The following is a 56,703-nucleotide window of genomic DNA, read 5'->3' on the forward strand; positions in this document are numbered from 1 at the left end:
CTGCCGGTCCTGGGCAATGGCCAGCACCGATTCCTGCGCCAGGCCCTGGTCGACGCTGAGCTGGTCGAAACGCAGGGTGGGCGCAGGCGCCGCCGCGGCCGGGCCGCCCAGCAGCAGAATTAACAGTAAGGCAACATCGTAAACACGTCGAAATACCAGCACAATCGTCCTGTCAAAAAAAACGCGAAAAACCCGCACGCCGCTCCAAGGGCCGTCTCAGGAACCAAAGAACGCCAGGACATCATCCTTGCGGGCTTGCGTATCGCGCTGTCCAAGACGGATCAGCTCGTTAGTATACGTCGATTCGAACAATAAATACGATGCCAGCGCCGCGCCGCGCGCTTCTGCCGCGCCGATGCCCGACAACATGGTGCGGATGGGACGAGGCAGACTGCCGATATGCCGGCTGGCGATGGCGTCGAGCCGTTCGGACGGCGCGATGACCAGCAATTCCACCGGCCGCAAGGCCGTCTTGCCCAGCAATTCGGGCGGCAGCATCGACAGGGTCAGGTTGATGCGGTTCAGGCGCTCGATGTCGACGGCCAGGCCATCGAGGAAGATCGACGACAGCGCATGGCCGGCGATCTGCGCCAGGCTCGGGTAGCGCGCCGCCTCGGACGCGGCGGGCGCCGGTTCCGTCATGCGCCCCGCGCCCACCACCAGCACCTTGTTCGCGCCCAGGTGGATCGCCGGCGAGATCGGCGCCAGTTGGCGCATGGAGCCATCGCCGCAGTACTCGCGCTGGCCGCCCACATACAGGGGCACGGCAGGAAAGATGAAGGGGATGGCGGCCGAGGCGAGCAAGTGCTCCACGCCGATCTGGTCCGGCAGGGCCAGGCGCTGCGTGCGCACCCACGGCGCGATATCCTCGGCCGTCTGGTAGAACGTCATGTGGCGGCTGCCCGAATACGACGACGCCGTCACGGCCAGCGCATGCAGCAAGCCGTCAGCCAGGGCCGCGTCCAGGCGCGGCAAGTCGAGCATGCGGTGCAGCAGGCTGACCAGCGGGGTATTGTCGAGCAGGGAACTGGGCGGCGACGCATGCCACTGGCGCAGCAGCCAGCCGAACGACAGCAGCGACAGCCAGCGCGCGCCCGAGCGGATCACGCCCAGTGAATCGGCCCGATACACTTGCTCGACTTCGATGTGCTGCCACACGTCGAGCAGCTTTTGCACGCCTTCGCCGAAGTTATCCGCGCGGCAGGCCAGCGCCGTGGCGTTGATGGCGCCGGCCGAGGTGCCGCAGATGATGTCGAACGGGTTGCGCGCCGGCGCCCAGCCCGCTTCCCACAGAATCGCTGAAATCGCCTGCAGCACGCCCACCTGGTAGGCGGCACGGGCGCCTCCTCCCGTCAGTATCAAGCCTGTTTTATTTTGCATTCCCATGCCGGCAGATTAGCAGGGTCTTGATACTTTGTGGAAATTTCAGTCGCCGCGGACCATGCCTTCCCTGCGTGGGTCCGCGCCGCCAAACCAGAAATCCTTGCCATGCGCATTCAGGCGCATGATGCCCTGCAAGCCGGAATTCTGTTCGATGACGCGCACTTCGTGGCCCATGGCTTGCAGCGCCTCGACTTGCGCGGCAGGCGCGCGGCCCTTTTCCAGTTCCGTCGGGCCGTTGCGGCTGCCAAAGTTCGGCAGGTTGATCGCCTGCTGCACGTTCATGCCCCAGTCCATGGTGCCGACCAGGACCTTGGCGACATAATTGATGATGGACGAGCCGCCGGGCGAACCCGTCGCCAGCACCAGCTTGTGCGTGCCCTTCTCGAACACGAGGGTGGGCGACATGGCGCTGCGCGGACGCTTGCCCGCCTCGACCCGGTTGGCAATCGGGCCGTCCGCATCGCGCGAATCGAACGAGAAATCCGTCAGCTGGTTATTCAGCAAAAAGCCGTCGACCATCTGGCGCGAGCCGAACGCGTCTTCCACGCTGGTGGTCATCGACAGGCCGCCCCCGAAGGCGTCCACGGCCACCAGGTGCGAAGTCGACGGGCGCTGCAAGGCGTTGTCCATGCCCCACGCCACCTGCATGCCGGGCGGCGTGCCGGGCATGGCCTTGCCCATGGATTTGTCGCCGATCAGCGAGGCGCGCTGCGCCAGATAGGTTTTATCGAGCATCGAGGCGATACCGTTGCCCGGCAGCGGCACGAAGTCCGTGTCGGCCACGTAGCGGTTGCGGTCCGCGTAGGCCAGGCGCCCCGCTTCCGAGAACAGGTGGATCGCTTGCGCATCGAGCACGCCGTCGACGGGCGCATACGGCCGGATATCCTTCACTTCCAGCATGCCCAGCATCTGCGCGATGGCGATGCCGCCCGACGATGGCGGCGGCATGCCGCACACGGTCCATGCCTTGTAGTCGCTGCAGACGGGTTCACGCACCTTGGCCCGGTAGCCGGCGATATCTTGCGCCGTCAGCTTGCCCGGATTGGTCGGATGCGCCGCCACCTTGGCGGCGATGTCGCGCGCGATGCGGCCCTGGTAAAAAGCGTCGGCGCCGCCACGGGCGATCTCGCGCAGGGTGCGGGCCAGTTGCGGGTTTTTCAGCACGTGGCCGACGGGCCAGGCCTTGCCCTCTTTGTCATAGAAATAGGCGGCGGCGACAGGGTCGCGCTTCAGGGCCTGGTCCCAATTCAACAGGCCGTTGAGGCGCTGGCTGACGGGAAAGCCGCCGTGCGCCAGCTTGATGGCGGGGCCGAACAGGGTCGCCCACGGCAGCTTGCCGTGCTCCTTGTGCGCCAGTTCCAGCATGCGCAGCACGCCCGGCGCGCCCACGGAACGCCCGCCCACCACGCCCGTGGCGCGCGAGACGGGGCTGCCGTCCGCATTCTGGAACAGGTGCTCATCGGCGCTAGCAGGCGCCGTTTCGCGTCCGTCGAACGCCTGCACGCCCTTGGCCGTGGAATACAGCAGGAAGGCGCCGCCGCCAATACCCGACGACTGCGGTTCGACCAGGGTCAGGACCAACTGCGTGGCGATGGCCGCGTCGATGGCGCTGCCGCCCTTTTTCAGCATCTGGTAGCCGGCATCGGCGGCCAGCGGATTGGCGGCGGCGACCATGAATTTCTGCGCTGCCCAACCCGATTTTTCCGCATACGCGGTAGCGATTTCCGGCGCCTTTTGCGGCACCTCGGCAAATACGGGACTGGCAGCCAGGGCTCCCAGCAAGGTCAGGCTCAGCGCCAGCGGCTTCAATGTGATCATGGATTCTCCGATAAAAAAAGGGCGCACAGCCAGGCAAGGCTGTACGCCCCATACGGGGGTATCCTACATCAAATCACGCCAGGCTTATTTCGGTTGCATGCGGATCGCGCCGTCCAAACGAATCGTCTCGCCATTGAGCATGACATTTTCCACGATGGCTTTCACCAGTTGCGCGTACTCGCCAGGCTTGCCCAGGCGCGAAGGGAACGGCACCATCTTGCCCAGCGCATCCTGCACTTCGGCCGGCATGCCGAGCAGCATCGGCGTTTCGAAAATGCCGGGCGCCACCGTCATCACGCGGATGCCGTTGCGCGACAGGTCGCGCGCCATCGGCAGGGTCAGTCCCACCACGGCCGCCTTCGACGACGCATACGCGGCCTGGCCGATCTGGCCATCGTAGGCTGCCACGGAAGCCGTGTTGATGATGACGCCGCGCTCGCCTTCAACGGTGGCATCCTGCTTGGCCATGGCGTCGGCCGCCAGGCGGCACATATTGAAGGTACCCACCAGGTTGATGTTGACAACCTTCTGGAACAGGGCCAGCGGATGCGGGCCATCCTTGCCCACGGTTTTCACGGCCGGCGCCACGCCGGCGCAGTTGACCAGGCCGCGCAAGGTACCCAGTTGGGTTGCGGCGGCCACCACGGCCAGGCCGTCTTCTTCCGACGTCACGTCGCACTGCACGAAGACGCCGTTCAACTCCGCGGCCAGCGCCTGGCCCGCCTCCGTCTGCACGTCGGCCAGCACGACCTTGCCGCCGGCTGCCGTCAGCATGCGCGCCGTGGCCGCGCCCAGGCCCGATGCGCCGCCCGTGATGATGAATACATTGTCCTGAATCTGCATGAAATCTCCTGAGTGATAAGGGCCGTGTTCCCGGCGCCTGATGGTGAATGCACGATGCCATCGTTACGCGCCATTACGCGCTATTACGTTTACGTAAACGTAATGTCGGCGACAATTGTAGCCATTTTTGCGGGCACCGAGCGAAAACTTGTAGCGCTGGCGTATGGAAGGGCTAAAAACACTGGATGAAAGCGCCGTTGCGGTGGCAGATGCGCCCGTTGGCATCGAGCGTGGCATTGCCCGCGCCGTTATAGCGCGCACCGGCAGAGTCGCGGCAACCGCCTGTATCGCATGCACCGATGGGCTGCGGCGCGCGCGGCATCGGTACGGCCGGGCTGGGCGGCAGGGGCGCCATGGGCACGACGGGTGGCGCAAGCTGCGCCGGCATGCGGCCGATCACCTGCGCCACGGAACGGCGCGGCTGCACGGGCGGCGCCGGGCGGCAAGGTTCCACCGCCAGCTTGCTGCTGTCGCGCGGGTCGAGCTGGCACACGGGCAAGGACTCGGGCGCCTGCTGCTGCGCCCAGGCATGGCCGCCAGCCGATACCGACATGCCGCAAGCCAGCGCCAATATGCTTTTTGTCATCCGCTTCATGCCCTCTCCCAACGCTTCCATCGCCCGGTTTTCATTATTGGCACAGGCCGCGCCAGATGCCAGCAAGGTAACAATTACTCACGTTTGCTGGTGCCGCACACCGCCGATGCGCGTCCGGTAACGGTGTTTTATTTCCTTTCAGTACTTTCTTTCTTGCCAGCATGGCATTACAATAAGAACGATTCTTATTCTCATTAGTGGAGTGAGAGCGCAATTTATTATCTTTTCACTCATTTATACCCGAGCCACCCGGAAGGCAGCCAGGAAATAACAATATCCGGAAAGTTCATCATGACCCAGCGTAGTTCCGTCTTCGTAGCCCCCGTCGCCACTCCCGCCCGCTCCATTCATTCCGCCGCCCTGCTCCTGCCCTGCCTGCTGTCGCTGGCCGTCAGCAATGCCTGGGCCGAAGGCAATGTGGCCGCCGATCCCACCATGAATACGGTGGTCGTCACCGCGTCGGGCACGGCCATCGATATCAAGGATGCGCCGGCCAGTATCAGCGTCATCACGCGCGAGGAAATCGAACGCCAGCCCGTGTATGACTTGAACACGCTGCTGCGCCGTATCCCCGGCGTGACGGGCGGCACCAGCCCTGAAGGCGAAGCGTCGAAGATCAAGCTGCGCGGCTTGCCCGATAAATACACGCTGATCCTGGTCGATGGCAAGCGCGTGGGCAGCTCGGCCGACACGGCTTACCGTCCCGACCTGGGCCGCCAGGACTTGAACTGGATCTCGCCCGACATGATCGAGCGTATCGAAGTGGTGCGTGGCCCCATGTCCTCGTTGTACGGATCGGACGCCATGGGCGGCGTGATCAATATCATCACGCGCAAGGTGCCGGGCAAATGGAACGGTTCGGCCACGGCCAACTACACGCAGCCGCAGGACAGCGACCGAGGCACGGCGCACCAGCTGGGCGTAAACCTGACCGGCCCCCTCTCGGACACGGTCGGCATGCGCCTGGGCGTGAGTCAGTCGCGCCAGAACGCCGATAAAAAATTCGACAAAGCGGGTGGCATGGGCGGCGAACGCAACCAGACTGTCTCGGGTCAGCTGAGCTGGGCGCTGGACAAGAAACAGAACCTGTCGCTGGACGCCAGCTATGGCAGGCAGGAAGCCAGCGATTCGAGCGCGCATGATGCGGATGGCGAGCCGCTGGTCTACAGCTGGGGCGCCAACAAACTGATACGCAAGAGCGTCAGCCTCGGCTACGAAGGCCGCTGGGACTTCGGCAAGGCGACGGTCAATTTGTACCACAACGATTTCGACAACGAAGTCGTCGGCACGGTGGCGAAATCCAAGGACAGCACCCTGGACGCCAGCCTGGAAAAACGGGTCGGCTGGGGCGGCATCGAGCAAATGCTGGTGATGGGCGGCCAGTGGAAGCACCAGGAGCTGACGAACACGGACACCATCGGCACCGTGCCCACCGATTACCTGGGCAATCCCGTAAGCGGCGCGACCCTGTCGGGCACCACCTCGGCCCTGTTTGCGGAAGACCAGCTGTTCCTGCGCGAAAACCTGACGGCCACAGCTGGCCTGCGCCTCGACCACCACAGCAAGTTCGGCAACCACTACAGCCCGCGCCTGTACCTGGTGTACCACCCTGCCCCGGCCTGGACCATCAAGGGCGGCATTTCGCAAGGCTTCCGCGCCCCGAGCCTGAAGGAAAACTCGCCGGCGGCAGCGACCAACTCGGGCGGACGCGGTTGCGGCAGCCTGAAACCGCTGGGCTACATCACCGGCTCCTGCTACATGGCTGGCAATGCGGACTTGAAACCGGAAACGAGCACGGCCGGCGAGATCGGCGTGGCGTGGGAACAGAATGGCTGGGATGTAGGCCTGACTTACTTCCACACGGATTTCAAGAACAAGATCGACTATGCGCCGCTGGGCTTTTACCAGAAACGCTGGTGGACCAAGATGACGAATATCCAGAAGGCGCGCACCAGCGGCCTGGAAGCGACGGCCACCATCCCGCTGACGAAAAACCTGAACTGGCGTAACAACGTCACCTACATGGCGGAAGCGAAGAACCTGACCACGGGCGCCAACCTGCTGTCCACGCCAAAACTGTCGTGGTACTCGGCGCTGGGCTGGCAAGTCAACGACCAGCTGTTCGGCGAAGTATCGGCCCAGTACACGGGCAAGGAACTCGATGCCGGCAAGCTGGCCGAAAAAGCCTACACCATTGTCGACACCGTCGTGTCGTACAAGGTCACGCCACAGTGGACCGTGCGTGGCGGCGTGCAGAACCTGTTCAAGAAGGGGCCGATGGCCGATGGACTGGTCGACTATTACGTGCCGGGACGCCGCATGTTCGTCGGCCTGACGTCGCGTTTTTAAGGCCTGGCTGTAAGACTTGATAGCGGCAGCGTGCCGGCGTTGGCCGGCACGCTGCCAGCATGGGCGCCGCCCTTCACCACACGTTCCTGTTCATGCAGGCCTCCCGCGTCTCAGCGTCCGCCCAAGGACGTCACTGCGCGCCATGGCGTCAGGCAATTTTTCACATACGGATAATAGCCCTGCGGCCGCGCGCAGTAATACCACCTCTGCGCCGTCGGTACGCCGCCCTGCTCGATATACACGGGCGGCAGCGGCACGATGAGCGTGCGGCCATACGGATAACGGTAGGGATAGCCATACCACGGGTCGCCATACCAGCCCGGCCCATAGCCCCACGACGATCCCATCCATACGCCCACCTGCGGGCGGCCGTGAAAGTGGCCGTGATGACCATGGTGGCCATGGGATTGGCCGTGCGCCATGTGCGCGCCATGCCCGCCCCGTCCACCGTGTCCGCCAGGCCCGGCCGCGGCGGCGCCGCTGAGCGCCAGTCCCACCACCAGCAGCACCAGCCCCACGCCACGTCTCTTGTACTTGCTGTCCATGACATCCTCCCGCCATGCACCATCAACGGTGACTATCACTCCATTATTGGTCGCTGCGGCCGGAAGTCAAAGGCAGGGTAACAAATGCTCACCGTTGATACGCGAGGGATACGGATGGCAGGAAAGTTTCGCGTGTGCACAGAAAAACAGCCCCGCTGGCTGCGGGGCTGTCGAGCGTGAGTGCGCTGCCTTACTGCGCCGGCAAGACCTGCGCCGGTGTCGCCGGCGCCAGGATGGGTGGCACGGGCGCATGGATGGGTGCCGGCGCCTTGACCGCCAGCCAGCCCGTGGCCGGCAGCAACGGCACCAGCAGCAGGGCCACGATATTGATGATCTTGATCAAGGGATTGACTGCCGGACCGGCCGTATCCTTGTACGGATCGCCCACCGTGTCGCCCGTGACGGCCGCCTTGTGCGCATCGGAACCCTTGCCGCCGAAATGGCCATCCTCGATGTATTTCTTCGCATTGTCCCAGGCGCCGCCGCCCGTCGTCATGGAAATGGCCACGAACAGCCCCGTGACGATCGTCCCCATCAGCAAGCCACCCAGCGCTGCTGGACCCAGCAGCATGCCCACCACGATGGGCACCACCACGGGCAGCAGCGAGGGCACGATCATTTCGCGGATGGCCGACGCCGTCAGCATGTCGACGGCCTTGTCGTATTCGGGCCGCGCCGTGCCTTCCATGATGCCCTTGATGTCGCGGAACTGGCGCCGCACTTCCACCACCACGGCGCCGGCCGCGCGGCCCACGGCTTCCATCGCCATGGCGCCGAACAGATACGGTATCAGGCCGCCGATGAAGAGGCCAACGATGACCATGGGGTTCGACAAATCAAAGGTGATGTGCTGGCCCACCGATTCGAGCGCATGCGTGTAGTCGGCAAACAGCACCAGCGCGGCCAGGCCGGCCGAGCCGATGGCATAGCCCTTGGTGACGGCCTTGGTGGTGTTGCCGACGGCGTCCAAAGGATCGGTGATGGCGCGCACGGAGTCGGGCAGCCCCGACATCTCGGCGATGCCGCCCGCGTTATCCGTGATGGGGCCATATGCGTCGAGCGCGACGATGATGCCCGCCATCGACAGCATGGCAGTAGCCGCAATGGCAATGCCGTACAGCCCGGCCAGCTGGTACGAAACGAGGATGGCGACGCAGACGGCCAGCACCGGATACGCAGTGGATTTCATCGACACGCCCAGGCCGGCGATGATATTCGTGCCGTGGCCCGTCGTCGACGCTTCGGCGATGTGGCGCACGGGCTTGAAGTCCGTGCCCGTGTAGTACTCGGTGATGTACACCATCAGGCCCGTGAGGACGATGCCGACGACGGTGGCGCCCAGCATCTTGTAGCGCATGGCGTCATCGGGCCACAGCAGCCACGTGACGACGGCAAAGCCGACCAGCGACAGGCCGGCGGCCCACCACAGGCCCGTGTACAGGGCCGACATGATTTTCGCACCCGGCTTGGTCTTCACCATCGAGCAGCCAACGATGGAGGCGAGGATGGAGACGGCGCCCAGCAGCAGCGGGTAGATTATGGCTGTGCCGCTGGCCTCGGCCATCAGCAGTGCGCCCAGCAGCATGGTGGCGATCAGGGTCACGACATAGGTTTCGAACAAGTCGGCCGCCATGCCGGCGCAGTCGCCCACGTTGTCGCCCACGTTGTCGGCGATGACGGCGGGGTTGCGCGGATCATCCTCGGGTATGCCCGCCTCCACCTTGCCCACCAGGTCAGCGCCCACGTCGGCGCCCTTGGTGAAGATGCCGCCGCCCAGACGCGCGAAGATGGAAATGAGCGAGGCGCCGAAGGCCAGGCCGATCAGGGGCTTGATCAGGTCATGCTGGGTCAGGCCGGGCGCGCCCGTCGTCACCAGCAGCCAGTAGAACAGGGTCACGCCCAGCAAGCCCAGTCCCACCACCAGCATGCCCGTGATCGCCCCGCCCTTGAAGGCCACGTTCAGCGCCTGGTTGATGCCCAGGGTGGCCGCCTGCGCCGTGCGCACATTGGCCCGCACGGAGACATTCATGCCGATGAAGCCGCAGGCGCCCGACAGCACGGCGCCGATCAGGAAACCCAGCGCCGTATGCAGGCCAAGCAGCGCATAGATGGCGATCAGGAGCACCACGCCGACGATGGCGATGGTGCGGTACTGGCGCGCCAGATAGGCGGCCGCGCCCTGCTGGATGGCCAGGGCGATTTCCTGCATGCGCGCGTTGCCTGGATCCTGCCTCAGGATCCAGCTGCGCGACACCAAACCGTAAATGACTGCGACCACGCCGCAGGCTACCGCAAACCACAAACTGGCTGCCATATCGTCCCCTTCTGTTTTTATCCGACGTCATTGCCAAAAGCTGCAGACCGCACCGGGTAGGCACGCGCAGCCAGGAAAACACGACCTGCAAAAAACCCGAACTACGAAAACGATGTGGCACCGCTGCTGAAAAGCGGGCACAAAAAAAGCGGACACTCAGGTCCGCTTTTCATAAACTGCTTATTCCGCCAGGGCGGCAAATGCGCTGTCGCGGATTTGCTCGACCGGACCGACGCCGGCGATGCGGCGGTATTTCGGTGCGCCTGGCAGGCCGGACTTGGCCCAGTCATTGTAGTAGCCCAGCAAGACCTTGGTCTGGTTGTGGTACACGTCCAGGCGCTTCTTGACCGTTTCCGCCTTGTCGTCGTCGCGCTGGATCAGCGGTTCGCCGGTGATGTCGTCGATGCCGTCGACCTTGGGCGGATTGAATTTGACGTGGTAGACGCGGCCCGAACCCGGGTGGCTGCGGCGGCCATCCATGCGCTCGATGATCGACGCGTCAGGCACGTCGATTTCCAGCACGTAGTCGACATTGATGCCGGCATCTTTCATGGCGTCCGCTTGCGCGATGGTGCGCGGGAAGCCGTCGAACAGGTAGCCATTGGCGCAATCGGCTTCCTGCAGGCGGTTCTTGACCAGGCCGATCATGATGTCGTCCGACACGAGGCCGCCCGCATCCATGACTTTTTTCGCAGCCAGGCCCAGTTCCGTGCCTTCCTTGATCGCCGCGCGCAGCATGTCGCCCGTGGAGATTTGTGGAATGTTGTATTTTTCTTTGATGAAATTAGCTTGGGTGCCCTTGCCGGCACCGGGTGCTCCTAAAAGTATCAGACGCATTGAAAAGTTCCTAAAAAACAGATTTTGGATGGTGGTATGTGTAATTATTTTTAGATGGTGTTGCTAAGGCTATCTTTCCCTACGAAACTTACCACAAAAAAACCCCGGAACGCCAGTTTGCTATCGAATTGCTATGCCCTGATTGATCAAAGCCAGCAATTCGCGCGACGCACGTTTCAAAATGTGGTTTTTTGTGGCAAGCCCCGCATAAAATTTTTCACGCGCACACACGGCGCCTGAAAAACGTTCAGGGCAAGGCGCCCCGCCGCAGACAGTACGCATGTACGGCAAGGCGGGGCAACGCAGCCATGGACGTTTTCTCAGGTGGCGTGACGGTAGTGCGCCTGGACCCTGGCAAGATCTTCCGGCGTGTCGACACCGGCGGCTGGCGCCAAGTCCGTGACATGCACGGCGATGGCCACACCGTGCCACAGCACGCGCAACTGCTCCAGCGCCTCGATGGCTTCCAGCGGCGAAGCGGACAATTGCGGATATTCTTGCAAGAACGCATTGCTGTACGCATACAGGCCGATATGGCGCAGCGGCACGTAGCCAGCCGGCAGGCTGTCTTTCGATTGCGCGAAACCGTCGCGGTGCCACGGGATGGTGGCGCGCGAGAAATACAAGGCGCGGCCATTCTTGTCCAGCACGACCTTCACCACGTTCGGGTTGAACGCATCCTGCACATCATGCAGCGGATGGGCGCAGGTGGCCATGGGGACGGCAGCGCTGATCTGCGCCGCGCAGGCGGCCAGCAAGCCAGGATCGATCAAGGGTTCGTCGCCCTGCAGGTTGACGACGACGGTGTCCAACGGCAAATCGAGCGTGCGCGCCACTTCGGCGATGCGGTCCGTGCCCGACGGATGATCGCTGCGCGTCATGCACACTTCCACGCCATGCGCGGCGCAGGCGGCGCGGATGCTGTCATGGTCGGTGGCGACGATGACGCGCGCGGCGCCCGACAAGGCGGCCTGCTCGGCCACGCGCACCACCATGGGCTTGCCGCCCAGGTCAGCCAGCGGCTTGCCCGGCAGGCGCGTCGAGGCCAGGCGGGCCGGGATGATGACGATGAACGCCATCGTTATTCCACTGCGTCTTGCAGGGTGCGCGCTTCGTCCGCCCACATGATGGGGATGCCATCGCGGATCGGATAGGCCAGGCGGTCGGCGCGGCAAATCAGTTCCTGCGCCTTCTTATCGTGTTCAAGCGGACCCTTGCAAACAGGGCAGACCAGGATATCAAGCAGTCGAGCGTCCACGACATTTCTCCACAATTTGTTGGGCCAGCGCGCTATCGATGCGCGCACTGACGGGGACGACCCACAGTCTCGGGTCATCTTTGAGATGTTCAATTTGCGCACATTTTACTGCATCCTTCTCGGTGATCAAGATCACATCCGTGTCGAGCGCCGCAAATGGCTGGTCGAGGAAGTCGTGATGGTCGGGCAGGGGCAATTCCATGAAGTCCAATCCGGCCCCGCGCAGCATGGCAAAGAAACGCTGGGGGTTGCCGATGCCGGCCGCCGCCACGATGCGCTGGCCGCCAGCCGCCAGGGTCGCCAAAGGCATGCGCTCGCCGCGGTCGAGCAGGCGCTCGGCCACGCCACCGGCCAGCAGCATCTGCACCACCAGCCCGCCCTGCGGCGCGACCCTGGCCACCAGTGCCGGCGCCAGCTCGGGCGCATTGATCACCGTCACATCGCGCCGGCGGCGCGGCGATTCGCGCAAAGGCCCCGCCGGCAGCAGCCAGCCATTGCCTGCGCCGCGGCCGTCGAACAGCACGATTTCCACGTCGCGCTGCAAGGCGTAATGCTGCAAGCCGTCATCCGTCACCAGCACGTCGACGTCCGGGTGCGCGGCCAGCAGCGCCCTGCCCGCTTGCGCGCGGTCGCGCCCCACCATCACGGGGCAGCCGCCGCGCTGGAAGATCAGCAGCGGCTCATCGCCCACCTGCTGCGGCGTGGAGGCGGCGCTGACGGCGCGCGGCAAGCGGTCGGCGCTGCCATGGCCGCGCGAAATGACGCCCGGGCGCATGCCCTCCTCGCGCAAGGCTTGCACCAGCCAGATCGTCAGCGGCGTCTTGCCCGTGCCGCCGATAAAAATATTGCCGACGACGACGACGGGCACGGGCAGGCGCGCGGATTTCAGGAGCTTGGCCCGATACAGGCCGCGCCGCACGGCGCTCAGGGCGCCGAACAGCAGGGATACGGGCCACAGCGCGCACGCCAGCGGACCGCGCGTCAGCCAGGCGCGGGTGAGTGTGGTTTCAAGCTTGGCAGGAGAGGATGTGGGCATGAAGGAAGACGTAAAAATAGTGTAGGTCGGATTAGCGGCGCCGTCAGGCGCAGCGTAATCCGACATGCTCGGCTGCGGCTTTTGTCGGCTTACGCCGTTCCGGCTAAGCCGACCTACTTGCTACCACCCGCCTGCGCCGCAAACGTCAGCTTTTCATAGCCGGCCAGGCGCGCCGCTTCCATCACGTGGATGACCATCTGGTGCATGGCGAACTGGTCGGCGTTGACCACCACCACGGGCGTCTGCGCGGGTGCCTTGCCGCCATTGGCCGCCTTGGCCGCGCTTTGCAGGGCGTCGGCCAGGCCGGCCACGTCGCGGAACGAGACGGGCTCGCGGTTGACCGTGTAATTACCCTTGGCATCGATGGTGACGTCGATCTGCTGCGGCTTTTCCTTGGCTTGCTCGGCGTCGGCCGTCGGCAAGGTGATCTGCAGCTCCGTGAACTTGCTGTAGGTGGTGCTGACCATGAGGAAGATCAGGATCACCAGCAGCACGTCGATGAACGGGATCAGGTTGATTTCGGGGTCTTCACGCCCCTTGCCTTTGCGGAAGTTCATTTGCGGCCACTGTGGACGATGTCGACGAACTTGACCGCTTGCTGCTCCATGTCAATGACGAAGCTGTCGACGAGGGCGCGGAAATGGCGGTAGAAGACCAGGGTCGGCATGGCGATGGCCAGGCCAAAGCCCGTGTTATACAGGGCCACCGAGATGCCGTGGGCCAACTGTGCGGGATTGGAGCCGCTGGCGTTTTGCGAGCCGAAGATTTCGATCATGCCCACCACCGTGCCAAACAGGCCCATCAGCGGAGCCAGGGTGGCGATGGTGCCCAGGGTCGTCAGGAAACGCTCCAGCGTGTGGGCCACGCCGCTGCCCGCCTCTTCGATCGATTCCTTCATCACCTCGCGTGGCGCGTCGACATTGCGCAGGGCGGCAGCCAGCACCACGCCCAGCGGCGAGTTGTCTTCCAGCTTGGCCACCGTGTCCGGCGTGATCTTGCCGCTACGATACACCTGCACCACTTCATCAAACAGCTTGCGGGGCAGGATCTTGACGCGGCGCAAATACAGCAGGCGCTCGATGATCAAGGCCAGGGCGACGATGGAAGCGATCAACAACAGCCAGATGGGCCAGCCAGCGGCTTGAAATATAGCGAGCAAAAGAAACTCCTGGAAAAGGGAAGGCGATGGACCGCCCGAACAGCCTGTATTGTACCGAGCGCCGAAGACCGATTGTACGTCCGCGCAGGAATGGCGCAATGTAGCGCGTTGCCGCGCCGGCGGCAAGTGGCGCCCGCATGGCAGTTGTCCACACGGCGCAGCGGACGCCCACCGCCGGCGCCCGGTTTTGCACATTTTATGTGGATAAGATTGTGAGCAAGCATGAAGTCCATCAGGCAAGTCATTGATTTATATGCAGATTATAGAACTGCGCAAAATACAGGCATAGCAGCTTAACGGCAGTAGTCAATATCAATAAATCAATACTTGAAGAGTTCTGCACATTTACTGTGGACAAGATTGTGCGCAAAGCCCGGGAATTCAATTAAGCCATTGATTTTAAAGGAAATTAAATCAATGAGTAAAAAAGTGGCAGCGGGCATGCGATACGCGGCATAGTGGCCGTAAAAGTTCTGCACACAATCTGTGGACAAGATTGTGCGCAAGCTCAAAGATAGGCGCCAAGTACATTGATTTATATCGTTTTTATTGCCATGCATAAAAATGTAGCACGGCCTGAAAAGCAGGGTTTTCGGCGTCCAATTTCACTTCAACACGGCAGTTTTTAAGCGTGAAGGCAGTTCCACACATAAAGTGTGGATAAGATTGTGAGCAAGCGGATTGACTCCATGTAAGAGCATTGATTTTAAAGGAGTTTTTTCCAATGCTGAAAAATGAGGCAGAGGAATGCTCTGGTCGTGCAGTGGAAAAGCAGGCGAAAAGGCGAAACGGTTTATGCAGTTTTGCACACATTCTGTGGATAAGATTGTGAGCAAGGCGTATGACGTGATGCTACACCCTTGATTTATATGGCTATTTTTATGCTGCGCAAAATTCAGGCAAGCCATGCCATGGGCGTTCCGGTGGATAAATCCGGCGCTGTGCCAGAGTTCTGCACATTTTTTGTGGATAAGATTGTGCGCAAGGCCATGCATGGCATACTAAGCGCTTGATTCCTATGCACTTTATTTCCGTGCGCAAAAATGTAGCACGGCACTTTTATCGCTCAATGCTGGCTTGTCAGGCTATGTTTGTCCAAGGCAAAAAGTTCCGCACACTTTCTGTGGATAACTTTGTGCGTAAGTGGCAGGGGCTTTACTGATGTGCTTGATATTAAAGGTTTTTTTCCCTGTGCACGCAAATCAGGCATACAGGAATTCATCATGAAATCAAATACTTAGAAATAGAACTTGTTGTTTTTCACGATATATGACATAAGCATGACCTCGCCGATAATATGTGGACAGTTCCCTCCCCCATAGCACCAGATGATGACCGATACTCCAACTGACAGCGGCTTTGCCGCCCCGCCCGTGCTGACCGTCAGCACCCTGAACCAGGCCGTCGCGCGTCTGCTCGAGCGCTCGTTTCCCCTGACATGGATCGCCGGCGAGATTTCCAACTTCACGCGCGCCGCGTCCGGCCACTGGTATTTCACATTAAAAGATGATGGCGCCCAGGTGCGCGCCGTGATGTTCCGCGGCCGCGCCCAGTTTGCCGGCTTCACGCCGCGCGAAGGCGACAAGGTGGAAGTGCGCGCCCTCGTCACCCTGTACGGCGCGCGCGGCGATTACCAGATCAACGTGGAAGCCATCCGCCGCGCCGGCGTGGGGGCTCTGTATGAAGCGTTCCAGCGCCTGAAGGAAAAGCTGGCCGCGCAGGGACTGTTCGACCAGGAACGCAAGCGCGCCATCCCCATGTTCGCGCGCAGCATCGGCATCGTCACCAGCCCGCAGGCGGCCGCCCTGCGCGACGTGCTGATCGCGCTCAAGCGCCGCGCGCCGCACGTCTCCATCATCCTCTACCCCACGCCCGTCCAGGGGCAGCAGGCGCCGGAAAAGATCGCGCACGCCATCCGCACGGCATCCACAAGGGCCGAGTGCGACGTGCTGCTGGTGTGCCGTGGCGGCGGCAGTATCGAAGATTTGTGGTCGTTCAACGATGAAGCCGTGGCCCACGCGATCGCCGATTGTTCCATGCCCGTGATCAGCGGCGTGGGACACGAAACGGATTTCACCATCGCCGACTTCGCGGCCGACCTGCGCGCTGCCACGCCGACGGCGGCGGCCGAACTGGCGGCCACGCCACGCGCCGACTGGATGGCTTCCCTGCGCGCCGATGCGGCCGACCTGCGCCGCGCCATGCGCCGCGGCCTCGACGATGCGGCGCAGACCCTGGACCGCCACAGCCGCCGCCTGCTCAACCCGAAGGCGCAGCTGCAGCAGCAGCGTTTGCAGCTGCTGGCCCTGTCGACGGCCATGACGCATGCGGCGCGCGCGCCCGTGAACCAGTCGCAGTACGCGCTCGAACGCCTGCGTGCGCGCTGGGCGGCCTTGCGGCCCGACGTCGCGGCGCCGCGCGCGCGCCTGGAAGAAATGCAGCGGCGCGGCGGCGCGGCCATGGCGCAGCAGCTGGGACAGCGGCGCCACCGCCTCCACGGCCTGGCGGCGCAGCTGGAGCTGTTGAATCCCCAGCGCACGCTGGAACGCGGCTACGCCATCCTGCGCGATGAGAAAGGGGCGATCGTCCGCTCGCCGGCGCAGCTGCAGGCGCGCCAGAACGTCAATGTGCGCCTGGCCGAAGGCAGCGCGCAGATCGGCATCGCCAGCGTGCAAGCGAGTTTGGAATAAACGCTGGAATAAAAAAGGCCGGGGAAACTCCCCGGCCCAACACCTACCCTACTGAGTGGACTGCTACTGCGACTGCTCTTTCACCCTACGCCATCAGAACTTCATCGACACGCGCGCGCCAAAGGTGCGCGGCGCGTTGTAGAAGGCGCCGTAGATCTGCTGCGTGGGCTGGCATGGCATGCCGACGTCCGTGCAGATTTCATTGACGTCAAGCTTGACCGCCTTGTCGGTGGCGTTCTGCACGAACGCTTCCACCGTATAGGCCTTGTTCGCCGGCTGGAAGCGCAGGCTCAGGTCCAGGGTCGTGTAGGCTTCCTGGCGCTTGACGCCGGCATGGCCCGGCACATCGCCATTGAACGCGCCCGCGCCCACATACGACATGGTTTCATAATGCACCGAGGCGCGCGGCGTGAGCTGGCCGCCGGCGACATTGAAATCATGCTCGTACTGGACGGTCGTGGAAAACTTCGGCGCATGCTTCATGGTGCTGCCGCCCACGTTCACCAATGGCGCCGTCGAACCGCAGGACTGGCCATTCGCGCGCGCCGCATCGACGTCGCACGACATGAAGTCGTCATACACGGCTTTCAACCAGGTGGCGTTGCCCGTCAGGCGATCGACCTTCGTTGGCCGCCACACCCATTCCGCTTCCAGGCCCTTGACGGTGGCGCCGGCCGCATTGAAGTTGGCCAGCACGCTGTTGACCACCTGCGACTCGAGCTTGTCCTTGTACTTCATCAGGAAAGCATCGAGGTTCAGCGTCAGTTCGCGGTTCAGCAGGTCGGACTTGAAGCCGATTTCATAGCTGGTCAGCTTTTCCGGCTTGGTGGTGGCGCCGCCATCGCCGATGGCAGGCGAATGGAAGCCCGTCGTCACGGAGCCGAACAGCAGGATGTCCGGGCGCAGCTTGTACTCGATGCGGCCCAGCCAGGTGGCCTGGCCGTATTTCAGGTCGGCCGTATTGTCGCCCGGCGTATTGCCGCAGGTGGCCGCCGTGATGGCGCCGCCAGGACCGATATTGTGCGTATTGGCCAGGCCCGTGCCCGGCGTGACCAGCTGCGCCAGTTGATCGGGCGTGAGCACGGTGGTGCCCAGCGGCGTGTTGGCAGGCCAGTTCGGGCAAGCCCAGTTCTTGCCACCGACGTCGAATTTATGGTCTTTCGTGTAGCGCGCGCCGGCCGTCAGCTTGATCTGATCCGTCAACTGCTGGCTGACCTGGCCGAATACGGCCTTTGATTTGAGCTGGCGGTCGCCCTGGATGAAGGACATGGCCGAGGCATACTGGCCCACGGTCGGCTGCACGAAGATCACGGCGCCGTTGGCGATATCCTGCTGCACGGCGGCCTGCGAAATCTGGCTGCGGTCGATATCGAAGCGCACCTTGTTCTTTTCATTGAACAGGAACAGGCCGGCCACCCACTGGAACGGCGCATCATCGTCCGAGCGCGCCTGCAGCTCGTGCGAATAGCTGTCGAACTGCGCCCAGTCGGTGCGGTTTTCCGACTTGAAGCCGGGGAACAGGCCCGCATCGGCATCGTTGCTGTTCTGGCGCTTGTAGCGGCTCCAGCTGCCCAGGTAGGTGAAGTCCAGCGCATCGGTCGGCTTGTAATTGAGCTTGCCCTTGTAGGTCAAAATCGACTGGTCGAGGGTGCCCGGCGTGTCGATCAGGGCCGAACGCAGCTTCTCGCCCCGTTTCGGTTCGGCCGCCAGGTAGACGTTGCCGGCGCCCTGGTCGAGGAAGTAGTCGGCGATGAACGTGCCGCGCAGTTGCGGCGTGAACTTCCACAGCAGCGAGGCGCGCACGCCCATCTGGTCGCCGGCGCCATACTTGGCCGTGCCCGGCATAACGTTCGAGCCGCGGCGGAAATCCACCGTGCCGTCGTGGCTATCCTTGATGGCGGCGATGCGCAGCGCCACGTCGTCGGAAAACGGGATATTGATCATGCCCTGCGTCTGCAAATGGCGCTTGTCGCCCACCGTGATGCCGGCCGAACCCATGAACTTGGCCGTGCTCGGCGCGGCCGACACGAGGTTGACGGCACCTGCCGTCGAATTGCGGCCGTTCAGGGTGCCCTGCGGTCCGCGCGCCACCTCGACGTGGGACAGGTCATACATCAGTGCCGTGGCGCCCTGCGGACGCGGCGAATACACGCCATCGACATAAAAGGCGACGGCCGGGTCGCCCAGCTCCGTGTGGTTGGCCGAGCCGACGCCGCGCATGTAGACGTGCACGCCGCCCGAGTCGCCATGCTGCTCGACGACGAGGCTGGGCACCATGGTGGCCAGCGACGCCAGATCCTTGACCTGGTTGTTTTGCAGGGTGTCCTGGTTGAAGGCGGTGACGGCCAGCGGCGTCTCCTGCACGAAGGTATTGCGGCGCGTGGCCGTGACGACGATGCGGTCCATCTGTTCTGAGGCCGGTTTTGCCGCGTCCGCGGCCGCAGTGTCCTGGGCCATGGCGGCGCCGCTGCCCAGCAAGATGAACTGGGCGAAGGTCGCATGCGCCAGGCTGAGGGCGATGGTATTGCGTTTGAGCTGTTGCATTGTTGTTGTCTCCTGTACCGCTGGTTGAATGATGATCACATAGCTCTTTGGCTACTGCTGCACATTTTTTGGGTGTCAATCTGAAGTCATGTCGCCTCCGTGCGGGGTCAATGGGTAGCCACGGCGCGCCCGGCCGTGTCGAATAGAAAGGCATGGCCTTCTTCCGGCGCAAAGCCGATGGCGCTGCCCTGCGCCAGCTCGTGGCGCGCCTCGCCGTGCAGCTTGATGGCCACCGCATGCGGACTGCCGTCAATGCCGCCATCGAGCGTCGCGTGGATGATTTGCGCATCGCCCAGCTGCTCGATCAGGGTGACGGTGGCGCCGTAGCCCTCCTCGCGCGGCACCAGGCGCAGGTGTTCCGGACGTATGCCGACCAGCATGCCCGCCTCGCCACCGAGCTGGCTGGCCAGCGCCGGGACGGCGGCGCACGGCAAAAAATTCATGCGCAGCGCACCGATGAAGCCGGCCACGAACTGGCTGGCCGGATGGCGGTACAGGTCCAGGGGCGCGCCCACCTGCTCCAGGTGACCGCCGTGGAAGACGGCGACCCTGTCGCCGAGGGTCATGGCCTCGACCTGGTCGTGCGTCACGTAGATCATCGTGGTGCCCAGTTCCTGGTGCAGCTTGGCCAGCTCGATGCGCGTCTGCACGCGCAGCGAGGCATCGAGGTTGGACAGCGGCTCGTCAAACAGGAATACCTTGGGCTGGCGCACGATGGAGCGGCCGATGGCCACGCGCTGGCGTTCGCCCCCGGACAATGCCTTGGGTTTGCGGTCGAGCAGGTGCGTGATCTGCAAAATCTCGGCCACCTTGCCGACGGCCACGCGCACCTCGGCCTCCCCCTTGCCCGCCAATTTGAGGGCAAAGCCCATGTTGTCGCGCGCCGTCATGTGCGGATACAGGGCGTAGCTCTGGAAGACCATGGCGATGCCCCGCTCTGCCGGCGCCACGTCGTTGGCCAGCAGGTCGCCGATGCGCAGCTGGCCCGCGCTGATGTCTTCCAGTCCCGCGATCATGCGCAGCAGGGTCGACTTGCCGCAGCCGGACGGCCCCACGAAGACCATGAATTCGCCGTCATGGATATCAAGGTCCAGGCCCTTGACGATTTCCGGGCCGTCGCCGTAGGTCTTGCGGATGCCGCGCAGGGAAATGGCGGCCATGTCAGTGCTCCCCGGCCAGGACGGCCGCATCGGCATGCGCGGCGCGCTGCGCGGCGATGAAGTCGCGGTACCACAGGGCGCTGTCCTTGAAACTGCGCTGCTGCGTGGCGTAATCGACGTACAGCATGCCGAAGCGCTTGGCGTAGCCCGAATTCCACTCGAAGTTGTCCATCAGGCTCCAGTAGAAATAACCGCGCACGTCGATGCCCTGCGCGATCACGGCGCGCAAGGCATCCAGGTGCAGCTGCACGTAGTCGATGCGCGGCGCGTCATGGATCTTGCCGTCGACGGGCTTGTCGGCAACGGCCATGCCGTTTTCCGTGATGTAGACGGGCGGCAGCCGGTATTCGCGGTGCAGGCCCACGAGCAGCTCCGTCAAGCCTTGCGGATAGGTTTCCCAGCCCATGTCGTTGACCCCAAGCTTGCATTCGGGCTTGCGCGGCGGCGTCTCGGCGCTCATGAAAGCGCGCGTGTAGTAGTTCACGCCAAGGAAATCGATAGGCTGTTTAATATCTATGAAATCGTTTTCAAATATGGATAAAGCAGAAGCGTCGGCATGTTTCAGGGCCAGGGCCGGGTAGCGGCCCTTGAAGATGGCATCCATATACCACTGCACCGAGCGTGCATATTCGAGTTCGGCCAGTTCGCGGTCCTGGGCACTGTCGGTGGCCGGCGTGGCCGTCCATTGATTGAGCACGATGCCCAGCTTCGCCGGCGCATTCACCGTGCGCATGGCTTGCATGGCCAGGCCGTGCGACAGCAGCAAGTGGTGCGACACTTGCACGGCGGCGGCCGGATCGGCCATGCCCGGGGCGAACTGGCCCGTGCCGTGGCCCAGCACGGCCGTGCACCACGGTTCGTTATGGGTGGCGATGCTGGCGACCTTGTGGCCGAAGCGGCGCGCCACCTCGGCCGCATAGGCGGCGAAGTGGTAGCAGGTGGCGCGATTGAGCCAGCCGCCCTCGTCCTGCAGCGCTTGCGGCAAGTCCCAGTGATACAGGGTCAAATGGGCGTCGAGTCCCTTGGCGGCCAGGGCGTCAAGCAGGCGCGCATAAAAGTCGAAGCCCGCTTCGTTCCAGGCGCCGGAACCGGCCGGCTGCACGCGCGACCAGGACATGGAAAAGCGGTAGGCGTTCACGCCCAGGCTGGCGATCAGCTCCACGTCCTCGGCATAGCGGTGATAGTGGTCGCAGGCCACGTCGCCATTGCTGCCGTCGATGATCTTGCCATCCGTATGGCTGAAGGTATCCCAGATGGATGGTCCGCGGCCGTCGATGGCGGCGGCGCCCTCGATCTGGTAGGCGCTGGTGGCCACGCCCCAGGTGAAGGTGGCGGGAAAGTTGCTGTCAATGTCGTCGTTATGCATGGTGGTGGTATCAGTGTGAGGGGTTGAAATAAGTGAGTGCATCAGCCTTTGACGGCGCCCTGGGTCAGCCCTTCGATCAGGCGCTTGGAGGCAACAAAAAACATCAGCAGCAGCGGCAGCACGGCAATCGCGGCGCCCGTCATCAGCGCGCCCCACTCCGTGTTGTTGGGCGCCTGCATGCTGCGCAGGGCCAGCGGGATCGTGTAGTTCTCGACCGAGCGCATGACGACCAGCGGCGTGATGAAATTGTTCCACGAGTTGATGAAGGTGATCAGGCCCAGGGTGCCCATGGCGGGGCCGATCAGCGGCAGCACGACCCGCCAGTAGATGGCGAATTCGCCGCAGCCGTCGATGCGCGCCGCCTCGATCAGGTCCTTCGGTATCGCCGTGCCGATGTACTGGCGCATGAGGAAAATCCCCAGTGCGCCGGCCGCTCCCGGCACGTACAGGGCGCGCGGCTGGTCCAGCCAGCCGAGGAAATCCATCAGCATGAAGGTGGGGATCATGTTCATGAACGACGGGATGATCATCGACGCCATCACCAGGGTAAACAAGGGCCGCTTGAAGCGGAACTCGTACATGGCGAACGCATAGCCGCCCAGCGAGCAAAAGAACAGGGTCAGCGCCGTCGTCATCAGGGCCACATACAGGCTGATGCCGATATTGCGCCAGAATGGCAGGCGCTCCTGCAGCAGCTCGATGTTGTTCAGCAGGGCCGTGCCGAACCAGCGCGGCGGCGGCAGGCTGTAGATCTCGGCGCTCGTGTGCGTGGCGAAGACGAACATGAAGTAGAACGGCGCGACCATGATCAGGGCGCCGATGGCCACCATGGCGTAGGCCGTCCAGCGGGTGGTTTTCATCGGACCTCCTTGCGTTCATTGCGGCTGAAGATGCGGTTGTTGACCCAGGTGGTGCTGGCGATGATGAGGAACAGCAGCCAGGAAATGGCCGACGCCGTGCCGAAGTCGCCCGAGGAAAACGCCGTCTTGTAGACGAAGATGGCCGTCGTCATCACGGACTGGCTCACGCCGCTCGATTCGGCCACCAGCACGAACGGCTCCTCGAACAGCTGCAGATTGCCCATGATGGTGAGGGTCACGGCCAGGTAGATCATGGGGCGCAGCTGCGGCAGGGTGATGTACCAGAACTGCTGGCGTTTCGAGGCGCCATCGATGGTGGCTGCTTCGTACAGGTCCTTCGGGATCACCTGCAGCGCGGACAGGTACAGCACCAGATTCCAGCCTAGGTAGCGCCAGAAAATCACGAAGGCGACGGCCGGCTTGATGAACAGCGAGCTGCCCAGCCAGTCGATCGATTCTGCCGGAAACAGGCCGCCCACCAGCGGCAGGCTGGCGCACCATTGGATCAGTACATTGATCTGCCCATAGTCGCGCGAGAACAGGGTATTGAAGACCATGGCGATGGCCACGCTGGAGGTGATGAACGGTAAAAAATAGATGCCGATCACCAGGTTGCGCGAGCGCTTGAAGCTGTTGTGGATGAAGGCCGCCAGCGGAATGGCCACCAGGTGCTGCGGCACGCCCGAGGCCAGCGCCAGCCACACGGTATTGCCCAGCGAGCGCAGGAACCACGGGTCGCTCAAGGCATACTTGTAGTTGTCCAGGCCCACCCACTGCATGGCTTCCACGCCGCTGGCCGCTTCCCACTGGTTGAATGACAAATAGATGGAAAACAGCAGCGGGAACAGACTGAAGACGGCGAACAGGATGAAGAAGGGGCTGATGAAGATGTACGGCGCCCACTGCTTCATGTTGAAGCGTTTTTTTGCGGGCCGCGCAGCGGCAGCAGCGGGCGCGCCCTCGGTACAAGGCATGGAGGTAGTCATGCTGCTCCTAGCGCCGCGCGCGGTGGGTGATCAGGGCCTTGGCGTCGGCCAGGGCCGTCTTGATATCCTTGTTTTGCGCCAGCACGCTTTCCAGTTCCATGTTGACGATGTCGCGCGCCACGGCGTCGAACTTGTCGACGCGGATGACGGGGATCTTCGCCGCCGTGTCGCGCGCCAGCAGGCGCGTCTTCTGGCCGCCGAAATACGCCTGCGGCTCGTCCATCATCGGGTCCGCATAGGCTGCCTTCAGGGCCGGGAAGGCGCCGATCTCTTTCAGGGAATGCAGCTGGATATCCTTGTTGACGGTCATGAACTTGATGAATTCCCAGGCCTGGGCTTTGTTCGCCGCCTTTTTCGGAATGCCGTAGAAGGAGCCGCCGTACGACGCCAGCGCGCCGGCCGGCAAGTTCGCCGCGCGCCACTGGCCGGACGAAGCCGGCGCCAGCCACTTGGCCAGGTGGCCGCTGAGCCACGATCCCATCATCTGGCTGGCCACCTTGTCGCGTTTGAAGCCTTCGGCCCACTCGCCCGTCCAGGCCACGGTGCGCGCATCGATGCCGGCCACCCGCGCCGCCTTGGCCAGCTCGAAGGCCTTCACGAAGCGGGGCGAGTCGACCAGCACCTGGCCCTTGTCGCCAAAGTAAATGCCTTCGCCATCTTTCAAATTGGCGCGTATATAGATGTCGGCCAGGTCGCTGGCGCCGGCCAGCAGATAGGTGCCGGTGGCGGCCTTGAGTTTCTTGCCGGCGGCGATATACGACTCCCACGATTGCGTCAGGTCGGTTTCCTTGATGCCCGCCTTGTCCATCAGATCCTTGCGGTAGAACAGGGTGCCCGGTCCCAGGTCGGCCGGCATGGCGCCCAGGGTGCCGCGCGAACTGGTCGCCTGCACGAAGGTGAACGGCACGAACTGGGCGCGGTACTGCCCTGCCCCGTATGGCGCTTGCAGCAAATCTTCCATGCCCTTCGATTCGGCGAAGCTGCCGACATAGCGGAAGTCGATGGCCATCACGTCGGGCAGGCGCGCGCCGGCCGCCAGCGCCGTCGTCATCGAGTTGTGATGATCGTCGATCTGCAGGCTGACCAGCTTGACCTTCACTTGCGGATACAGTTTTTCCCACAGGGGCAAGGCCGTCTTGACGGCGCGGTCCAGGTCGGGGAACGAGGCGACGGTAATCGTGGCCGGGGCCAGCGTCGGCAGGGCTGCAGCCGGCGGAACGGCTGCGGGCGCGGCGGCCACACTGGCGGCCAGGGTCAGCGCTGCCAGCGGGGCGGCGCCAAGGATGCTTGACTTCATTATTTCATCTCCGTTTATTGAGCGTCTTCTATCTTGAAAACGTTTTCACAACATGTATCCATTTAACACTGCAAAGAAAATCAAGTCAACTGAAAAAGTTGTCATTTTTATTGAAGGCAGCGTGGCAAGCGGCATGCCGTGGCGCGTTTTCTCCTATGAAAAAGCGTAAAAATTCGTCATTTGCGCTGCCGTTGTTTTTTGTGAAAACGTTTTCAATCGTAGGTCGGGTTAGCGCGCAAGCGCGTAACCCGACGTGCACGGCCAACAATATGTCGGCTTACGCCCTGCGGGCTAACCCGACCTACGCCGATCCACGGCCCTGCGGGCATTTATGGTAATCTTCCGATGAAAAGGTTTTCAGAGCACTGAGAACCAGCCATCTTGATACCCAGGAATCACCTTGAACGATAGCGCCCACGCTGCTCCCCCTTCCACCCTGCTCGACGTGGCACGCCAGGCCGGCGTGTCGCCCAGCACCGTCTCGCGCATCCTGAATGGCACGGCCAGGGTCTCCGACGACAAGCGCGACGCCGTGCTGGCGGCGATCGCCCACATGAAATTCGCACCGAACCAGATGGCGCAGGGGCTGAAAAAAGGCCGCTCGATGACCATCGGCATCGTGGTGCAGGACATTTCCAGCCCCTTCTTCGACGAAAGCCTGCGCGGCGTGGACGATGGCTTGAAGGACACGGGCTATGCGTCCGTCATCGTCAGCGGGCACTGGAATGCGCAGGAAGAGGCGGACCGCATCCGCCTGCTGCTGGCAAGAAAGGTGGACGGCATCATTTTGCTGTCGGGGCGCATCTCGGACGAGAGCGTGCTCGATTTCTCGCAGCAGCGGCCCATCGTCTCGACGGGCCGCCTGCTGGCCACGAAAAGCGCCATCGGCTTCAAGCTCGACAACGAATACGGCGCCTACCTGGCCGTGCGCCACCTGGTGGAACTGGGCCACCGGCGCATCGCCTTCGTGGCCGGCCCCGCCAACAACACGGATGCGGCCGAGCGCCTGACGGGCTACCAGCGCGCACTGCGCGAAGCGGACATCGCCATCGACCCGAAGCTGATGGTGGAAGGCGATTTCCACGAAGCAAGCGGAATGCTGGCCATGAACCATTTGTTCGATACGCAGCAGCAGTTCAGCGCCGTCTTCGCCGCCAACGACCTGTCCGCCTACGGCGTGCGCCTGTGCCTGTACCGCAAGGGCATCCGCGTGCCCGACGATATCTCGCTCGTCGGCTTCGATGACTTGCCCGGCTCGTCCTACACGACGCCGCCGCTCACCACCATCCATCAGCCCCTGTACGACATCGGCCGCATCGCCACCGAAGCGCTGCTGGGCCTGATCAATGGCGAAGCCGTGCAGGCAGCCATTCCGCCGCTGGAACTCATCGTGCGGGAAACCACTCGCCGCATCCGCTGAGGCTTGCGGCTGGGAACTTTTCCGCCCGATTCAGGCTGAACGAGAATCAGTACGCGAACGGCATCCGCAACGCATGCGGGAATCTGCAGCAATGGCGCATCCGCTTTACAATAGTGGCTCGTTCAGCAAGAATGCCTGCTTCAAGCAAGCTTGGCTCAACCCTCCGGCCACAGGCTGGAAGACTCCGAACATTCACCACAAAGGGACATCACATGGAACATACTCTGCCACCACTGCCGTATGAAATGGACGCTCTGGCGCCGCATATTTCGAAAGAAACCCTGGAATACCACTATGCCAAGCATCACCAGGCGTATGTCACCAACTTGAACAACCTGATCAAGGGTACCGAGTTCGAGAACCTGTCGCTGGAAGAGATCATCAAGAAATCGTCGGGCGGCATCTTCAACAATGCAGCGCAAGTATGGAACCACACCTTCTACTGGAACGGCATGAAGCCGGCCGGCGGCGGCGCGCCTGCGGGTGCCGTGGCTGACGCGATCAACGCCAAATGGTCGTCGTTCGACAAGTTCAAGGAAGAATTCACCAAGTCGTGCGTGGGCAACTTCGGTTCGGGCTGGACCTGGCTGGTGCAAAAAGCCGACGGCTCCGTCGACATCGTCAACACCTCGAACGCCGGCTGCCCGCTGACCACCGGCGACAAGCCACTGCTGACCTGCGACGTGTGGGAACACGCCTACTACATCGACTACCGCAACCTGCGCGCCAAGTACGTGGAAACGTTCTGGGGCCTGGTCAACTGGGACTTCGTTGCCAAGAACTTCGCGTAAGCAGTTCCTTTCAACGTAAGGAGAAAAAGCCTGCGCCGCCCCGCGCGGGCTTTTTTTTGCCTGCTGAAAGGCGAGGCGCTGCGCTACAATCAGCATCTTCCCACCCCGCCCTGCCCCGATGTCCGCTCGCCTGCTGCGCCGCCTGTTGATTTTGCTCCTGCTGGCGTGCCACCTGCACGCGTGCGCGGCCGCCCCCTCGCCCCTGTTGTCCGACTACACCCACAACGCCTGGGGCGCCCTGCAAGGCGCGCCCGTCGACGTACTGAAATTCGCCCAGGGCAAGGATGGCTGGCTGTGGATCGCCACGGCCACCGGTTTGTACCGCTACGATGGCGTGCGCTTCGACCGCGTCGACAGCGTGTACGGCCACCGCCTGCCGTCGAGCAATGTGCTGGGCCTGGCCACGCCACCGGACGGCGCCGTCTGGGTCGGCTACCGCCTCGGCGGCGTCAGCGTCTTTCGCCAGGGTGGCGCGCGCACGTACGGGGAAGCGGACGGCTTGCCGCCGGGCGCCGTATTCCATGTCGAGGCAGCGCCCGACGGCGCCATCTGGGTCGGCACGCGCGATGGCGCGGCGCGCCTGGCGCCGGGCGCCGACCGTTTCGTCGCGCAGGCCGCCAACGTGGGCCTGCCCGACAAGCGCGTGTACCAGATCCTGTTCGGGCGCGATGGCACGCAGTGGATGGGCACCATGCACGGCGTCTTTTTCCGCAGGCCGGGCGAGACGCGCTTTTCCCATGCCTGGCCGCGCACCATGCTCACCAGCATGGATGAAGCGCCCGATGGCGCCATCTGGGCTGTGGACGCGCAAAGCAATTACTATCGCGTGCGCACCAGCGCGCCGCGCGGCGATGCGCCCATCCGGCCCGACGCCACGGGCAACGGCATCCGCTTCGACCGCGCCGGCACCATGTGGCTGATGCAGCCCGATGGCATTGAACGCAAGTTCGATCCTTCCGGCCCCAGCCTGCCGGCCCAGCGCCTGACGCGCCAGAACGGCATCAGCGGCCCGCTGCCGCAAACGTCGTTCCAGGACCGCGAAGGCAATCTGTGGTTCGGTACCTCGACGGGCCTGGACCGGCTGCGGCCGAACCGCCTGAAGACCCTGGCCGTCGCCGTGCCCTTCGACCATCCCGGCATGCTGCCGGGGCCCGATGGCGACGTGTGGATCGGCGACTACGTCAGCGACGTGCGCAGCTTTACCGCCGACGGGGTGAAGAAAGTGATACTGAAAGGGGCGCTGGCGGCCAGCCACTGGGCGCCCGACGGCACGCTGTGGCTGGGCAACGAGCAGGAGCTGCACCATCGCGCGCGCAACGGCGCCATGACGCGCGTGGTGCCGCCCGTGCTGGGACTCGATCCGCAGGCGCTGCAGCAGGATCGCTCAGGCGCCCTGTGGGCCTCGTTTTCCGGCGGCGGCCTGTTTCGCCTAAGCGAAGGAAAATGGATCGCCGACGGCGGCCTGTCCGGCCTGCCGGCGGTGCTGACCACGGCCATGGCGATCGATGGCGCCGGCACCGTCTGGCTGGGCCATGCCGACAATACGCTCAGCCTGGTGGCCGATGGCCAGCGCGCAGGCGCCGTCAAGCGGCTCGGCGCGCCCGAGGGCCTGCAGGTGGGCACCGTGCTGCAGCTGTACCGCGATGGCGAGGCGATGTGGGCCGGCGGCGAAAACGGCGTGGCCCTGTACCGCGCCGGCCGCTTCCACATGTTGCGCGGCGCGCACGGCGCGGCGTTTCGCGGCGTATCGGGCATCGTGCGCCTGCCGGACGGCGACCTGTGGCTGCATGGCGCGGACGGCATCGACCATATCGCTGCCGCCAGCCTGGCCGCGTGGATGCGGGACGGCAGCGCTGTTACCTCGGAGCGCTTCGACGCGCTTGACGGCTTGCAGGGCCATGCCTCGCAACTGCGCCCCGTGCCGTCGCTGATCCATGCGCCCGATGGCAAGCTGTGGTTCTCCACCTCGGCCACCATCGCCATGCTCGACCCGCTGCACATCCGCCGCAACGCCCTGGCGCCGCCCGTGCAGATCCACAGCTTGCTGGCCGATGGCGTGCGTTACGCCCTGGACGATGGCAAGCCGCAGCACCTGCCGCAAGGCAGCAAGACCCTGCAGATCGGCTTCACGGCCCTGAGCCTGTCGATGCCGGAACGCGTGCGCCTGCGCTACCGGCTGGCAGGCGTGGACACGGGCTGGCAGGAGGCGGTGGGACGCCGCGAAGCGTACTACACCAACCTTGCCCCCGGCAGCTACCGCTTCGACGTCACGGCCGCCAACGAAGACGGCGTGTGGAACACGCAGGGGACAGGGCTCGACATCGTCATCGCTCCCACCTTCGTGCAAACGCCGTGGTTCGTCGTGCTGCTGGCGCTGGGCGCCGCGCTGCTGCTGTATGGCGGCTACGTGCTGCGCATCCGCCACCTGACGCGCAATATGCAGGAACGGTTGCAGGAACGCTTGCAGGAGCGCCTGGCCGAACGCTCGCGCATCGCCCGTTCGCTGCACGACACGCTGCTGCAAAGCGTGCAAGGCCTGATCCTGTCGTTCCATGCGCATGCGGACATGCTGCCCAAGGGCACGCGCGAACGGGCGCGCCTCGATGGCACCCTCAACCTGGCGGACCAGCTGCTGATCGAAGGCCGCGACCAGATCATGGACTTGCGCGCCTCGGCCGAACCCGACGAACTGCGGCTGGCGCTGCAGCAATTCGGCAAGGGCCTGGCCGAGCACCGCGCGCACGCCTTCACGGTGCATGTCAGCGGCATCTGCCGGCGCCTGCAGCCGCGCGTGCACGACGAAATCTATGCCATCGCGCGCGAAGCGCTGTTCAACGCCTCGCGCTACGCCGAGGCGGCAAACATCGTACTGGAACTCGACTATGCGGAGCGGGCATTCACCCTGCGCGTGCGCGACGACGGCTGCGGCCTCGATGACGCCGTGGCGCAGGCGGGCCAGCGGCCCGGCCACTGGGGCCTGGTCAGCATGCGCGAGCGCGCCGCCGCCATCGGGGCCAGCCTGCGCATCGACAGCCGGCCCGGCGCCGGCACGCAGATCGAAGTGAGCGTGCCGGGCCGCCTGGCCTATTGACGGCACGCTTGCGGGCGCGCCCGCAAGTGTCTGCGGCCCGGATGGAAAATGTTATACGATGCGCAAGAGCGCTGCCTTGCTCGCCTATCCTGCCACACCACTTTCTGAAAGCACTCCATGAAAAAATGCCTGCTCGCCCTATTGCTCTGCGCCTCCGGCTCCGCCTTCGCCAACTCGGCCTGCGACACGCCGCGCAACGACTTCGATGGCCTGTATTGCCTCAACAAGGTGTACCAGGAAGCGGACAAGGAACTCAACGCCAACTACAAGAAACTTAGCTCCCAGCTCGATGCCGGCGGCAAGCAAAAGCTGAAATCGGGCCAGCTTTCCTGGATCAGCGAGCGCAACGAGCGATGCTCGAAAAAGGATGGCTCGGGCTTCTATGTGAACCTCGATTGCGCCACGCGCACCACCATCGAACGCGCGCAATTCCTGCAAGACCGCGTGCGCGAATGCGTGAGCGCCGGCTGCCAGAACAGCAAACTGTGAGCTGAACCTGCGCTAGCGCAAACGGGAGCGGGCGGCAGGCGCCCATACTGGCCGCTCCGATGTCTTCCCCGTTTGTGCCATGAGCAAACTCATCGACATTTCCCTGAACAAGTGGGACGCCAGCGGCAGCGCCGTGCAGCAGGCGGCGGCGCTGCAGGCACTCGAAGATGGGCAAGTGCTGCTGTTGCCCCGCCTGGGTTTCTCCCTGCGACAGGAAGAGCATGCGCTGCTGAACGGCGCGGTGGGTAACGCCAGCAGCGCCAAGAATATCAGCTGGGAACCGGCGCGCGGCGTGCGCGGCCACGGCGATGCCTGCGATGCGGCCATGCTGGCCGCGCTGATGCAGCGCTACGCGCGGCACACGCAGCGCTTGCTGGGCGGCTTGCTGCCTGGCTATTCCTCCCATCTGCAGCAAGGCAAGGGCAGCTTTCGCCCCGTGGAAATCGCCGGCCGGGCGAGTTCCTGGCGCAAGGACGATACGCGCCTGCATGTCGACAGCTTTCCCTCCTCGCCCACGCAGGGCCGGCGCATCCTGCGCGTCTTCACCAACATCCATCCGCGCGACGCACCCCGCGTGTGGAAACTGGGCGCGCCATTCGAGCAGGTGGCGCAGCATTTTTTACCCGTCGCGAAGCGTCCGCAACCCGTGCTGGCGGCCCTGCTGCAATGGCTGGGCATCACCAAGTCGCGGCGCACGCCCTACGACCACTACATGCTGCAACTGCACGACGCCATGAAGGCTGACCTGGGCTACCAGGCGCAGGTGGAACAACACACCCATGCGTTCGCGCCGGGCCAGACGTGGATCGTCTTCAGTGACGCCGTATCGCACGCGGCCCTGCGGGGACAGCATGCGCTGGAGCAAACCTGGCTGCTGCCGGTGCACGCCATGGCGGCCCCGCACAAATCGCCGCTGGCCATCCTCGAACGCCGGTTGCAGCGCCCGCTGGCCTAGCCGCGCCTGGTCTGGCCTGGCCTGGCCTGGCCTGATACTGCGGCAAGAGCGGGCTCAGGCCGGCAAGCGGGCCGCCTTGAAGCGCCGCCAGGCCTTGTGCATGCGGCCATCGCTGCCCTGCGCCTGCGCGCGCGCCGCCAGATAGCCGCGCACGAAGGCCGCGTGCAGCCGCAAGCCGTCCCGGGCGGACTGGGCGGACTGGTCAGCCTGGCCAGTCTGAACCTCGGGCAGTTGCTGCAGCAGCCGGTCCGCCACCTGCACATCGTTGAGCCAACCCAGTTCATCCTGCAGCAGCGACAGCCGCCCCACATACGGCTGCACGGTGCGCGCGGCAAACAGCGAGGCAAAGAATTCCGTCGCATACCGCGTCTTCTTGGCCGCGATGCGCACCCGATGGCGCTGCTGCGGCGTGGCATGCAGCAGGCTCTTGCCGCGCTTCATCAGGCGGCGCTGGTCCTTGCGCAGGGTCGCACGGGCAAACGGCAAGACGTGCGCGTCCAGGCGCCGCAATTGGCGCGCGGAGCAATTGTCGCGCCAGACGCACGCTTGCAGCCAGCGCTGCAAGCCCAGCATGCAGGCCGTGTAGCGCGCCGAGGTGACGGCCTGGGCCGCTTGCACGTGCTTGAACCGCGCCTGCGCATGCGCCGCCTCGGCCAGCGCCGCCGCATCCGCGGCCGCCTCGCCATCGAGCTGCGCCAGGGTATTGCCAGCCAACACATCCCAATCGCGCGCCTCGCCCAGCGCGCCGCCCAGCCAACCGAGTTCGCCCTTCAAGGCGTCCGGCAGCGCCAGCAGGGACTTGAACATGCCCAGCGCCGAGCGCAAGCGGCGCAGGCCCACGCGCATCTGGTGCACGCTTTCCACGTCCTCGCCCGCCGCCACGCCATCCTGGTTGCCGCTGACTTGCTCCAGGCAATTGCCGGCGATGGCCAGGAATACCTGCTCCACGGACATGGCCGCGTCCAGCGCCAGGGGCTGCGCCTTGACGGCTTGCAAGGGATAGGATGCCGCCAGCCGGTAACCGCGTTCCGCCTTGCTCATGTGGCCCAGCTGCAGCGGCACGTCCTGCAGCAGAGCCAGCGCCACGTCGAACAGGCTGGCCGCCTGCCCCTGCTTCAACTCCAGTTCGATCTCGCTGACGGGCACGCTGCGGACGGCGCCATCCGCCCCATCCGCACCGCTTTCAATGACACCCTGGTCCAGCACGCATTCGATCTGGTCGCCCTGCGGCGTGCTCAGCTGCCATACGGTGCGCTCGATACGCGTGGTAAACACGGGCTGCAAGGCGTCGCGGATGGCGTCCTGGCGCAGCAGCGCGCGGATCGGCTGCTTGCGGCCGATGGCCGCATCGAGCGCGGCAAGGTCCGGTTGCGGCCCGGGAACTTCGCCCTCCCACTCGTGGCGGCTGTGCAAGCCGCCGCTGACGCTGCCGCCCGCCTTCAGGGTTTGCACCCAGCGCCCGTCCACGTGCCGCACGCGCAAGCCCGCCTGCTGGCGGCACAGCTGCAAATCGGGCGTATCGACATAGATATCGTGCATCTGCAGCAGCTGCGGCTCGCCTTGCGCCGACTGCGCCAGCAGCGGGTGCGCGCGCAAACGCAATACATCTTCCTGCACCAGCAACAATTTCAATTCGATTTCCATGACCGCTCCTTGCGAGACTTCTCAACGCTTATTGTAAGGCGCGTCCCTTCGCGCGCAAGGCGCACGCACGCAGACCTTGATTTTGCGCGAAAATAAGCACTTCATTCAACCAGGAGATGCCATGACCTACCACGCCGCCGAGAACCGCTACGACAGCATGCAATACCGCACCTGCGGGCGCAGCGGGCTGAAACTGCCGCTGCTGTCGCTGGGACTGTGGCACAACTTTGGCGACAGCAACAGCCTCGCTTCCCAGCGCGACATGCTGCGCACGGCGTTTGACTTGGGCATCACGCATTTCGACCTGGCGAATAACTATGGCCCACCGTATGGCAGCGCGGAAAGCAATTTCGGCAAGCTGCTGCGCGACGATTTTTTACCATACCGCGATGAACTGATCATTTCCACCAAGGCAGGCTGGGACATGTGGCCGGGCCCGTACGGCCAGGGCGGCGGTTCGCGCAAATATGTGCTGGCCAGCCTGGACCAGAGCTTGCAGCGCCTGGGCCTCGACTACGTCGACATCTTTTACTCGCACCGCTACGACGCCGACACGCCGCTGGAAGAAACCATGGGCGCGCTGGCCACTGCCGTGCAGCAGGGCAAGGCGCTGTACGTGGGCCTGTCATCGTATTCTCCGCAAAAGACGGCCGAGGCGGCCGCCCTGCTGAAAGAGTGGAAAGTGCCGTGTCTGATCCACCAGCCGGCCTACAATATGCTCAACCGCTGGATCGAGGAAGACGGCTTGCTCGACACCCTGCAAGAGCAAGGCATGGGTTGCATCACGTTCACGGCGCTGGCGCAGGGGCTGCTCAGCGACAAATACCTCGATGGCGTGCCGCAGGATGCGCGCGTCAACCGCCCCGGCGGCGGTTCGCTGCTGCAAAAGCACCTGAGCGCGGAAAACCTTGCCCGCGTGCGCGCGCTGAACCAGATCGCCGCGCAGCGGGGGCAAACCCTGGCGCAGATGGCGCTGGCCTGGGTATTGCGCGATCCCCGCGTCACCTCGACCCTGATCGGCGCCAGCAGCAGCGCGCAAATTCGCGAAAACGTGGCCGCGCTGCAGCAATTGTCGTTCACGGCCGACGAGCTGGCCGCCATCGACGTGCAGGCGCGCGAAGGGCATATCAATCTGTGGGAAGGCCCGTCGCGGGCCGTGTAAGGCGATTACGCTGGCGGTGGCAGCAGGGCCAGCAGTTCCTGCGCCACTTGCCGGCGCCGTTCGGGCGTGGCGAACACGCCCACGTCCACATGCGCGCCAGCCTGGCCGACATCCTTGATGCGTATCAACTGGCGCGGCCCTTGCGGCATGCCGATGCGCGTGCGCCACGGCGAAAAATGGTGGCGCCGGCAGCGCCCGGCGCTGACCTGTTCGATGATCAGCTCGCCGTCGCGCAAGGCGATGTGTTCATAGTCGCGCGCATGGCGCAGGTAATGCAGCAGTGCAATGGCCACCAGGCCCAGCTCGGCGAACGAAAAGACGGGAATGTACCAGAGGCCGCGCAGCGCAAAGGCGGCGGCAATCACGAGGGAAAACAGGCATAGCAAGCCATAGGCGCGCAGCAACTGGCGCGCCGTCAAGGCACTGTGGCGCGCCAGCAGCCATTGCGGCTGCTCGCGCGAGTGATCGCGTGGCATGGCGCCTCCCGCACTATCGCTCCATCACCGCAGCGGCCCCCGCCGCCGCCAGGTTCAGCCAGATCGCGCCGAGGTCAGGCGCCCATGCGCACCAGCGCGTGGCCCACGTGCTGCCACCAGTGATCGCGCGACTTGACCTGCTTCAGGCAAGACGTGTCGATTTCCGTGGGGAACACGTGATCCTGGCAAGCCTTCGTTTCCAGGGCATAACGCTGGTTTTCCGCCGCCGCCAGGGCCACGACAAGCCAGAACGCCAACGCCAGCAAGACCACCAGCAAACTCCAGGCCAGGTGATTGGTGTTACTTTTTTCGCCAAAAAACTCGCGCGGCCGCGTCTCGCGGTACATCGACATCAAGTCTTTTTCTTTCTCTTCCGACATCTGCGTTTGCATCCTCTGACATCCTATCCTGTGCCGGCCGGCTGGCCATGGCGGCGCGCACGCCGCCTTGACCGCATTTTACGCTGATGGCGCAGGAGAGACAGTAATTCGTGGCGACCGTGCCGCCAGCAGCCGTCAAGGGCGCGGCGCAGTCCCCCGCGGACCGCCGGGTTCGCCCTCGCCCTCCTCCTCTGCCGGCCGCACGGGCGCCACGCTTTCCACATGGTCGACGTCGATATCGCCGCCATCGGGCGCCGTATTCTGCGGCTCCACGCCAGCCCGCTCTCCCGTGCCGGCCGCATCGCTGTCATTCTCGAGCGCTTCCGGGTCCTGGCCCGGCACGCCCTGCATGTCGCTGCCGCTGTCGGAACTGTCGCTGGGCCCAAGCGCGCCCTTGCCATGGCCGCTGCCCAGGATACGGTCGGGCGTGACGGGCAAATTGTCCGGATCGAGTGAACTGCTGCTCATGGCTGGCTCCCGTTGATAAAAAAACCAGCTTACTCCCCTGGCCTGGCCAGCGGCGCACGTCTGCACGGCATTTTCCCTGGGGAAATGCGGCGACGCACAAATATTTTCAAAAATTACTTCACAAATGTACTATTCATTGCTATAGTTAATTCAAGTAAGCATCTTCTCATCCAGAAACTGCTTCATCGGCGGCAGGGCACCCACCAGCGCCCTGCCGCCGAACCGACCGGTACGTGGCGATCCGGCCCATCCACCCAGCCATCATGCACATTTTGGAGTCTTATCATGCAAGCCAAATCACTCATCGCAGCATTGTTTGCCATCACCACCGCCACGTCGGCTTTCGCCCAAAGCGCCGCGCCAGCCGCTGCCAGCCAGCAACTCACACGCGCCGACGTCACGGCCGAATACATCCGTGCCCGCAACGCCGGCGAAATCGCCACCAGCGAAGTCGACTACCCGAAAACGCCGGCTACCGCCGCCAGCAACGTGACGCGCGAACAAGTCATGGCCGAGTTCTACGCCGCCCGCAAGGCTGGCCTGATCCCGCAAACGGAAGCGGACTTTGATGTCGCGCAAACGGCAAAACACGTCGTGAAATAAGAAACCAGTCAGCCGGTTTCAGTCAGTCAGTAACACACCTCAGTTGCGGCGCAGCACCCGGGCCACTCCCGGCGCTCACCGCGGCGAGCTGTCAGCATCACCCCAACCCCACCTTCCGGAGTTCCTGCATGTCCCTGCACCGCCGTTTGCTTGCCGCCAGCCTGATCCTTGCCTTGAGCGCTTGCGCCGACATGGGCCATATCGCGCCACAATCGGCCATGCTCGACGCCAACAAGCTGCAAGCGAGCCAGGCCATGGATGCCGCCGCCAGCGCCGCCATCCAATGGCCGCGCACGCAATGGTGGCAAGACTTGCACGATCCCCAATTGAACCGCCTGATGGAGCAGGCGCTGGCCGACAGTCCCACCCTGCGCGGCGCCCAGGCGCGCGTGCGCCAGGCCGAGGCCCTGGCCGGCGCGGCCGAGGACAAGACCCGTCCGCAGGCGGACGCGAATGTCTCCATCAACCGCGAGCTGTATTCGCAGCACGGCAGCACCCCGGCGCCGCTGGCCGGCAACTACGCCTGGCGCAACCAGGCCACCGTCACGGCCTCGTACGACCTGGACCTGTGGGGCCGCAACCGCGCCGCCCTGTCCGCCGCCCTGGGCGACGTGCAGATGGCGTCGGCCGAATCGCAGATGGCGCGCCTGGCCCTGGAAACGGCGCTGGTGCGCACCTACATCCAGCTGTCGTATGAATTCCAGCTGCAGGACGTGATCGAACGCAGCCTGGCGCAGCGCGCCCGCATCCTCGACATCACGCGCCAGCGCAAGGCCGCCGGCATCGGCACGGACATCGACGTGGCGCAGATCGAAACCACCTTGCCGGCGGGACGCCGCCAGCTGGAACAGTCGGCCGAATCGCTGGCCCTGCTGCGCAACCAGCTGGCGGCCCTGGCGGGCAAGGGCCCGGCTGCGGGCGCGGCCTTGAGCCGCCCCGTGCTGCGCCTGGACCAGCCGCTGGCCATTCCCGCCGCGCTGCCGGCCGACCTGATCGGCCGCCGTCCCGACATCGCCGCCCAGCGCTGGAGAGTGGAAGCGGCGGCGCAGCGCATCGACGCCGCCAAGGCCGAGTTCTACCCGAACGTCAATCTGGTGGCCTTTGCCGGCTTCCAGGCCTTCGGCTTCAGCCACTTTCTCGACGCCAATTCGCAGGTGCGCGGCGCCTCGCCCGCACTGAGCCTGCCCATCTTCGCCGGCGCCCGCCTGCGCGCCCAGCTGGGCAGCCAGACGGCCGTGTACGACGGCGCCGTTGAGCAGTACAACGCCACCGTCATCAACGCCATGTCGGACGTGGCCAATGCCGTCACCCGCGCCCAGTCGCTGGCCAAACAGCACCAGCTGACCGTGCAGGCGCTGGCCACGGCGCAGCGCGCGCGCGACCTGGCGGAGAATGCCTACAAGGCAGGCATGAGCGACGCCATCAACATGCTCAACACGCAAGTGGCGCTGCTGGCGGAAGAACAGCAGCAGGCGCAGAATGGGGCACGCGAGCTCGATCTGTACGTTTCCTTGATGAATGCACTGGGAGGCGGCATCTGAGCTTGCAATCCTGGCATTGCCCTAGCCCAACAAGATACAATCGGAACTTTATTCACACATGAAGGAATATGACATGACCGCTTTTGACGCCACCTCCAAGCGGCTGCAAAACATCCGCACGCGCATGCCAGGCTTCCCCATGGAACTGATGCGCCTGTTGCGCATGACGTACCACATTCAAAAAGGCATGAAGGACCTGACCAACGCGGCGCTGAAAAAGCATGACCTGGTCGATGCCAGCTATATGGTGCTGGCCGTGCTGTACGGCACGGACGACGAAACCTCGAACGCCTGCACCCTGGGCATGGCCTGCCATGAAAAGCCGGCCAACCTGACGCGCGTGTGCAACGACCTGGAAACGCGCGGCCTGATCCACCGCGGCACGCGTCCCGGCGACCGCCGCTCGGTGATGATCTCGCTGACCGACAAGGGCCGCGCACTGATCGAAACGGCACTGCCCGATGTGTACCAGGAAACCTCGGCCCTGTATGAAGGATTCACGGACGAAGAGCTGCAAGTGCTCGACAAGCTGTACATGCGCCAGTTGCGCAACCTGAACAATCTCAACAACCAGAACTGATAGCCTATCGATGACGCCAGCCACAGCAACCAAATTCACACACGGCCCCCTGACCCGGGCGGCCCACTGGCTGGCGCTGGCGCTGCAGCACTGGCGCGCAACGGAAGGCGAACGCTGGATCTACGTCGGCAAGACCCTCATCGCGTCCTTCTGCGCCCTGTGGCTGGCCTATCGCCTGGGCCTCGATTCGCCCAGCACGGCGATGACCACCACCATCATCCTGGCCCTGCCCAGCAGCGGCATGGTGCTGGAAAAAAGCTTTTACCGCCTGTGCGGCACCCTGCTCGGCTGCACGGCCGCGCTGACCCTGATCGGCCTGTTCCCGCAGCAGCCCGTGCTGCTGTTCGCCGGCCTGGCCCTGTGGGTGGGCCTGTGCACGAGCGGCTCTGCCCTGCACCGCAACGCGCAATCGTATGTGTACGTGCTGGCTGGCTACACGGCCTGCATGATCGTGCTGCCCGCCATCGAGCAGCCGATGCAGGTGTTCGCGCTGGCCGTCACGCGCGTGGCAGAAGTGAGCCTGGGCATCATCTGCTCGGCGGCCGTCTCCAGCGTGCTGCTGCCGCGCCACCAGGGCACGCAGGTGATGCGCACGGTGCAGGCCCGCTACGGCAAATTCCTCACCTTTTGCCAGGACGTGCTGCAGCAAAAACTCACGCCGGCGCAGGTGGAACTGACGCATTTGCAGTTTGCCGCCGACGTCGCGGCGCTGGAACTGGGCCGCTCGGCCGCCCTGTTCGAAGTCACCAGCAAGGTCAGCCACGTGCGCGCGCAAAACCGCAAGCTGCACGCCTTCAACGCCACCTTCATGACGGCGCTGACCACTTTCTACACCTTTCACCGCCTGTTCGACCGCCTGCAGCGCGATGGCGAAACCCAAGTCATGCAGGCCTGCGCGCCCCTGTACGCCATCGTCGCCGAAGCGCTGCAGGCGACGCCTTCGCAAGACTCGCTCGACACCATGCAGCTGCACCTGCAGACGGCCCTGGCGCAGGCCCGCTCGGATATCGACGGCGCGACCATCGCGCATGCGCAGCGCATCGATTTCGACACCGTATGCGAACTGCTGGAGCGCTTCGCGCGCGACATGAGCCGCTTTCACGAAGTGTATTTCAGCCTGGCGCACGACACGCCCCTGGAAATCAGCACGCCGCAGGCGTATGCGCCGAAGACGCCGCCCGCGCTGGTGATCGCCAGCGGCGCGCGCGCGGCCATCAGCCTGGCCCTGCTGGCGCTGGGCGCCTACTTCCTCGCCTGGCCCTACGCCAGCACGGCGATGCTGATGGCGGCCGTGTTCTGCGCGCTGGCCTCGTCCTCGCCGCGCCCCATCATGATGATCCGCCAGGTGCTGGCAGGCTTCCTCATCGCCATGCCGCTGTCGCTGGTCTGCGTGTACTTCGTGCTGGTGCATGGCGACGGTTTCCCCATGCTGGTACTGAGTTTTGCGCCGTTCCTGGCCGTCGGCCTGTACCTGATGACGAATCCCGCCAAGCTGGGCGTGGGCCTGGGCGTGTCGACCTTCATCACGCAGATGGCGCCGACGAATCTGATGCATGTCGATGGCGCGGCCTTTTTGAACACGGGCATGGCCCTGATCGTGGGCCTGATGCTGGCGGCCCTCGTGTTTGCCGTGCTGCTGCCCGAGCACACGATGGGCCACAAGGACCACATCGGCCGTGCCCTGTGGCGCGAAGCGCTGCATGCGTGCACGGCGCCCGCGCGGCGCGTGAAACACCGTTTCGACAACCGCGTGCGCGACTTGCTCAGCCAGCTCAATGCGGCGGCCGGACCGGCGCCGGGCGAGGCTGCGCGCGCCGTCGTGCGCCAGGCCTTGACCTTGCTGGAAATCGGCCACTCGGTGATCGAATTGCGCGAACTGATCGCGACGGCCCGGCCAGGCGCCACGCGCCACGCGCTGCAGCAGTGCGTGGACCACATCGCCGCCTGGCTGCGCACGCGCAGCGACACGGCACTGCAGGCGGCGCTGGCAGCCACCCTGCGGGCGGGCGCAGTGGTGCGCGCCGCGCAAAACGAAGCTGGCATTGCACCGGAACGTAGCGCGCGCCTGCACACGGCATTGGCCGACCTGCATTCGATCTACACCTCATTACTCGACCATATGGCGCCTGGCGCCGGAGACCACCATGCCGCGTGAATTCGCCCTGTTCGGAATTCTGATTCCTACCCTGCTGCCCCTGTTCATCCTCAGCATCGGCCTGCAAACCCTGCTCGACCGCGTGCTGGGCTGGCTGGGCGTGTACCGCATGGTGTGGCACCCGTCGCTGGCACGGCTGTGCATTTTCATCGCCATCTTTGGCGCGCTGGCTTTATCGCTTTACAAATAAAAAAAACTGTTCAACCCCATCAAGGAAAGGCTGCCGACATGGTAAGCAAACTGACCCGCTATGCAATCACCTTGCTGCTCCTGGCCGCCGCGCTGTGGATAGGCAAGACCGTCTGGGACCGCTACATGGAGTCGCCGTGGACGCGCGACGGACGCATCAAGGCCGACATCGTCAACATCAGCGCCGACGTCGCCGGCACCGTCACGGACGTGCTGGTGCGCGACAACCAGGTGGTGAAAAAGGGCGACGTGCTCTTCATCGTCGACAAGGAACGCTACACGAGCGCACTGGCGCAGGCCGATGCCGTGCTGGCCGCGCAAAGGACGGAGCAAGGCCGCCGCAGCAAGGAAGCCCAGCGCCGCGCAGGCCTTGACGCCAGCATCATCTCGACGGAAAGCCGCGAAAGCGCGGCGTTTGCCGCCAACTCGGCCTCGTCGCAGGTGCAGGCCGCCGTGGCCGCGCGCGCGCTGGCGCAATTGAACCTGGAACGCACCACCGTGCGCGCCCCCGTCAGCGGCTACGTGACGAACCTGAACGTGCACAAGGGCGATTTCGCCGCCGTCGGCGCGGCCAAGCTGGCCGTCATCGACAGCGCCTCGTACTATGTCGTCGGCTATTTCGAAGAGACCAAGCTGGGCATGCTGGCGCAGGACGACAAGGCGGAAATGAATCTGATGAGCGGCGGCACCCTGCATGGCCACATCGAGAGCATCGCGCGCGGCATCACCGACCGCGACGCCGCCACGGGCCGCGAATTGCTGGCCGACGTCAATCCCACCTTCAACTGGGTGCGCCTGGCGCAGCGCGTGCCCGTGCGCATCCACATCGACGAGCAGCCGAAAGGGCAATTGCTGGTGGCCGGTACCACTTGCACCGTGGTGATCACGCCCCATTCTGCGCCGGCGCCGAAGCCCGCGGCCGCGCACCCGGCATGATGCGCAGCGGCGGCGCCGGGCGCCTGGCGGAAATCGCCCTGTTCCTCGACGCCGCGGTGCTGGGCAGTTTTTCCGCGGCGGGCCGCAAGCACGGCCTGTCGCCGGCCGCTGCCAGCGCCGCCATCGCGCGCCTGGAAACGGCGCTGGGCGTCACCCTGTTCGAGCGCACCACGCGCCAGCTGCGCCTGACGGAAGAGGGTTTGCACTACCGCCATTACAGCGAGCAGGCGCTGGACTTGCTGGCGCAGGCCGAAGACGGCTTGCACGCAGGCGGCGCTGCCGTACGCGGCGTGGTGCGCATCTCGGCGCCGTCCGACATCGGCCGCCAGCTGCTGCTGCCCATGCTCGACCGTTTTGCCGCCCAGCACCCGCAGGTGCGCCATGCGCTGACCTTGACGGACGCCACGGCCAGGCTGCTGCAGGACGACATCGACCTGGCCATCCGCTACGGCGAACTGCCCGACAGCGACATGGTGGCGCGTTTGCTGCACCCTGGCCGGCGCGTCGTGTGCGTGTCTCCCGCGCTGGCCGCCAGGGTGGGCGTGCCGGCCACGCCGCGCGACCTGGCGCTGCTGCCGGCCCTCGTGCTCACGGCGGGCGACGGCGCGCCGCAGGAGTGGCGCTACCGCGAGGATGGCAAGCGCCATAGCCTGCGCCCGCAGGGCGCCTGGCACAGCAACGACGGCGAAATCATCCGCCGCTGGGCCGTGGCCGGCCATGGCTATGCCTACAAATCCCTGCTCGACATCGGCGGCGACCTGTCCGCCGGACGCCTGCAGACGGTGCTCGACGATTACTTCGGCGACAGCGTTCCCCTGAACCTGCTGTACCGGCGTAGCCGCTTCCAGCCGCCGCGCGTGGCCCTGCTGATCGAATTCCTGCTGCAGCAGTTCGCGGCCCTGCCGGCGCAAGGCTAGCGGGCCGTCATCAAGGCGCCAGCACGCCCAGCTGGCGCAGCAGGGTCAGATTATCTTCCAGGTGCCAGTTGTCGCTGATGCGGCCCTGCGCATTGACCAGGTACAGATCGAAGGCATGGAAATCGATGGCTTGCCCCTGCCCCTGCAAGGGTCCCTGCGGCGTGGGGAAGACGCCCGTGAAGCGCCCCGTGAAATGCAGGCGCAAGGTGACACGGTCGCCTGCCACCAGCATCTCCTCGATGGCCACCTGCAAATCCGGCACGGCCGCGTGGAACACTTGCGATGCCTGCAGCGGGCCTGCCGGCCCCTGCGGACGGCCGGCAGGCAAGGTGCGGTCAATAAAATCGTCGGCCAGCGCCTGGCGCGCCAGGGCCGGATCGCCGCTTTGCCAGAATGCGGCATAGCGGCGCGCCGCCAGCACCACCTTGTCGGTGATGGCGGCGCCGGCCAGGTGGGCCGGCATGGGCAGATTTACGGCGGCATGGGCGGGCGCGGCGGTCAGCAGAGAAAGGGCCAGGATGGCGGGGGCAAGAACAGGTGCGGGCATAATGAATCCAGGTGGGTTGATCGGCGTGCCTGCTGCATATGGCACCCCGCCATTCTGAACTCGCTTGCCGTGCTTGATAATTGGCCCCGCGCTTGAATCACTTGCTTGCAGTGGTTGAAAATGAGTTGAAAATGCGCTGAAAATCAGCGGCCGCCCGCCACGTCGAGGATGCTGCCCGTTACATACGTGGCGCCCGGTCCCAGCAGGTACAGGATGGCGTCGGCGATTTCTTCCGGCTGGCCGCCCCGCTGCATCGGCACGCCGGACGCCAGGCGCGCCACCCGTCCCGGTTCGCCGCCGGAAGCGTGGATCTCCGTATAGATGATGCCAGGGCGCACGCCGTTGACGCGGATGCCCTCGGCCGCCGCTTCCTTCGCCAGGCCGAGGGTCAGGGTATCGACGGCGCCTTTCGAGGCCGCATAATCGATGTATTCGCCCGGGGAGCCAAGGCGCGCGGCTGCCGACGAGACATTCACGATGCGCCCGCCCTGCCCGCCGTTGGCCGTTGACATGCGCCGCACGGCCTGCTGGCAGCACAGGAAATAACTGATCACGTTGGTGCGCAGCACGCGTTCCAGGCGCTGCACGGAGATATCGGCCAGCCGGCATTTCTGCTCCAGCACGCCCACATTGTTGACCAGCGCCGTGAGCGTCCCCAGGCGCGCATCGACTTCGCCAAACAAGCGCTGCACGTCGGCTTCATCGCTGACGTCGGCCTGCACGGCGATGGCTTCGCCCCCATCGGCGACGATGCGCGCGCACAGCGCGTCGGCCGCCTGCGCATCGCGCACATAATTGATGCACACGGCATAGCCCTGGCGCGCCGCCAACTGTGCCGTCGCCGCGCCGATGCCGCGGCTGCTACCGGTAATCAAGATCACTTCCTTCATCGTTCCTCCTGAATGGTTGTGGTTCCATCATACGCGGACGAAAAAAAACCCGCGCATGGCGGGTTTTTCTGCAGTCGTTTTCAGTTCCTGAAATGCGTCATGGCGTAAGTCAAGTGCTGCCACCAGTGCTCGCGCGACTGCACGGACGCCAGGCATTTCGCGTCGACCTCGTTCTTGAACGCGGGGTCCACGCACGCCTTGGTGACCAGCGCATTGCGCTGGTTTTCCACGCTGACGATCGCAATCGCCAGCCACGCCACGAGGGCAAGAGCCAGTGCGCACAAGGTCCAGGGCAGCTGTTTCATGATGCGCTCCGCTTACTTCTTCGCTGGCACCGGGGCGCGCTCTTTCAGCACGCGCGCCACCAGTTCATCCATCACGCGCAGGGTCGCTGTCTGGGTCTGCGGCTCGGACTGCCCCGGACGCGACAGCTGCGCCGGCGACGTCACGAAGCGGCCATCGATGACGATGGTCGGCGCGCTGTCGATCTTGCTGGCCGTGATCAGCTGTTCATTGCGTTTCAGCTTGGTCTGCACGCCGAAGGAATTGAACATGTCCAGGTATTTCGCCTTGTCGATGCCATTCTTGACCAGCAGGTCGAGGATGGCGTCATCGCGGTTCAGGCGGTTGCGCTCGACGTGGATGGCGCGGAAGATCTTGTCGTGGAACTGGTCCAGCTGGCCCATCGCCTCCAGGGTGGCATAGGCGTGCGCCTGCGGATCCTTCGGGCCATTGAAGGCCAGGTGGATGCGGCGGAAGGCGATCTTGTCGCCCTGCTTCTTGACCCAGTCGTGCATCAGCGGATCGAGCGCGTAGCAATGCGGGCAGGAATACATGAAGTACTCGACCACTTCCACCTTCTTGCCCGTGTCCGTGCGCACTGGCGTCGGGAGCGTGGTAAAGCCGGTATCGGCCGCCATGGCGCCGCCGGTGGCCGCCACCAGGGTGACGGCGGCAAGCAGGGGACGCAAGAAACGCAGAAAACGCATAATAATCCTTCATCATAAATGGTCGTGAACGGGGCGAGATTACCACTTTTTGCGCCGGGCGATGAAGCCCGGGCGGAAAAAAACCGTCTTTATCGCCCCGGTTTGCGCCCGCTTAAGCCGCATTTAAGCCCCGCCGCGCCCGCGCCTCAAAAATGGTAGCGCGCCGACACGCGCAGCTGGCGCGCATCCTTGAGATAAATGCTTGAGCGGCAGCCAGGCGCATCGCCGTAATGGCGGCGGTTGGCCAGGTTGCTGCCGGCCAGTTCCAGCTCCCAGGCGCCCAGCTTGCGCACATAGCGCCCGTCCACGGTGGCAAACGCAGGCACTTGCGCCAGGCAGCTGTTGGCGAAATCGGGACCGTAGCGCAGCGCGCGCAGCCATTGCACGCCCATGTCGGCACTGGCGCCGGCCTGTCCCGTCCAGTACAGGCGCAGGCTGGCCAGCGTCTTGGGCACGAGGGCGATATCCGGGCCGTCATAGGCGTAATCGTCATAGCGCGCATGCACTTGCCGCAGTTGCCCGTCGAGGCGCCAGTCGCGCGCCAGCGCCATGCTGGCCTCGATGGCGATGCCGTCGCGGCGCGAGGGGTCGAGGTTGCCCGCAAAGCCCAGCTGGCCCAGGCTCTGGTCGAAAACGATCTGGTTGCTCAGGCGCTCGCTGAACACGCGCACGGAAGCGCTGCGCGCCGCGTCGCCGAAGGTGGCGCCCACTTCCATTTCGCGCCGCAGCTGTCCCGCCAGGGGGCGGTAGCCGGCGCGGGTATAGCCATCGTCGTCGATGCGGTAGCTGCGCGCGGCCTTGGCGTACACGCTCAGTTGCGGGCGCAATTGCAGGCTGCCCTGCACGTCCCAGGCATTCTGGTTTTCCCAGTCGCTGCCGCCGGCGGGCATGTCGGCAGGATCGAGCTGGAACTGTTCATGCCGCAGTCCCAGCAACAGGCGCGGCGCATACAGGCCGCCGAAGGCCAGCTCCTCGCGCAGAAGCAGCGCGCGCGAATACTGGCGGCGCTGCCCATCGCCATCGCTGCCCGAGCGCCGCTGCCACTGCATCAGGTCCAGGCCCACTTCCGTATCCGTGCCCACGCCGCCCACCTTGCCGTAATGGCGCAGGCGCGGCGCCAGCTGCCGGCGGCGGCTGCTGTATCTCGATTCGCTGCTGCCCTCCTCGCCCGCATAGTGGGCCGTGGCGCGCTTTTCCCGCTGCGACAGTTCCACGCCCAGCTCGAAACTGCCCACATAGCGCTGCACGAAGGCGCTGGCGCGCCGCACTTCATAGCGGTACAGGTCTTCCGGGCGGGCCGCCAGCATGGCCAGGAACGGCGCCTCGGGCGCGGGATAGCTGGTGTCCTGGTTCAGCTGGTCGGCGCTGAAGCCGAAGCGCCCCTGCCGCACCTTCCATTCCGCGCCGCCATTGAAGCCGCGCTGGTGAAACACGCTGCCATCGCGGTAATTGCCATTGCGCAGTCCGTCCATGGCCACATCGAGCGTCATGCCGCCCTGCTCGCGCGACAAGGCGCCGCGCACGCTGTGCTGGCCGCCCTGCGCCAGTTCGGCGGACATGTCGCCATGCGTGACGCCGGCCGCGCCGCCATCCACGCCATCCTGCGCGCACGCCGGCATGGCCAGGGCGCACAGCAGCAAGGCGCGCGCGGCAATGGTCAGGACGGGAGGGGCAGGCATCATGGCGGCAGGCTTGAGGCGTCATCGCGGCGCGGACGCACGCTGGTGGGACGGGGGGATGGCAAAAGCGAATCATTATACGCACGGCGCGCGGCGCCGCAAGCGCCGGCCCGATGGTACTTTCCTTATGCCAATATTTTCTTGGTGATTTGGCATTTTTGTAGGTATATTAAGCTGCGCCCGGCGATCCTGGGCGCAGCCGACTGCATTTGAAAATCAACAATAAGAAGTCACTGTGGGAGTCACGCATGGAAAGTCGTAGCACAACGCGCCAGGGGCCGCCAAGTCCCCGCGGCACGCGCCGCAGCATTGGTTTTTTCCCCATCTCGGGCAAGCTCAAAGCCCTCTCCATCGCCGCCCTGCTGCTGGCCGGCCTGGCCCTGCAGGCCGACCTGTTCGCCCAGCCGGGCCAAGGCAAGCCGGCCAGCGCGCCCAAGCCGCTGGCGCCGTCCGCCGACGGCATCGCCCTGGCGTCGCCGCACGCTTCCGCCGTCAGCACGCCCAGCGCCAGCAACGCCTGGGGCGGTGCGCGCACGGGCGCGCAAGCGACCCTGTCGGACCGCGTGGTCGATTACCAGATCGAAGCGACGCTCGATCCCGTCAAGCACACCATCGACGGCCAGCAGAAACTGCGCTGGCGCAACCGCAGCGCACAAGCCGTCAGCAGCGTCTACCTGCACCTGTACCTGAACGCGTTCGAAGGCGAGCATTCGACCTTCTTCACCGAGAAGCGCAAGCTCGATACGGGCTTCCGCTCGGGCGTCGACACGCGCGACGGCGAGTGGGGCTACATCGAACTGCGCAGCATGACGCAGAACGGCGCCAAAGCGCCCTGGCATTTCATCCAGCCCGACAACGGCCCGGCCACCGACCGCACCGTGGTGCGCGTCGACTTGCCGCAGGCCGTCGCGCCGGGCGCCGAGACGACGCTCGACATCCGCTTCTTCGACCAGCTGCCGCGCGTCATCGCGCGCACCGGCTATTTCGGCAGCTTCCACCTGGTGGGCCAGTGGTTCCCCAAGATCGCGGTGCTGGAACTGCCAGGCGAACGGGGCGCCACCGCGCCGCGCTGGAATGCGCATGAATTCCACCTCAATTCGGAGTTCTACGCCGATTTCGGCAACTATGACGTGAAGCTGACCGTGCCCAAGGAGTACACAGTGGGCGCCACGGGCGAGCTGCAAGGCGCGCCGCAGGAAAAGAACGGCATGCTCACGCATCACTATGTGCAGGGCGACGTGCACGATTTCGCCTGGACGGCCGACAAGCGCAGCGCGCAGCCACTGACGGGCAGCTGGAGCGGCCCCGGCAGTCCGCCGGTGGCCATCAAGGTGCTGTACCCGCCCGAATACGCATCGAACGCGGCGCCGGCGCTGCAGGCGGCCAAGGATGCACTCACGTATTTCTCGCGCACCCTGGGCCCGTATCCGTACAAGACCCTGACGGTGGTGATCCCGCCGTTCAATGCGGCCGAAGCGGGCGGCATGGAATATCCGACCTTCATCACGGCCTCGAGCTACGCCAACCTGCAGCCGAAGACCATACCCGAATTCGGCCTCGACTTCGTCACCATCCATGAATTCGGCCATGGCTATTTCTATGGCATCCTGGCGTCGAACGAGTTCGAGGAACCCCTCCTCGACGAAGGCTTGAACGAGTACTGGGACCAGCGCATGCTGCGCGCGCGCGGCCAGCACATCCACGCCACCACGCCCCTGCTCAAGCGCCTGGGCTTCGATCCCGTCTTCAAGGTCTTCGAATTCGAGCGCATGGCCGCGCCGCGCCAGGATGCGGCAGATCCGCTGGGCCAGAACGCGTGGGACCGCCTGCAGGGCGTGGGGCCCGTCTACAGCCGCACGGCCATCACCATGCGCGACCTGGAAGCGCGCATCGGCAGCGAAGCCATGGAACGGGGCTTCAAGGCCTACTACGAACAGTGGAAATTCCGCCACCCGAGCGTGGCCGACCTGCGCGAAACGCTGGCCGAGGCGACGGGCCAGCGGCGCATCGTGGAACAGGTCTTCGCGCAGCAAGTCTATGCCAGCGCGAATATCGACGACCGCATCGGCACCTTCACCAGCGAAGAGCAGACGCCGCTGGCCGGCATGGCGCTGGTGAACGGCAAACGCGTGGAGCATACGGCCGAAGCGCTGGAAAAAGAGGAAAAAAAGGTACGCGATGCATGGGACAAGGCGCATCCGGACGCCAAGCCGGGCACGGGACCGTACCCTTATCTCACCAGCGTGGTCCTGCGCCGCCGCGGCGCGTCCGTGCCGCAAGTGCTGCTGGTGAAGTTCGCCGACGGCAGCTCCGAACGCGTGGTGTGGGATAACGAGCAGCTGTGGCAGCGCTACACCTGGAGCAAGCCCGTGAAGGCCGTCTCGGCCGAACTGGACCCCGACCGCGTGCACTATCTCGACGTCAACAAGCTCGATGACAGCCGCACCCTGAAGGCAGACAAATCCGCCTCGCAGCGCTGGAGCTTCGACCTTGCGGCCGCCTTCCAATACCTCCTTTCCCTGATTGCCATCGTATGAGCGCCACTTCCACGACACGGGCCAGCGGCCTGACCCTGACCACGCGCGCCAGCCGCGCCGCCCTGCAATGGCGCTTGCTGCTGCTGTGGGCCGGCCTGCTGCTGATCCCCTCCATCCTTGCCGTCATTCCCCTCTGGCGCACCTTGAGCGCCAGCCTCGATAACGCCGTGCATGCGGCGGCCCTGGCGCACAGGCTCGACCTGATGACCCTGGCCGACCTGGTGGCCAATGCGGGACGCAACGGCGCCGCCATCAGCCAGGCCGCCATCACGGGCATCGTGCTGGCCTTGCTGCTGTCGCCGCTGCTGAGCGGCCTGGTGGTGACGGCCGCGCGCGCGCCTGCGCCACCCGGCTTCGGTCCCCTGCTGACGGGCGCCTTCAGCGAATACGGCCGCATGCTGCGCATGCTGCTGTGGAGCATCGTGCCGCTGGGCCTGGCGCTGACGATCGGAGCCGGCGCGCTGAAACTGGCCGACAAGCACGCGGCAAAAGCCATCCTGGAAGCCGATGCGGACCTGGCCCGCCACCTGGCCTTGCTGTTGACGGGTTTGCTGTTCCTGCTGGCCTGCGCCACGCTCGACGCCGGCCGCGCGGCCCTGGCCGTCGACCGTCGCCGCACCTCGGTCGTCAAGGCATGGTGGCGGGGCCTCGGCATGCTGCGCCGGCGTCCGCTGGCCAGCCTGGCCATCTACCTCGTCATCACCGTGCTGGGATTGGCGCTGTATGCGCTGCTGGGCGTGGCGCGCCTGAACCTGGCGGCGCCCGGCCCGCTGGCCATCGTGGCCGGCTTGCTGGTGACGCAGCTAGCGGCGCTGGTGCTGGCGTGGATGCGCAGCGCGCGCCTGTTCGCGCTGATCGACGTCAAGCGCTCGCTCGCGTAATCAACTCCCCAGGCGCCCTTCATCGGCGAGAAAGTCGATGAAGGTGCGCACCTTCGACGACAGGTAGCGGCGGCTCGTGTAGACGGCGTACACGCTGCCGCCCGCCAGCTTGAAATCGTCGAAGAGGCGCACCAGCCGCCCCGCCGCCAGGTCCGCATCCGTCTGCCACGACGGCAACAGGGCGATGCCCATGCCGTCGAGCGCGGCCGCGTGCAGCAGGCTTTCGTTATTGCATTGCAGGACGGGCGAGAACTTCACCGTCTCGCGCCCCTGTACCCCGTCGAAGGCCAGCTCATTGCCGTTCGCCAACAGGGAATAGCTGATCATGGCGTGCTGCGCCAGGTCCTGCGGCAGGTGCGGGTGGCCCGCGCGCGCCAGGTAGGCGGGCGCGGCCACCAGGTGGAATTCAATGCTGCCGATGGGCCGCGCGATCAGGGTCGGCGATGGCGCCTGGCTCACGCGCAGGGCCAGGTCGAAACCTTCTTCCACCAGGTTCACCACTCTTCCGCTCAAATCGATGTCGAACGTGACTTCCGGAAAGCGTTCGCGGTAGGCGGCCAGGGTGCGCGTAAAGATGGCGTTGGCGAACCAGACGGGCGCGCTCAGGCGCAGCATGCCGCGCGGCACGACCGTCGTGCGGCCGACCGTCGCTTCCACCTCGTCGAGATTGTCGAGCATGTCGCGGCACTGTTCGAAATACACCTTGCCGATTTCCGTCAGGCTCAGGTGGCGGCTGCTGCGGTTCAGCAGGCGCGCGCCCAGATGGCGCTCCAGGTGCATCACGTGCTTGCTGACCATGGCCGGCGACAGGTCGAGGCGCTCGCTGGCGCGCACAAAACTGTCGAGCTCCACGACGGCGCGAAACACGCGCATGCTGCGCAAGGTATCCATGACTATCCAATCATCAACAAATTGGAAATGATATATCAATAATAGCGATCTTGATCAACTGACTGCGCATGACTATCATGGTCCCATCGTTAGCCATTCCCCCAGGAGCCGCCATGCAAGAGCACACCTTCCCCACGTATTTCCTGTCGCACGGCGGCGGCCCGTGGCCGTTCATGAAAGACCAGTTCGGCGGCCGCTACGACGTGCTGGAAGCATCGCTGCAGGATATTCCGCGCCAGATCGGCGCGCGGCCGACAGCTGTGCTGGTGGTCACGGCACACTGGGAAGGGCCGCAATTTCTCGTCTCGGCCAGCCCGCGGCCGGGCATGATCTACGATTATTCGGGCTTTCCGCCGCATACGTACCAGATCCAGTACCCGGCACCGGGCGCGCCGGAACTGGCGGCGCAGGTCAAACAGTTGCTCGACGCGGCAGGCCATCCGGCGCGCCTCGACCACGAGCGGGGTTTCGACCACGGCACCTTCAGCGCCCTGTTCCCCATCTACCCGCAGGCCGACATGCCGCTGGTGCAGCTGTCGCTGAAACACGGCTACGACCCGCTCACGCACATCGAGGTGGGCCGCGCGCTGGCCAGCCTGCGCCGGCAAGGCGTGCTGATACTTGGCAGCGGCCTGTCTTACCATAACCTGCGCCAGTTCGGCCAGGCGGGCGCCGTCGCCTCGCACCAGTTCGACGCCTGGCTGCGACAGGCCATGGCCTTGCCGCCAGAACAAAGGCTGGCGCAGTTGCTGGCCTGGGACCGGGCGCCGGGCGCGCGCCAGGCCCATCCGCAGGAAGACCATCTGCTGCCGCTGATGGTGGCGCTGGGCGCGGCCGAGCAGGAAGCGGCGCAGGTGGTGTACCACGAGGAGGATTTCTTTGGGGCGCTGGCGGTGACCAGTTTCAGGTTTGGCTAATCGGCTAGCACATGAAAAAAGCGCCGCGACATTGCTGTCGCGGCGCTTTTTTCATGGTGAAGCGGTAACTTACGTGCCGCGCTTGCCGCGCGCCGCATTCCTGGCCTTCTCGGCGGCGATCTCCGCCGCCTTGGCCGCTTTTTCCGCCATCTCGGCCGCGTGCTGGGCCAGCAGGGCTGCGCGCGTGTCCGGCGTTTCCAGCGAAATGCGTCCGAGGATGCCGCTGCGGTAGTCGAGCAGCAGGGTGTGCGACGCTTTCTCGAAATCGTAGTCGCCGCCCTTGATGCGGAAACCGCGCTTGGCGGCGATGCCTTCGACCACGCCGATGGCGTCGACTTCATCGACCTTGGTGCCGTAGCGGGTTGCCAGCAAGTCCGGGTAGCGCTTGAGCAATTCCTCGGCCAGGAATACGGCCACTTCCTCTTCGATCAGCGCGTTCGAGCCGATCGCGTGGCTGGCCGCCAGCATCAGGCCGTCGCTGGGGATGGCGATCTTTGGCCACAGCATGCCGGGCGTATCGACGAGAATGGTGTTCTTGTCCAGATACAGCTTTTGCTGCATTTTGGTGACGGCCGGCTCGTCGCCCACCTTGGCCACGCGCTTTTTCAGCAGCGCGTTCATCAGGGTCGATTTGCCCACGTTGGGGATGCCCATGATCATGATGCGCAGCGGCTTCGTCGGCACGCCGCGGTGCGGCGCCAGCGATTTGGCCAGGTCCGGAATGCGCGCCACGTCGCCCGGCTTCTTGGTCGTCATCGCATATGCGGTCACGCCTTCCTGGGCATTGAAATACGCTACCCAGGCGGCAGTGGCGGCAGGATCTGCCAGGTCGGTCTTGTTGAGGATTTTCAGGCAAGGGCGCTGGCGGAACAGGCGCAGCTCGTCCACCATGGGATTGCAGCTGGCTGCCGGCAGGCGCGCGTCCACCACTTCAATCACCAGATCGGTGTTTTCCATGGTCTCGGCCGCTTTCTTGCGGGCCGCGTTCATGTGTCCTGGGTACCATTGTATCGCCATGCTCTTGCTTTCAAAATCGTTCGGTCAATCCGCTATTTTACGTGGTTGCCGCCGCGACGTCCCATTTTCCGCCGCCAGCGCCAGCCGTGCGACACGAACGAGACAATTGGTGATAATTTGGCAGTTACATGAATGATAAGATTCGCAGTCCGTCCAGCCTGGCCGGTTCCCCATCGCACGCTTAACCTGACACGCATTCCATGCACTTTGCCCGCTTTTGCCTCCTCGCCTCCCTTTATGCCTGCCTGCCGCCCGCCATGGCCCAGGAAAAACCGGCGGCACCAGGCGACCCGGTAAACCAGGAAATGCAGCAGATCGTCGACGTGCAAAGCACGCGCGATCCCGACCTGCGTCCCTACCGCACCATGCTCAAGGGACTCGATGCGTATGCCGACCACCAGCGCCTGGCGCCGGGCGCGCCGCTGCGCTTCATGCTGATTCCCGCCACGCCCCAGGCCAGGCTCGATGGCGTGACCCTGCACCTGTCGGCCGATAACCTGTCTATCCCCGTGCCGCTGGCAGCGGACGGCGGCTTCACCTTGTCGCGCGACAAGACCGCCTACGATGCGAATGCCGACTTGGTCAGCAACAAGAAGCGCGACACCTTGCGCTGGCGCGCCGACATCCACACGCCGGGCCTGCCACAGAATGTGCGCCGCCTGGGCGACCTGCGCCTGGAATGTGAAATCCGCTGGGCCGTCGAGCAGGATGAGCTGTCCTTTGTCCGGCGCAACCTGTTCCGCCTGGCGGGCGGACCGTGCCACTCGTCGCTGATCCACGTGCCGTTTCCCGTGGCCCGCAAGCTGCTTGCCGTGCAGGCGCGCTCGGGCGAGCGCACGCTAGACATCCGCGTCACGGAAGACCGGCAGCGCTATGTGCCGCCGCTGCATGACGTGAACTGGGACGACAATACCCTGCTGACCCTGACCTACGCCGACGACGGCAAAATGGCCGGAGCCGCCCCGGCTGCGCCCTTGCAGGCAGCGCAGCGCCAGTAAGGCGCGCCAGGAAAGCCAGGTCAATTATTTCCACATGGATTCTTATATTTACTGAAAGAAACAAAAAAGTATGCTCTAATATCGCCTCTTAAATGAAAAGCAATTATTTCCAGGCTGGCTCCCGCCAGGGAAATATGCGATGGGGATAGTTCGATATGATGATGGAACACACGGGCACGGCGCCCAAGCGCGTGCCGCGCAATGACTGGAAGAAAGAATGCCGGCAATTGCAGGGACAAGTGGCGCAGCTGGAAGAGCGGTTGAAGCGCCAGAGCGCCGACAGCTATGGCTTGCAAGTGCTGTATGACCAGCTGGTCAATGAAATCAAGCACCACCGCGACATGTTGCAGCTCGACAGCTTCGACGCGGATAAATCATCGCTCGTCTACACGCAAGCCTGGCGCCGCTTCATGGCTGGCGACGCGCTCGACTACCAGACGCACCGCCACACGAATTCCCGCAGCCGGCCCACCTTGCTGTAGTAACCCTGCCCCCTTACAGCTCTGCCAGCGCCTTCACGTGCGCGGCCACGCTGCGGCCCAGGGACGACAGGTTGTAGCCCCCTTCCAGGCAGCTGACGATGCGGCCCTTGCCATACTGCCTGGCCACGGCCATCATTTGCTGCGTCATCCACGTGTAGTCGGCCTCCACCAGGCCCATGCCGCCCACGTCGTCTTCGCGGTGGGCATCGAAACCGGCGGAAATGAAAATCATCTGCGGTTGCTGCCGGTGCAGCGCGGGCAGCCAATGGTCGAGCACCAACTGGCGCACGGCATCGCCTTTCGAGCGGGCCGGCACGGGCACGTTGACGCGCGTGTCCGTATACGATTCCACGTCGCTGTACGGATAGAACGGGTGCTGGAAAAAGCTGACCATCAGGATGCGCGGGTCGTGTGCCACGGACTCGGCCGTGCCATTGCCGTGGTGCACATCGAAGTCGACGATGGCGACCCGTTCCAGCCCGCGCACGTCGAGCGCGTGCTTGGCGGCGATGGCGATATTATTGAACAGGCAAAAACCCATGGGTTCGCTGGGCCGCGCATGGTGGCCAGGCGGGCGGATCGCGCAAAAGGCGTTGCTGATCTCGCCGTCGATGACGGCATCCGTGGCTGCCACGGCCGAGCCTGCCGCCGCGAGCGCCGCGTCGTAGCTGTGCGCGTTGAGCAGGGTGTCTCCGTCGAGCGGGTAATAGTCGCCCGCCGGCGGCACGTTGTCGCGCACGAGGCCGATGGCCGTGGCGCTGTGGTTGCGCTCGATATCGGACAATTGCGCGCGCACGCCGTCGCGGTGCTCGACCAGGTCGCTGATATGCGCCAGGATCAATTGATCGTTGATGGCCTGCAAGCGGGCCGGCGATTCGGGATGCCAGTCGCCCATTTCATGGCGCTGGCAATCGGGATGGGTATAAATGGCTGTGCTCATGCGCTGTACTGGTTACCTCTGTCTCTGTCCATTCTCTGTGCATACTGGAACACTGCATGGCATTCCTGTTCGCCCTGCGCGTTCTCGCATAAAATCACTGGCTGGTCTGTGCCGCCGCTGTACTAATCTACCACGTGCGCGGCACGGGCGGGCGGCACGGCTTGACCTGGCCAAAGCGATTGTAAATTAAATAATCCGTCTTACTGTGATAGAAATAGCATGTTTTCGAAAATACACCAGGCCGCAAGGCAGATCGGCGAAGTTCTCGTCGGCAAACACTTGCAGATCCGCCAGACCCTCGCCTGCGTGCTGGCAGGCGGCCACCTGCTGATCGAAGACGTGCCCGGCGTGGGCAAGACGACCCTGGCCCACGCGCTGGCCATCTCGCTGGGCCTGCAATGGAAGCGCCAGCAATTTACCAGCGACCTGTTGCCTGCCGACGTGGCCGGCATGAGCGTGTATGACCGGGGCAGTGGCAGTTTCATCTTCCACCCTGGCCCCCTGTTTACCCAGGTGCTGCTGGCCGACGAGATCAACCGCGCCACGCCGAAGACGCAATCGGGCTTGCTCGAAGCGATGGAAGAGCGGCAAGTGAGTCTCGATGGCGTCACGCGCGCCCTGCCGCAGCCGTTTTTCGTCATCGCCACGCAAAACTGCGCGCACCAGCTGGGCACCTTCCCCCTGCCCGAGTCGCAGCTCGACCGTTTTCTCATGTGCGTCACCCTGGGCTACCCCGATGCGGCCGCCGAACGGGAACTGCTGCTGGGCGCCGACCGCCGCGCCATGCTGCAAACCTTGCCGGCCGTGATGAACGCGGAAGAATTGCTGCAGGCGCAAGCGGACCTGCGCGCCATCCACGCCTCGCCTGCCGTCGTCGACTACGTGCTGACCCTCGTGCATGCCACCCGTGCGCCGGGCGTGTTTGCCGATGGCCTGAGCCCGCGCGCCGCGCTGGCCTTGCTGCAGGCGGCACGCGCCTGGGCCGCCTTGGCCGGACGCGACCACGTCACGCCCGACGATGTGCAAGCCGTACTCATTCCCGTCTGCGCCCACCGCCTGCATGCCGCGCAAGGGTCCACGGACAGCCGCAGCCTGCTG

At 64.6% G+C, this 56,703-nt stretch carries 53 protein-coding genes (2 of these 53 cut by a window edge); 22 read left to right on the forward strand and 31 right to left on the reverse strand.

Annotated features, from left to right (window positions below; translation table 11 throughout):
* The 5 genes from O3297_RS20470 to O3297_RS20490 all read right to left on the reverse strand — a co-directional run.
* On the reverse strand, positions 1-162 hold the start of the coding sequence (locus O3297_RS20470) for a two-component regulator propeller domain-containing protein (protein WP_225317213.1). 4,068 nt of this gene lie to the left of the window's left edge; 162 of the gene's 4,230 nt are visible here — the first part of the coding sequence; its start codon is at positions 160-162; its stop codon lies off the left edge, out of view.
* Between the two features lie 54 nt (positions 163-216).
* A complete protein-coding gene (locus O3297_RS20475) occupies positions 217-1,386 on the reverse strand; it encodes a patatin-like phospholipase family protein (RefSeq protein ID WP_034751717.1) in 1,170 nt (389 codons plus the stop codon).
* 39 nt (positions 1,387-1,425) lie between these two features.
* On the reverse strand, positions 1,426-3,201 hold the full coding sequence (gene ggt, locus O3297_RS20480; protein ID WP_176382293.1) for a gamma-glutamyltransferase: 1,776 nt from the start codon (positions 3,199-3,201) through the stop codon (positions 1,426-1,428).
* Positions 3,202-3,285: 84 nt separating this feature from the next.
* Positions 3,286-4,044: a 3-hydroxyacyl-CoA dehydrogenase gene (locus tag O3297_RS20485; protein ID WP_034782099.1), complete on the reverse strand. Its 759-nt coding sequence runs from the start codon at positions 4,042-4,044 to the stop codon at positions 3,286-3,288.
* 172 nt (positions 4,045-4,216) lie between these two features.
* Positions 4,217-4,639 (reverse strand): hypothetical protein, encoded by a 423-nt coding sequence (locus tag O3297_RS20490; RefSeq protein ID WP_305049838.1) that lies wholly within the window; start codon positions 4,637-4,639, stop codon positions 4,217-4,219.
* Positions 4,640-4,930: 291 nt separating this feature from the next.
* On the opposite strand from O3297_RS20490, the gene O3297_RS20495 reads away from it, so the two are divergent.
* Positions 4,931-6,988, forward strand: coding sequence for a TonB-dependent receptor domain-containing protein (locus O3297_RS20495; protein ID WP_305049839.1), 2,058 nt, complete (start codon positions 4,931-4,933; stop codon positions 6,986-6,988).
* Between the two features lie 110 nt (positions 6,989-7,098).
* Here O3297_RS20495 and O3297_RS20500 read toward each other — a convergent pair whose 3' ends face one another.
* From O3297_RS20500 to O3297_RS20535, 8 genes are all read right to left on the reverse strand, one after another.
* A complete protein-coding gene (locus O3297_RS20500; RefSeq protein ID WP_305049840.1) occupies positions 7,099-7,533 on the reverse strand; it encodes a hypothetical protein in 435 nt (144 codons plus the stop codon).
* A gap of 190 nt (positions 7,534-7,723) precedes the next feature.
* Positions 7,724-9,847 carry a sodium-translocating pyrophosphatase gene (locus O3297_RS20505; RefSeq protein ID WP_092611330.1) on the reverse strand — a complete coding sequence of 708 codons (2,124 nt, stop codon included), beginning with the start codon at positions 9,845-9,847 and terminating at the stop codon, positions 7,724-7,726.
* A 180-nt stretch (positions 9,848-10,027) separates the two neighbouring features.
* Positions 10,028-10,684: an adenylate kinase gene (adk, locus tag O3297_RS20510; RefSeq protein WP_034782090.1), complete on the reverse strand. Its 657-nt coding sequence runs from the start codon at positions 10,682-10,684 to the stop codon at positions 10,028-10,030.
* A 320-nt stretch (positions 10,685-11,004) separates the two neighbouring features.
* Positions 11,005-11,763, reverse strand: a complete 759-nt coding sequence (kdsB, locus tag O3297_RS20515) for a 3-deoxy-manno-octulosonate cytidylyltransferase (protein ID WP_305049843.1) — start codon at positions 11,761-11,763, stop codon at positions 11,005-11,007.
* Between the two features lie 2 nt (positions 11,764-11,765).
* Positions 11,766-11,942: a Trm112 family protein gene (locus tag O3297_RS20520; protein ID WP_010395789.1), complete on the reverse strand. Its 177-nt coding sequence runs from the start codon at positions 11,940-11,942 to the stop codon at positions 11,766-11,768.
* Entirely contained in the window at positions 11,923-12,978 is a 1,056-nt protein-coding gene (lpxK, locus tag O3297_RS20525; RefSeq protein ID WP_305049848.1) for a tetraacyldisaccharide 4'-kinase, read from the reverse strand. Before lpxK ends, O3297_RS20520 begins: the two co-directional genes overlap by 20 nt.
* A gap of 113 nt (positions 12,979-13,091) precedes the next feature.
* Positions 13,092-13,535 (reverse strand): biopolymer transporter ExbD, encoded by a 444-nt coding sequence (locus tag O3297_RS20530; RefSeq protein WP_305049849.1) that lies wholly within the window; start codon positions 13,533-13,535, stop codon positions 13,092-13,094.
* Positions 13,532-14,137, reverse strand: a complete 606-nt coding sequence (locus O3297_RS20535) for a MotA/TolQ/ExbB proton channel family protein (protein WP_034782085.1) — start codon at positions 14,135-14,137, stop codon at positions 13,532-13,534. The genes O3297_RS20530 and O3297_RS20535 overlap by 4 nt, the downstream gene beginning before the upstream one ends.
* An 869-nt stretch (positions 14,138-15,006) precedes the next feature.
* Between O3297_RS20535 and O3297_RS20540 the strand changes: the two genes are divergently transcribed.
* Entirely contained in the window at positions 15,007-15,150 is a 144-nt protein-coding gene (locus tag O3297_RS20540; RefSeq protein ID WP_161789562.1) for a hypothetical protein, read from the forward strand.
* Between the two features lie 315 nt (positions 15,151-15,465).
* On the forward strand, positions 15,466-16,827 hold the full coding sequence (xseA, locus tag O3297_RS20545; protein ID WP_305049851.1) for an exodeoxyribonuclease VII large subunit: 1,362 nt from the start codon (positions 15,466-15,468) through the stop codon (positions 16,825-16,827).
* Between the two features lie 93 nt (positions 16,828-16,920).
* On the opposite strand, the gene O3297_RS20550 is transcribed toward xseA, so the two are convergent.
* The 6 genes from O3297_RS20550 to O3297_RS20575 form a co-directional block, all read right to left on the reverse strand.
* Complete coding sequence (locus tag O3297_RS20550; protein WP_176382281.1) at positions 16,921-19,371, reverse strand: TonB-dependent receptor; 2,451 nt, start codon at positions 19,369-19,371, stop codon at positions 16,921-16,923.
* Positions 19,372-19,478: 107 nt separating this feature from the next.
* On the reverse strand, positions 19,479-20,531 hold the full coding sequence (locus O3297_RS20555) for an ABC transporter ATP-binding protein (RefSeq protein ID WP_305049853.1): 1,053 nt from the start codon (positions 20,529-20,531) through the stop codon (positions 19,479-19,481).
* Between the two features lies 1 nt (position 20,532).
* A complete protein-coding gene (locus tag O3297_RS20560; protein WP_305049855.1) occupies positions 20,533-21,897 on the reverse strand; it encodes a GH1 family beta-glucosidase in 1,365 nt (454 codons plus the stop codon).
* Between the two features lie 41 nt (positions 21,898-21,938).
* Positions 21,939-22,757: a carbohydrate ABC transporter permease gene (locus tag O3297_RS20565; RefSeq protein ID WP_070282696.1), complete on the reverse strand. Its 819-nt coding sequence runs from the start codon at positions 22,755-22,757 to the stop codon at positions 21,939-21,941.
* Positions 22,754-23,743, reverse strand: a complete 990-nt coding sequence (locus O3297_RS20570) for a carbohydrate ABC transporter permease (protein WP_225317211.1) — start codon at positions 23,741-23,743, stop codon at positions 22,754-22,756. The genes O3297_RS20565 and O3297_RS20570 overlap by 4 nt, the downstream gene beginning before the upstream one ends.
* 7 nt (positions 23,744-23,750) lie before the next feature.
* Positions 23,751-25,040 (reverse strand): extracellular solute-binding protein, encoded by a 1,290-nt coding sequence (locus O3297_RS20575; RefSeq protein WP_305049856.1) that lies wholly within the window; start codon positions 25,038-25,040, stop codon positions 23,751-23,753.
* A 400-nt stretch (positions 25,041-25,440) separates the two neighbouring features.
* On the opposite strand from O3297_RS20575, the gene O3297_RS20580 reads away from it, so the two are divergent.
* The 5 genes from O3297_RS20580 (at position 25,441) to O3297_RS20600 (ending at position 31,786) form a co-directional block, all read left to right on the forward strand.
* Positions 25,441-26,460: a LacI family DNA-binding transcriptional regulator gene (locus O3297_RS20580; RefSeq protein ID WP_034751748.1), complete on the forward strand. Its 1,020-nt coding sequence runs from the start codon at positions 25,441-25,443 to the stop codon at positions 26,458-26,460.
* Positions 26,461-26,672: 212 nt separating this feature from the next.
* Positions 26,673-27,251: a superoxide dismutase gene (locus O3297_RS20585; RefSeq protein ID WP_034751750.1), complete on the forward strand. Its 579-nt coding sequence runs from the start codon at positions 26,673-26,675 to the stop codon at positions 27,249-27,251.
* 118 nt (positions 27,252-27,369) lie between these two features.
* Complete coding sequence (locus O3297_RS20590) at positions 27,370-30,342, forward strand: sensor histidine kinase (protein WP_305049859.1); 2,973 nt, start codon at positions 27,370-27,372, stop codon at positions 30,340-30,342.
* Positions 30,343-30,459: 117 nt separating this feature from the next.
* Positions 30,460-30,831: a lysozyme inhibitor LprI family protein gene (locus O3297_RS20595; protein ID WP_034782071.1), complete on the forward strand. Its 372-nt coding sequence runs from the start codon at positions 30,460-30,462 to the stop codon at positions 30,829-30,831.
* 79 nt (positions 30,832-30,910) lie between these two features.
* A complete protein-coding gene (locus O3297_RS20600) occupies positions 30,911-31,786 on the forward strand; it encodes a Kdo hydroxylase family protein (protein WP_305049860.1) in 876 nt (291 codons plus the stop codon).
* Between the two features lie 54 nt (positions 31,787-31,840).
* Here the strand turns inward: O3297_RS20600 and O3297_RS20605 are convergent, their stop codons facing one another.
* Positions 31,841-33,430 (reverse strand): CYTH and CHAD domain-containing protein, encoded by a 1,590-nt coding sequence (locus O3297_RS20605; protein ID WP_305049861.1) that lies wholly within the window; start codon positions 33,428-33,430, stop codon positions 31,841-31,843.
* Positions 33,431-33,551: 121 nt separating this feature from the next.
* On the opposite strand from O3297_RS20605, the gene mgrA reads away from it, so the two are divergent.
* A complete protein-coding gene (gene mgrA, locus O3297_RS20610; protein ID WP_034782068.1) occupies positions 33,552-34,592 on the forward strand; it encodes an L-glyceraldehyde 3-phosphate reductase in 1,041 nt (346 codons plus the stop codon).
* A 5-nt stretch (positions 34,593-34,597) separates the two neighbouring features.
* Here the strand turns inward: mgrA and O3297_RS20615 are convergent, their stop codons facing one another.
* The 3 genes from O3297_RS20615 to O3297_RS20625 all read right to left on the reverse strand — a co-directional run bounded on the left by O3297_RS20615 (position 34,598) and on the right by O3297_RS20625 (position 35,916).
* Entirely contained in the window at positions 34,598-35,068 is a 471-nt protein-coding gene (locus O3297_RS20615; RefSeq protein ID WP_305049863.1) for a DUF2244 domain-containing protein, read from the reverse strand.
* A 74-nt stretch (positions 35,069-35,142) separates the two neighbouring features.
* Positions 35,143-35,460, reverse strand: coding sequence for a hypothetical protein (locus O3297_RS20620; protein ID WP_034782067.1), 318 nt, complete (start codon positions 35,458-35,460; stop codon positions 35,143-35,145).
* Positions 35,461-35,583: 123 nt separating this feature from the next.
* The gene (locus tag O3297_RS20625; RefSeq protein WP_230522456.1) at positions 35,584-35,916 is read right to left on the reverse strand and encodes a hypothetical protein; all 333 of its coding nucleotides are present in this window, start codon (positions 35,914-35,916) and stop codon (positions 35,584-35,586) included.
* A gap of 285 nt (positions 35,917-36,201) precedes the next feature.
* Between O3297_RS20625 and O3297_RS20630 the strand changes: the two genes are divergently transcribed.
* The 7 genes from O3297_RS20630 (at position 36,202) to O3297_RS20660 (ending at position 42,837) form a co-directional block, all read left to right on the forward strand.
* Positions 36,202-36,519 carry a DUF4148 domain-containing protein gene (locus tag O3297_RS20630; protein ID WP_034782066.1) on the forward strand — a complete coding sequence of 106 codons (318 nt, stop codon included), beginning with the start codon at positions 36,202-36,204 and terminating at the stop codon, positions 36,517-36,519.
* 128 nt (positions 36,520-36,647) lie between these two features.
* Positions 36,648-38,060 carry an efflux transporter outer membrane subunit gene (locus O3297_RS20635; RefSeq protein ID WP_305049866.1) on the forward strand — a complete coding sequence of 471 codons (1,413 nt, stop codon included), beginning with the start codon at positions 36,648-36,650 and terminating at the stop codon, positions 38,058-38,060.
* A 73-nt stretch (positions 38,061-38,133) separates the two neighbouring features.
* Positions 38,134-38,640, forward strand: coding sequence for a MarR family winged helix-turn-helix transcriptional regulator (locus O3297_RS20640; protein WP_034782299.1), 507 nt, complete (start codon positions 38,134-38,136; stop codon positions 38,638-38,640).
* Between the two features lie 10 nt (positions 38,641-38,650).
* Positions 38,651-40,795 carry an FUSC family protein gene (locus O3297_RS20645; RefSeq protein ID WP_305049869.1) on the forward strand — a complete coding sequence of 715 codons (2,145 nt, stop codon included), beginning with the start codon at positions 38,651-38,653 and terminating at the stop codon, positions 40,793-40,795.
* Complete coding sequence (locus O3297_RS20650; protein ID WP_070224633.1) at positions 40,785-40,985, forward strand: DUF1656 domain-containing protein; 201 nt, start codon at positions 40,785-40,787, stop codon at positions 40,983-40,985. The genes O3297_RS20645 and O3297_RS20650 overlap by 11 nt, the downstream gene beginning before the upstream one ends.
* A gap of 38 nt (positions 40,986-41,023) precedes the next feature.
* Positions 41,024-41,920: an efflux RND transporter periplasmic adaptor subunit gene (locus tag O3297_RS20655; RefSeq protein WP_305049872.1), complete on the forward strand. Its 897-nt coding sequence runs from the start codon at positions 41,024-41,026 to the stop codon at positions 41,918-41,920.
* Entirely contained in the window at positions 41,917-42,837 is a 921-nt protein-coding gene (locus O3297_RS20660; protein ID WP_305049873.1) for a LysR substrate-binding domain-containing protein, read from the forward strand. Before O3297_RS20655 ends, O3297_RS20660 begins: the two co-directional genes overlap by 4 nt.
* 10 nt (positions 42,838-42,847) lie before the next feature.
* Here the strand turns inward: O3297_RS20660 and O3297_RS20665 are convergent, their stop codons facing one another.
* From O3297_RS20665 to O3297_RS20685, 5 genes are all read right to left on the reverse strand, one after another.
* Complete coding sequence (locus O3297_RS20665) at positions 42,848-43,384, reverse strand: ester cyclase (protein ID WP_305049874.1); 537 nt, start codon at positions 43,382-43,384, stop codon at positions 42,848-42,850.
* A gap of 143 nt (positions 43,385-43,527) precedes the next feature.
* Positions 43,528-44,274, reverse strand: coding sequence for an SDR family oxidoreductase (locus O3297_RS20670; RefSeq protein WP_305049876.1), 747 nt, complete (start codon positions 44,272-44,274; stop codon positions 43,528-43,530).
* A gap of 80 nt (positions 44,275-44,354) precedes the next feature.
* Positions 44,355-44,579, reverse strand: a complete 225-nt coding sequence (locus O3297_RS20675) for a hypothetical protein (RefSeq protein ID WP_230522450.1) — start codon at positions 44,577-44,579, stop codon at positions 44,355-44,357.
* A 12-nt stretch (positions 44,580-44,591) separates the two neighbouring features.
* Positions 44,592-45,263 (reverse strand): thiol:disulfide interchange protein DsbA/DsbL, encoded by a 672-nt coding sequence (locus tag O3297_RS20680; protein WP_070282666.1) that lies wholly within the window; start codon positions 45,261-45,263, stop codon positions 44,592-44,594.
* Positions 45,264-45,409: 146 nt separating this feature from the next.
* Positions 45,410-46,945: a TonB-dependent receptor gene (locus O3297_RS20685; RefSeq protein WP_305049877.1), complete on the reverse strand. Its 1,536-nt coding sequence runs from the start codon at positions 46,943-46,945 to the stop codon at positions 45,410-45,412.
* 245 nt (positions 46,946-47,190) lie between these two features.
* On the opposite strand from O3297_RS20685, the gene O3297_RS20690 reads away from it, so the two are divergent.
* The gene (locus O3297_RS20690; RefSeq protein WP_305049878.1) at positions 47,191-49,479 is read left to right on the forward strand and encodes a M1 family metallopeptidase; all 2,289 of its coding nucleotides are present in this window, start codon (positions 47,191-47,193) and stop codon (positions 49,477-49,479) included.
* A complete protein-coding gene (locus O3297_RS20695) occupies positions 49,476-50,360 on the forward strand; it encodes a hypothetical protein (RefSeq protein ID WP_305049880.1) in 885 nt (294 codons plus the stop codon). Before O3297_RS20690 ends, O3297_RS20695 begins: the two co-directional genes overlap by 4 nt.
* On the opposite strand, the gene O3297_RS20700 is transcribed toward O3297_RS20695, so the two are convergent.
* Positions 50,361-51,251, reverse strand: a complete 891-nt coding sequence (locus tag O3297_RS20700; RefSeq protein WP_305049882.1) for a LysR family transcriptional regulator — start codon at positions 51,249-51,251, stop codon at positions 50,361-50,363. It lies immediately after the preceding gene.
* A 113-nt stretch (positions 51,252-51,364) separates the two neighbouring features.
* Here O3297_RS20700 and O3297_RS20705 point away from each other — a divergent pair, with 113 nt between their 5' ends.
* Complete coding sequence (locus O3297_RS20705; protein ID WP_305049884.1) at positions 51,365-52,168, forward strand: class III extradiol ring-cleavage dioxygenase; 804 nt, start codon at positions 51,365-51,367, stop codon at positions 52,166-52,168.
* 69 nt (positions 52,169-52,237) lie between these two features.
* Here the strand turns inward: O3297_RS20705 and ylqF are convergent, their stop codons facing one another.
* The gene (ylqF, locus tag O3297_RS20710; protein ID WP_370385440.1) at positions 52,238-53,158 is read right to left on the reverse strand and encodes a ribosome biogenesis GTPase YlqF; all 921 of its coding nucleotides are present in this window, start codon (positions 53,156-53,158) and stop codon (positions 52,238-52,240) included.
* A 284-nt stretch (positions 53,159-53,442) separates the two neighbouring features.
* Here ylqF and O3297_RS20715 point away from each other — a divergent pair, with 284 nt between their 5' ends.
* Entirely contained in the window at positions 53,443-54,183 is a 741-nt protein-coding gene (locus O3297_RS20715; RefSeq protein WP_305049886.1) for a hypothetical protein, read from the forward strand.
* 155 nt (positions 54,184-54,338) lie between these two features.
* Positions 54,339-54,665, forward strand: coding sequence for a hypothetical protein (locus tag O3297_RS20720; RefSeq protein ID WP_070257584.1), 327 nt, complete (start codon positions 54,339-54,341; stop codon positions 54,663-54,665).
* A 13-nt stretch (positions 54,666-54,678) separates the two neighbouring features.
* Here O3297_RS20720 and O3297_RS20725 read toward each other — a convergent pair whose 3' ends face one another.
* Positions 54,679-55,605 carry a histone deacetylase family protein gene (locus tag O3297_RS20725; RefSeq protein ID WP_034782036.1) on the reverse strand — a complete coding sequence of 309 codons (927 nt, stop codon included), beginning with the start codon at positions 55,603-55,605 and terminating at the stop codon, positions 54,679-54,681.
* Positions 55,606-55,824: 219 nt separating this feature from the next.
* Here O3297_RS20725 and O3297_RS20730 point away from each other — a divergent pair, with 219 nt between their 5' ends.
* Positions 55,825-56,703: the 5' portion of a MoxR family ATPase gene (locus O3297_RS20730; RefSeq protein WP_211551264.1), read on the forward strand. 30 nt of this gene lie beyond the right edge of the window; only the first 879 of its 909 coding nucleotides appear in the window; its start codon is at positions 55,825-55,827; its stop codon lies off the right edge, out of view.

This window comes from Janthinobacterium sp. SUN128 (genome assembly GCF_030587275.1).
Classification (GTDB): domain Bacteria; phylum Pseudomonadota; class Gammaproteobacteria; order Burkholderiales; family Burkholderiaceae_D; genus Janthinobacterium; species Janthinobacterium lividum.

Bases quoted from the DNA above. Each gene is read 5' to 3' on its own strand.
- O3297_RS20475 (WP_034751717.1), bottom strand. From the start codon at position 1,386: ATGGGAATGCAAAATAAAACAGGCTTGATACTGACGGGAGGAGGCGCC.
- ggt (WP_176382293.1), bottom strand. From the start codon at position 3,201: ATGATCACATTGAAGCCGCTGGCGCTGAGCCTGACCTTGCTGGGAGCC.
- O3297_RS20485 (WP_034782099.1), bottom strand. From the start codon at position 4,044: ATGCAGATTCAGGACAATGTATTCATCATCACGGGCGGCGCATCGGGC.
- O3297_RS20490 (WP_305049838.1), bottom strand. From the start codon at position 4,639: ATGAAGCGGATGACAAAAAGCATATTGGCGCTGGCTTGCGGCATGTCG.
- O3297_RS20495 (WP_305049839.1), top strand. From the start codon at position 4,931: ATGACCCAGCGTAGTTCCGTCTTCGTAGCCCCCGTCGCCACTCCCGCC.
- O3297_RS20500 (WP_305049840.1), bottom strand. From the start codon at position 7,533: ATGGACAGCAAGTACAAGAGACGTGGCGTGGGGCTGGTGCTGCTGGTG.
- O3297_RS20505 (WP_092611330.1), bottom strand. From the start codon at position 9,847: ATGGCAGCCAGTTTGTGGTTTGCGGTAGCCTGCGGCGTGGTCGCAGTC.
- adk (WP_034782090.1), bottom strand. From the start codon at position 10,684: ATGCGTCTGATACTTTTAGGAGCACCCGGTGCCGGCAAGGGCACCCAA.
- kdsB (WP_305049843.1), bottom strand. From the start codon at position 11,763: ATGGCGTTCATCGTCATCATCCCGGCCCGCCTGGCCTCGACGCGCCTG.
- lpxK (WP_305049848.1), bottom strand. From the start codon at position 12,978: ATGCCCACATCCTCTCCTGCCAAGCTTGAAACCACACTCACCCGCGCC.
- O3297_RS20530 (WP_305049849.1), bottom strand. From the start codon at position 13,535: ATGAACTTCCGCAAAGGCAAGGGGCGTGAAGACCCCGAAATCAACCTG.
- O3297_RS20540 (WP_161789562.1), top strand. From the start codon at position 15,007: ATGGCTATTTTTATGCTGCGCAAAATTCAGGCAAGCCATGCCATGGGC.
- xseA (WP_305049851.1), top strand. From the start codon at position 15,466: ATGATGACCGATACTCCAACTGACAGCGGCTTTGCCGCCCCGCCCGTG.
- O3297_RS20550 (WP_176382281.1), bottom strand. From the start codon at position 19,371: ATGCAACAGCTCAAACGCAATACCATCGCCCTCAGCCTGGCGCATGCG.
- O3297_RS20555 (WP_305049853.1), bottom strand. From the start codon at position 20,531: ATGGCCGCCATTTCCCTGCGCGGCATCCGCAAGACCTACGGCGACGGC.
- O3297_RS20560 (WP_305049855.1), bottom strand. From the start codon at position 21,897: ATGCATAACGACGACATTGACAGCAACTTTCCCGCCACCTTCACCTGG.
- O3297_RS20565 (WP_070282696.1), bottom strand. From the start codon at position 22,757: ATGAAAACCACCCGCTGGACGGCCTACGCCATGGTGGCCATCGGCGCC.
- O3297_RS20570 (WP_225317211.1), bottom strand. From the start codon at position 23,743: ATGACTACCTCCATGCCTTGTACCGAGGGCGCGCCCGCTGCTGCCGCT.
- O3297_RS20575 (WP_305049856.1), bottom strand. From the start codon at position 25,040: ATGAAGTCAAGCATCCTTGGCGCCGCCCCGCTGGCAGCGCTGACCCTG.
- O3297_RS20585 (WP_034751750.1), top strand. From the start codon at position 26,673: ATGGAACATACTCTGCCACCACTGCCGTATGAAATGGACGCTCTGGCG.
- O3297_RS20590 (WP_305049859.1), top strand. From the start codon at position 27,370: ATGTCCGCTCGCCTGCTGCGCCGCCTGTTGATTTTGCTCCTGCTGGCG.
- O3297_RS20595 (WP_034782071.1), top strand. From the start codon at position 30,460: ATGAAAAAATGCCTGCTCGCCCTATTGCTCTGCGCCTCCGGCTCCGCC.
- O3297_RS20600 (WP_305049860.1), top strand. From the start codon at position 30,911: ATGAGCAAACTCATCGACATTTCCCTGAACAAGTGGGACGCCAGCGGC.
- O3297_RS20605 (WP_305049861.1), bottom strand. From the start codon at position 33,430: ATGGAAATCGAATTGAAATTGTTGCTGGTGCAGGAAGATGTATTGCGT.
- mgrA (WP_034782068.1), top strand. From the start codon at position 33,552: ATGACCTACCACGCCGCCGAGAACCGCTACGACAGCATGCAATACCGC.
- O3297_RS20615 (WP_305049863.1), bottom strand. From the start codon at position 35,068: ATGCCACGCGATCACTCGCGCGAGCAGCCGCAATGGCTGCTGGCGCGC.
- O3297_RS20620 (WP_034782067.1), bottom strand. From the start codon at position 35,460: ATGCAAACGCAGATGTCGGAAGAGAAAGAAAAAGACTTGATGTCGATG.
- O3297_RS20625 (WP_230522456.1), bottom strand. From the start codon at position 35,916: ATGAGCAGCAGTTCACTCGATCCGGACAATTTGCCCGTCACGCCCGAC.
- O3297_RS20630 (WP_034782066.1), top strand. From the start codon at position 36,202: ATGCAAGCCAAATCACTCATCGCAGCATTGTTTGCCATCACCACCGCC.
- O3297_RS20635 (WP_305049866.1), top strand. From the start codon at position 36,648: ATGTCCCTGCACCGCCGTTTGCTTGCCGCCAGCCTGATCCTTGCCTTG.
- O3297_RS20640 (WP_034782299.1), top strand. From the start codon at position 38,134: ATGACCGCTTTTGACGCCACCTCCAAGCGGCTGCAAAACATCCGCACG.
- O3297_RS20645 (WP_305049869.1), top strand. From the start codon at position 38,651: ATGACGCCAGCCACAGCAACCAAATTCACACACGGCCCCCTGACCCGG.
- O3297_RS20650 (WP_070224633.1), top strand. From the start codon at position 40,785: ATGCCGCGTGAATTCGCCCTGTTCGGAATTCTGATTCCTACCCTGCTG.
- O3297_RS20655 (WP_305049872.1), top strand. From the start codon at position 41,024: ATGGTAAGCAAACTGACCCGCTATGCAATCACCTTGCTGCTCCTGGCC.
- O3297_RS20660 (WP_305049873.1), top strand. From the start codon at position 41,917: ATGATGCGCAGCGGCGGCGCCGGGCGCCTGGCGGAAATCGCCCTGTTC.
- O3297_RS20665 (WP_305049874.1), bottom strand. From the start codon at position 43,384: ATGCCCGCACCTGTTCTTGCCCCCGCCATCCTGGCCCTTTCTCTGCTG.
- O3297_RS20670 (WP_305049876.1), bottom strand. From the start codon at position 44,274: ATGAAGGAAGTGATCTTGATTACCGGTAGCAGCCGCGGCATCGGCGCG.
- O3297_RS20675 (WP_230522450.1), bottom strand. From the start codon at position 44,579: ATGAAACAGCTGCCCTGGACCTTGTGCGCACTGGCTCTTGCCCTCGTG.
- O3297_RS20680 (WP_070282666.1), bottom strand. From the start codon at position 45,263: ATGCGTTTTCTGCGTTTCTTGCGTCCCCTGCTTGCCGCCGTCACCCTG.
- O3297_RS20685 (WP_305049877.1), bottom strand. From the start codon at position 46,945: ATGATGCCTGCCCCTCCCGTCCTGACCATTGCCGCGCGCGCCTTGCTG.
- O3297_RS20690 (WP_305049878.1), top strand. From the start codon at position 47,191: ATGGAAAGTCGTAGCACAACGCGCCAGGGGCCGCCAAGTCCCCGCGGC.
- O3297_RS20695 (WP_305049880.1), top strand. From the start codon at position 49,476: ATGAGCGCCACTTCCACGACACGGGCCAGCGGCCTGACCCTGACCACG.
- O3297_RS20700 (WP_305049882.1), bottom strand. From the start codon at position 51,251: ATGGATACCTTGCGCAGCATGCGCGTGTTTCGCGCCGTCGTGGAGCTC.
- O3297_RS20705 (WP_305049884.1), top strand. From the start codon at position 51,365: ATGCAAGAGCACACCTTCCCCACGTATTTCCTGTCGCACGGCGGCGGC.
- ylqF (WP_370385440.1), bottom strand. From the start codon at position 53,158: ATGAACGCGGCCCGCAAGAAAGCGGCCGAGACCATGGAAAACACCGAT.
- O3297_RS20715 (WP_305049886.1), top strand. From the start codon at position 53,443: ATGGCCCAGGAAAAACCGGCGGCACCAGGCGACCCGGTAAACCAGGAA.
- O3297_RS20720 (WP_070257584.1), top strand. From the start codon at position 54,339: ATGATGATGGAACACACGGGCACGGCGCCCAAGCGCGTGCCGCGCAAT.
- O3297_RS20725 (WP_034782036.1), bottom strand. From the start codon at position 55,605: ATGAGCACAGCCATTTATACCCATCCCGATTGCCAGCGCCATGAAATG.